The 43,576-nt window shown below is 34.5% G+C and carries 46 protein-coding genes (1 of these 46 running past the window's edge); 18 read left to right on the top strand and 28 right to left on the bottom strand.

Annotation, left to right across the window (positions count from 1 at the left end):
- Positions 1 to 59: 59 nt before the first annotated feature.
- From BMY39_RS14655 to BMY39_RS14640, 4 genes are all read right to left on the bottom strand, one after another.
- Positions 60 to 524 carry a hypothetical protein gene (locus BMY39_RS14655; protein ID WP_092581019.1) on the bottom strand — a complete coding sequence of 155 codons (465 nt, stop codon included), beginning with the start codon at positions 522 to 524 and terminating at the stop codon, positions 60 to 62.
- A gap of 5 nt (positions 525 to 529) precedes the next feature.
- Positions 530 to 757 (bottom strand): hypothetical protein, encoded by a 228-nt coding sequence (locus tag BMY39_RS14650; RefSeq protein WP_092581017.1) that lies wholly within the window; start codon positions 755 to 757, stop codon positions 530 to 532.
- 425 nt (positions 758 to 1,182) lie between these two features.
- Entirely contained in the window at positions 1,183 to 1,839 is a 657-nt protein-coding gene (locus tag BMY39_RS14645) for a hypothetical protein (protein ID WP_092581015.1), read from the bottom strand.
- A 166-nt stretch (positions 1,840 to 2,005) separates the two neighbouring features.
- Entirely contained in the window at positions 2,006 to 2,476 is a 471-nt protein-coding gene (locus tag BMY39_RS14640; RefSeq protein ID WP_143064786.1) for a hypothetical protein, read from the bottom strand.
- A 741-nt stretch (positions 2,477 to 3,217) separates the two neighbouring features.
- Between BMY39_RS14640 and BMY39_RS14635 the strand changes: the two genes are divergently transcribed.
- The 7 genes from BMY39_RS14635 (at position 3,218) to BMY39_RS14605 (ending at position 9,615) form a co-directional block, all read left to right on the top strand.
- On the top strand, positions 3,218 to 4,666 hold the full coding sequence (locus tag BMY39_RS14635) for a type III PLP-dependent enzyme domain-containing protein (RefSeq protein ID WP_092581011.1): 1,449 nt from the start codon (positions 3,218 to 3,220) through the stop codon (positions 4,664 to 4,666).
- A gap of 4 nt (positions 4,667 to 4,670) precedes the next feature.
- On the top strand, positions 4,671 to 5,606 hold the full coding sequence (speB, locus tag BMY39_RS14630) for an agmatinase (RefSeq protein WP_177176618.1): 936 nt from the start codon (positions 4,671 to 4,673) through the stop codon (positions 5,604 to 5,606).
- Positions 5,593 to 6,570: a deoxyhypusine synthase family protein gene (locus BMY39_RS14625; protein ID WP_092581007.1), complete on the top strand. Its 978-nt coding sequence runs from the start codon at positions 5,593 to 5,595 to the stop codon at positions 6,568 to 6,570. Before speB ends, BMY39_RS14625 begins: the two co-directional genes overlap by 14 nt.
- A 2-nt stretch (positions 6,571 to 6,572) precedes the next feature.
- Complete coding sequence (locus tag BMY39_RS14620) at positions 6,573 to 8,096, top strand: bifunctional GNAT family N-acetyltransferase/carbon-nitrogen hydrolase family protein (RefSeq protein ID WP_092581005.1); 1,524 nt, start codon at positions 6,573 to 6,575, stop codon at positions 8,094 to 8,096.
- A 63-nt stretch (positions 8,097 to 8,159) separates the two neighbouring features.
- Positions 8,160 to 8,495, top strand: a complete 336-nt coding sequence (locus BMY39_RS14615; RefSeq protein WP_092581003.1) for a hypothetical protein — start codon at positions 8,160 to 8,162, stop codon at positions 8,493 to 8,495.
- 13 nt (positions 8,496 to 8,508) lie between these two features.
- Positions 8,509 to 8,730: a hypothetical protein gene (locus BMY39_RS14610; RefSeq protein WP_092581001.1), complete on the top strand. Its 222-nt coding sequence runs from the start codon at positions 8,509 to 8,511 to the stop codon at positions 8,728 to 8,730.
- Positions 8,731 to 9,234: 504 nt separating this feature from the next.
- Entirely contained in the window at positions 9,235 to 9,615 is a 381-nt protein-coding gene (locus tag BMY39_RS14605) for a hypothetical protein (protein ID WP_092580999.1), read from the top strand.
- A gap of 64 nt (positions 9,616 to 9,679) precedes the next feature.
- On the opposite strand, the gene BMY39_RS14600 is transcribed toward BMY39_RS14605, so the two are convergent.
- The 6 genes from BMY39_RS14600 to BMY39_RS14575 all read right to left on the bottom strand — a co-directional run bounded on the left by BMY39_RS14600 (position 9,680) and on the right by BMY39_RS14575 (position 17,000).
- Complete coding sequence (locus BMY39_RS14600) at positions 9,680 to 11,188, bottom strand: MptA/MptB family glycosyltransferase (protein WP_092580997.1); 1,509 nt, start codon at positions 11,186 to 11,188, stop codon at positions 9,680 to 9,682.
- A 90-nt stretch (positions 11,189 to 11,278) separates the two neighbouring features.
- A complete protein-coding gene (locus BMY39_RS14595; RefSeq protein WP_092580995.1) occupies positions 11,279 to 12,766 on the bottom strand; it encodes a cellulose synthase family protein in 1,488 nt (495 codons plus the stop codon).
- On the bottom strand, positions 12,766 to 13,479 hold the full coding sequence (locus BMY39_RS14590) for a glycosyltransferase family 2 protein (RefSeq protein WP_092580993.1): 714 nt from the start codon (positions 13,477 to 13,479) through the stop codon (positions 12,766 to 12,768). The genes BMY39_RS14595 and BMY39_RS14590 overlap by 1 nt, the downstream gene beginning before the upstream one ends.
- Positions 13,476 to 13,952: a toxin-antitoxin system YwqK family antitoxin gene (locus BMY39_RS14585; RefSeq protein WP_092580991.1), complete on the bottom strand. Its 477-nt coding sequence runs from the start codon at positions 13,950 to 13,952 to the stop codon at positions 13,476 to 13,478. The genes BMY39_RS14590 and BMY39_RS14585 overlap by 4 nt, the downstream gene beginning before the upstream one ends.
- 73 nt (positions 13,953 to 14,025) lie before the next feature.
- On the bottom strand, positions 14,026 to 15,648 hold the full coding sequence (locus tag BMY39_RS14580) for a 4Fe-4S binding protein (protein ID WP_092580989.1): 1,623 nt from the start codon (positions 15,646 to 15,648) through the stop codon (positions 14,026 to 14,028).
- 11 nt (positions 15,649 to 15,659) lie between these two features.
- Positions 15,660 to 17,000, bottom strand: coding sequence for an NAD(P)/FAD-dependent oxidoreductase (locus BMY39_RS14575; protein WP_092580987.1), 1,341 nt, complete (start codon positions 16,998 to 17,000; stop codon positions 15,660 to 15,662).
- A 202-nt stretch (positions 17,001 to 17,202) separates the two neighbouring features.
- Between BMY39_RS14575 and BMY39_RS14570 the strand changes: the two genes are divergently transcribed.
- From BMY39_RS14570 to BMY39_RS14540, 7 genes are all read left to right on the top strand, one after another.
- On the top strand, positions 17,203 to 17,916 hold the full coding sequence (locus BMY39_RS14570) for a DUF547 domain-containing protein (protein ID WP_092581035.1): 714 nt from the start codon (positions 17,203 to 17,205) through the stop codon (positions 17,914 to 17,916).
- 43 nt (positions 17,917 to 17,959) lie between these two features.
- Positions 17,960 to 18,865, top strand: coding sequence for a hypothetical protein (locus tag BMY39_RS14565; RefSeq protein WP_092580985.1), 906 nt, complete (start codon positions 17,960 to 17,962; stop codon positions 18,863 to 18,865).
- Between the two features lie 51 nt (positions 18,866 to 18,916).
- The gene (locus tag BMY39_RS14560; protein ID WP_092580983.1) at positions 18,917 to 19,924 is read left to right on the top strand and encodes a glycoside hydrolase family 113; all 1,008 of its coding nucleotides are present in this window, start codon (positions 18,917 to 18,919) and stop codon (positions 19,922 to 19,924) included.
- Entirely contained in the window at positions 19,924 to 20,652 is a 729-nt protein-coding gene (locus BMY39_RS14555) for a hypothetical protein (RefSeq protein ID WP_092580980.1), read from the top strand. The genes BMY39_RS14560 and BMY39_RS14555 overlap by 1 nt, the downstream gene beginning before the upstream one ends.
- Positions 20,649 to 21,908 carry a POTRA domain-containing protein gene (locus BMY39_RS14550; protein ID WP_092580978.1) on the top strand — a complete coding sequence of 420 codons (1,260 nt, stop codon included), beginning with the start codon at positions 20,649 to 20,651 and terminating at the stop codon, positions 21,906 to 21,908. Before BMY39_RS14555 ends, BMY39_RS14550 begins: the two co-directional genes overlap by 4 nt.
- Positions 21,909 to 22,029: 121 nt before the next feature.
- Positions 22,030 to 22,548 (top strand): hypothetical protein, encoded by a 519-nt coding sequence (locus BMY39_RS14545; RefSeq protein WP_092580976.1) that lies wholly within the window; start codon positions 22,030 to 22,032, stop codon positions 22,546 to 22,548.
- 151 nt (positions 22,549 to 22,699) lie between these two features.
- Positions 22,700 to 23,431 (top strand): metallophosphoesterase family protein, encoded by a 732-nt coding sequence (locus BMY39_RS14540; protein WP_092580974.1) that lies wholly within the window; start codon positions 22,700 to 22,702, stop codon positions 23,429 to 23,431.
- On the opposite strand, the gene BMY39_RS14535 is transcribed toward BMY39_RS14540, so the two are convergent.
- From BMY39_RS14535 to BMY39_RS14500, 8 genes are all read right to left on the bottom strand, one after another.
- The gene (locus BMY39_RS14535; protein ID WP_092580972.1) at positions 23,428 to 24,150 is read right to left on the bottom strand and encodes a TIGR04283 family arsenosugar biosynthesis glycosyltransferase; all 723 of its coding nucleotides are present in this window, start codon (positions 24,148 to 24,150) and stop codon (positions 23,428 to 23,430) included. The genes BMY39_RS14540 and BMY39_RS14535 overlap by 4 nt on opposite strands.
- Positions 24,143 to 24,967: a DUF547 domain-containing protein gene (locus BMY39_RS14530; protein ID WP_245738316.1), complete on the bottom strand. Its 825-nt coding sequence runs from the start codon at positions 24,965 to 24,967 to the stop codon at positions 24,143 to 24,145. Before BMY39_RS14530 ends, BMY39_RS14535 begins: the two co-directional genes overlap by 8 nt.
- 83 nt (positions 24,968 to 25,050) lie before the next feature.
- Positions 25,051 to 26,019 (bottom strand): arsenosugar biosynthesis arsenite methyltransferase ArsM, encoded by a 969-nt coding sequence (gene arsM, locus BMY39_RS14525; protein WP_092580968.1) that lies wholly within the window; start codon positions 26,017 to 26,019, stop codon positions 25,051 to 25,053.
- A 73-nt stretch (positions 26,020 to 26,092) separates the two neighbouring features.
- Positions 26,093 to 26,905, bottom strand: coding sequence for a purine-nucleoside phosphorylase (locus BMY39_RS14520; protein ID WP_092580966.1), 813 nt, complete (start codon positions 26,903 to 26,905; stop codon positions 26,093 to 26,095).
- The gene (locus BMY39_RS14515) at positions 26,898 to 27,527 is read right to left on the bottom strand and encodes a TIGR04282 family arsenosugar biosynthesis glycosyltransferase (RefSeq protein ID WP_092580964.1); all 630 of its coding nucleotides are present in this window, start codon (positions 27,525 to 27,527) and stop codon (positions 26,898 to 26,900) included. Before BMY39_RS14515 ends, BMY39_RS14520 begins: the two co-directional genes overlap by 8 nt.
- A complete protein-coding gene (locus BMY39_RS14510; protein WP_317039346.1) occupies positions 27,520 to 27,951 on the bottom strand; it encodes a rhodanese-like domain-containing protein in 432 nt (143 codons plus the stop codon). The genes BMY39_RS14515 and BMY39_RS14510 overlap by 8 nt, the downstream gene beginning before the upstream one ends.
- Before the next feature lie 69 nt (positions 27,952 to 28,020).
- On the bottom strand, positions 28,021 to 29,085 hold the full coding sequence (gene arsS, locus BMY39_RS14505) for an arsenosugar biosynthesis radical SAM (seleno)protein ArsS (RefSeq protein WP_092580960.1): 1,065 nt from the start codon (positions 29,083 to 29,085) through the stop codon (positions 28,021 to 28,023).
- 159 nt (positions 29,086 to 29,244) lie between these two features.
- On the bottom strand, positions 29,245 to 29,580 hold the full coding sequence (locus BMY39_RS14500) for an arsenosugar biosynthesis-associated peroxidase-like protein (RefSeq protein WP_092580958.1): 336 nt from the start codon (positions 29,578 to 29,580) through the stop codon (positions 29,245 to 29,247).
- A gap of 298 nt (positions 29,581 to 29,878) precedes the next feature.
- Here BMY39_RS14500 and dnaG point away from each other — a divergent pair, with 298 nt between their 5' ends.
- A complete protein-coding gene (gene dnaG / locus BMY39_RS14495) occupies positions 29,879 to 31,837 on the top strand; it encodes a DNA primase (protein ID WP_092580956.1) in 1,959 nt (652 codons plus the stop codon).
- Here dnaG and BMY39_RS14490 read toward each other — a convergent pair.
- Together BMY39_RS14490 and nadE are read right to left on the bottom strand one after the other, a co-directional pair.
- Positions 31,832 to 32,458, bottom strand: coding sequence for a response regulator transcription factor (locus BMY39_RS14490; protein ID WP_092580954.1), 627 nt, complete (start codon positions 32,456 to 32,458; stop codon positions 31,832 to 31,834). The genes dnaG and BMY39_RS14490 overlap by 6 nt on opposite strands.
- A gap of 113 nt (positions 32,459 to 32,571) precedes the next feature.
- Positions 32,572 to 33,360 carry an NAD(+) synthase gene (gene nadE, locus BMY39_RS14485; protein ID WP_092580952.1) on the bottom strand — a complete coding sequence of 263 codons (789 nt, stop codon included), beginning with the start codon at positions 33,358 to 33,360 and terminating at the stop codon, positions 32,572 to 32,574.
- Between the two features lie 91 nt (positions 33,361 to 33,451).
- Between nadE and gldB the strand changes: the two genes are divergently transcribed.
- Positions 33,452 to 34,414: a gliding motility lipoprotein GldB gene (gldB, locus tag BMY39_RS14480; RefSeq protein ID WP_092580950.1), complete on the top strand. Its 963-nt coding sequence runs from the start codon at positions 33,452 to 33,454 to the stop codon at positions 34,412 to 34,414.
- Positions 34,414 to 34,749, top strand: a complete 336-nt coding sequence (gene gldC / locus BMY39_RS14475) for a gliding motility protein GldC (protein WP_092580948.1) — start codon at positions 34,414 to 34,416, stop codon at positions 34,747 to 34,749. The genes gldB and gldC overlap by 1 nt, the downstream gene beginning before the upstream one ends.
- A 2-nt stretch (positions 34,750 to 34,751) precedes the next feature.
- Here the strand turns inward: gldC and def are convergent, their stop codons facing one another.
- The 8 genes from def to BMY39_RS14435 all read right to left on the bottom strand — a co-directional run bounded on the left by def (position 34,752) and on the right by BMY39_RS14435 (position 43,413).
- Entirely contained in the window at positions 34,752 to 35,381 is a 630-nt protein-coding gene (gene def, locus BMY39_RS14470; protein ID WP_092580946.1) for a peptide deformylase, read from the bottom strand.
- Positions 35,382 to 35,437: 56 nt separating this feature from the next.
- Positions 35,438 to 36,715 (bottom strand): rod shape-determining protein RodA, encoded by a 1,278-nt coding sequence (rodA, locus tag BMY39_RS14465; protein WP_092580944.1) that lies wholly within the window; start codon positions 36,713 to 36,715, stop codon positions 35,438 to 35,440.
- Entirely contained in the window at positions 36,708 to 38,651 is a 1,944-nt protein-coding gene (gene mrdA / locus BMY39_RS14460) for a penicillin-binding protein 2 (protein ID WP_092580942.1), read from the bottom strand. The genes rodA and mrdA overlap by 8 nt, the downstream gene beginning before the upstream one ends.
- Entirely contained in the window at positions 38,651 to 39,154 is a 504-nt protein-coding gene (locus BMY39_RS14455) for a rod shape-determining protein MreD (protein WP_092580940.1), read from the bottom strand. Before BMY39_RS14455 ends, mrdA begins: the two co-directional genes overlap by 1 nt.
- Entirely contained in the window at positions 39,147 to 39,965 is an 819-nt protein-coding gene (mreC, locus tag BMY39_RS14450) for a rod shape-determining protein MreC (RefSeq protein WP_092580938.1), read from the bottom strand. The genes BMY39_RS14455 and mreC overlap by 8 nt, the downstream gene beginning before the upstream one ends.
- Before the next feature lie 20 nt (positions 39,966 to 39,985).
- The gene (locus BMY39_RS14445) at positions 39,986 to 41,014 is read right to left on the bottom strand and encodes a rod shape-determining protein (protein ID WP_045372438.1); all 1,029 of its coding nucleotides are present in this window, start codon (positions 41,012 to 41,014) and stop codon (positions 39,986 to 39,988) included.
- Positions 41,015 to 41,178: 164 nt separating this feature from the next.
- Positions 41,179 to 42,711 (bottom strand): bifunctional phosphoribosylaminoimidazolecarboxamide formyltransferase/IMP cyclohydrolase, encoded by a 1,533-nt coding sequence (purH, locus tag BMY39_RS14440; protein WP_092581033.1) that lies wholly within the window; start codon positions 42,709 to 42,711, stop codon positions 41,179 to 41,181.
- 243 nt (positions 42,712 to 42,954) lie between these two features.
- Positions 42,955 to 43,413: a GAF domain-containing protein gene (locus tag BMY39_RS14435; protein ID WP_092580936.1), complete on the bottom strand. Its 459-nt coding sequence runs from the start codon at positions 43,411 to 43,413 to the stop codon at positions 42,955 to 42,957.
- 65 nt (positions 43,414 to 43,478) lie between these two features.
- Between BMY39_RS14435 and xrtF the strand changes: the two genes are divergently transcribed.
- Positions 43,479 to 43,576, top strand: partial view of an exosortase family protein XrtF gene (xrtF, locus tag BMY39_RS14430; protein ID WP_092580934.1) — the 5' end (the start) only. Its footprint extends 454 nt past the window's final position; only the first 98 of its 552 coding nucleotides appear in the window; it begins with the start codon at positions 43,479 to 43,481; the stop codon falls past the right edge of the window.

The raw sequence follows: 43,576 nt of genomic DNA, 5'->3' as shown, positions 1-43,576 counted from the left end.
GCCTTTGCTATTGCAAAAAGTGGATTGCCTTATGATGAGAACTTTGTTTCAAAATTAGCTCAATAATACTTGTTTTTTAACTCAGTTCTTTGTTGTGCACTGTTTTTATTAAGATACTCTTTTGCGTCTCTTAAATTCAATTCCGTTTCGTCAGCTCCACGTCCAGTTCTATTCTTGTTAAATGCTGGTTCATCAAGACGGTCAAGTGCGACCAATATTTGAAAAACCGCAATTCCATTTTCGTTTTCCAATTCAGTCCGCAACCATTTTTTAAATTCCGAGATTAAATTCTGATTTCCAATTTTTGATAAACTCCAATATCCGCTAACTCGTTCTTCCTCATTTTCATAAATTCCAGAGTTCAATCCGTCAACAATAATTTTCTCCAAATCAGTCGGTTTGAATTTGGTCAATTCCGATTCCGCAATTATTCTTTTTTCATATTCCGAGTGAGAATTTCCGTTCGCTTTTTCAAAGATAAAAGCAGTTTCTGTAAACTGTTCGTTGGTTAATTTTTCTGTCATTGAATTTAGTCATCGATAAAATCCCAAGGAATTTCTTTTTTAAAACTCTGAATGCATTCTTCCATTAATTCAAGAGAAATATTTTCTTTAAAAACTCGAATTGTTCTCGTTTTTTCTGTGTCATCTCTAAAAATTTCCACAACCAATTCATCATTCCGATAGATTTCAACTCCAATTCCGTCACGTTCGTTAACGTCACTTGCAATTATGACTCTATCTTTATTTTCTTTCATTTAAGATTTTTCTGAAATTGTGCACAACGGTCAGGGATTATGCTCTGTGGATGCGCAGCATACACGTTAAGAGCATTAGCTGCGCATCTATAGAGTATATCCTCATGTTGTGTGCTGTAGTGCAAGTTAAGAAAAAAAGCTAGCAGAAAGTCTTAAAGCTAATTGATGCGTAGTTATTCCCTGACCGTTGAGGGTTATAGAGTGTTATGGGAGTCGTAAAAAAACCAGCTGTTTTCAAGAGTGCTGGTTTTTTTGCAGCGAAGTAACACGTCACTTGTGCTATAACCCTCAACGTGTTTGTGTATGATTTCGTTGCGTGTTTAAGCACTAAAGTTAGCAAATAAATCACAGATAGAAAGTCCGCGAGGACTTTCGTAAGTAAGCTGTAACTAGCAATGAATTATACACAATGTTAGCAGCTGTTTTTATTTCCGTTTGTCTTCTTCAATAAATTCATTTAAGTCTTCTAATTTTCCAGAAAAGGGATTTCGGTTAGTTAGTTTTTCCCAAATTTTGGACTCAACTAAATTGTCCGAAATTCCTTTTTTAAATACATAAAATGGGTTAAGACTATCGCCAGTTTTTTTTACTTTATCATAGTATATGAATTTCCTTTCATCGTCGAGTATTTCAATCTGCTCAATTTTGTTCTTGAGTTTTCTAACTCCGAGAAAATCTTGTCCGCCAATCAAAGTCAACTTTCCGTTATATTCCACGATAAAATGATTTCCCTCATCTTCAAAATTGGCGATTTTGATATACCTGTCAATATTGATTTCATTCACACGTACAATTCCGTTTTCAATATTTTTTTGTTTTTTCTTTAGATATTTTGGACGCGATACCAATAACGGTATATCGTAGTATAATAACCATAGGATAAAAAAGGATATAATTGACAAAATGATTATTAACCAAATCTTTGGGAAGTAATAAATCAGTAAAACAAAAGAAGTCAAAATGAAAATTTTCAGAAAAATCATTCCTAATTCTCTTGGGATTCTTGATTTAGATTCCTCAATCTGTTTTTTTAGAATTCTTTTTTCAGATTCGGTTAAATCTCTTTCGTATTCTTTTATCAATTATTTTGGGTTGATTGGTTCAAATTGCTGCTAACGTCTCCGGCTATGAGTAGTTGCGTGGTTTGGCACTTAACTTTGCAAGTACACACCAAACTGAAAATCCGCGAGGATTTTCAGAAGTAGGCGAGAACAAGCAATTACTTATAGCCATTGTTGTAAGCAGTTTTTATTCGTTTATTAAGGCTATTTTTTCATTTACTTTATCCATAAAATTATGTAGATAGTTTGGCACGTTAGCTTTCACTTGGTCAATCCTCCAACTTTTTACGTTTCCATTTTCCGAATATTGTATAAACAGTCCACCTCCATCAGCACAATCTGGACATCCAAAAACAGTTTCATTTTGACTCAGAAGTTGATTCGGGAAGAAATCGGTTAAGTTTTTGACATGTTCGAACGCATCATTTTCTAATTCAATGAATTCCATATTTTGCCCATTATAGTCGTCAACAGTATCTTCAAAAAGTGATTTGTCAGTAAGTTTATAAGTTTCTACACATCCTTCTCCAGCACATTCTCCGTAAAAATGTCCAAAAATCAGAAAATTTTGTTCGTTGATAATGATTTGGTTATCATCATCACTATTACACGATGATAAAATTCCGATTGTTAAAATTCCTAAAATTATTTTTTTCATAACTATCATTTATTTTGTAGATGTAAGAAGTTCTATTTGGTTGCGTTAAATTGCTTACAACTCGTATATATATACAGTTAATACGAAGATATAAAATTTGTGCAAATTATTCTAATCTAGCTGTACATGCTGTACTACAAGTTTTCAACAGTCATGCATTTTGTATATCAAATTTATTATTTTTGCATGGTTTGATATACAAAATGCCCGTAAATAGGAAACCTTAGTATTTAACTATATTGGTCAAAACTAGATCTATCGTTCAATCGCACAAGCAAGTACACAAATTTTATACCTTGGTAAGCGTCTCGGTGTATAATCTATGGTGGTTTTGTTAATCTAAGTTTTAAAGAAAACATCCTAATACATGCATGTTTCGCTAGCATCACTTTAAAAGTTTAAAAAAAAATCAAAAAACGTTTTGCGAATTGAAAAATAAATTACTTTTGCGTACCTTTTTTTGAGAAATTAAACATTAAACTCAAGAAAGTAGCTGAACAAATTGAAACCTGTTTCTATGTTCGGGCTTTTGAAAATTAGGAAGTCATATTCAAAAGCAGCTTACAGATTAAGTAACCGAATTTTAAAGCTAACTTCCGTATCTCCAATATATGCTGTACAGCATGAGTATGCCTTTGTGCCTACAACGTGCAAAGCCTTCCGTATTTGATATGTAATTGTTATTGCCGTAACCTGTAGCGCATACAAGATTTACATTTTTTAACTTTTTAAATACACACATTGAATACTAAATATATTGATTTAATACATCAAACTTTTGATTTTCCACAAGAAGAATTTAAAGTTGATAAAGGGCAATTGCATTTTCATGATATCGATTTAATGCAACTCACCAAACAGTACGGTGCACCACTAAAATTTACCTACTTGCCACAAATTTCAAATAACATTAATAAGGCAAAACAGTGGTTTGCTAATGCTATAGAAAAGCACAATTACAAGGGCAACTATAACTATTGTTACTGTACAAAAAGCAGTCATTTTAAGCATGTTCTAGATGAAGCCTTGAAGAATGATATCCACATTGAAACGTCTTCTGCTTTTGATATTGATATTGTTGAAAATTTAAAGGCCGATGGTAAAATTACCAACAACACCTATGTAATTAGTAACGGTTTTAAACGTGCGCAGTATATTACCAATATTGCCCGTTTAATAAATAATGGTCACAAAAATGCAATCCCGATTATTGATAATTACGAGGAAATAGATTTGCTCTCACAAGAGATCCATGGCAAATTTAATGTTGGAATTAGAATAGCTTCAGAAGAAGAACCAAAATTTGAATTCTACACCTCCCGTTTGGGTATAGGTTACAAAAATATAGTGCCGTTTTATAAAAGTCAGATTGCCAATAATAAAAAGGTTGAACTTAAAATGTTACACTTTTTTATAAATACGGGTATTCGTGATAATGCCTACTATTGGAACGAATTATTAAAATGTTTAAAGGTCTATACAAGCTTAAAAAAGATTTGTCCCTCGTTGGATAGTTTAAATATTGGCGGTGGTTTCCCTATAAAGAACTCATTGGCTTTTGATTTTGATTATGAGTATATGATTGATGAAATTATTAATCAAATTAAACTAACATGTGAAGAGGAAGAAGTAGATGTTCCAAACATTTTTACCGAATTTGGAAGTTTTACCGTTGGCGAAAGTGGTGGTGCCATTTACGAAGTATTGTACCAAAAACAACAAAACGATCGCGAAAAGTGGAACATGATAAACTCGTCTTTCATTACTACATTGCCTGATACTTGGGCGATAAACAAAAGGTTTATCTTGTTAGCGCTAAACCGTTGGCAAGATAGTTACGAGCGCGTACTATTGGGCGGCTTAACATGCGACAGTGATGATTATTACAACAGCGAACAGCACATGAATGCCATTTATCTGCCAAAATACCATAAAGAAAAACCATTGTATATCGGGTTTTTTAATACGGGAGCGTATCAAGAAACCATAGGTGGTTTTGGTGGCTTGCAACACTGTTTAATTCCATCGCCAAAACATATTTTAATCGATAGGGATACTGAGGGGAATATTACCACCAGACTGTTTAACGAACAACAAAAAAGTGAAGATTTACTAAAAATATTGGGTTACGAAAAGCAGTTAAAATCTGTTGAAGAAGACCTTGTAGAAGTACCCAAAGTTTATAATTAATACAATGAAAAACACATATGCAGGAATTCCTGAGGAATTCGCAAAATTAGAACAAGCAAAAATTGTTTTAATTCCCGTACCTTATGATGGTACAAGTACATGGCAAAAAGGAGCCGATAAAGGCCCTCAAGCATTTTTAGAAGCTTCTGAAAATATGGAGCTTTATGATATTGAAACCGATACCGAAGTGTATCAACAAGGGGTGTTTTTAGCAGATGCAGTTACTGAAAATGCATCGCCAGAGGCTATGGTGGAAGCCGTACATCAAACCACAAAAAAATACATTAAGAAAAATAAATTTGTTACAGTTTTTGGAGGAGAACATTCCGTTTCCATAGGTACTATTCGCGCCTTTAACGAGATGTATCCCAACCTAACAGTATTGCATATTGATGCGCATGCCGATTTAAGGGAATCCTACGAAGGCTCCAACTGTAATCATGCCTGCGCTGTATATGAGGCAAGCCAGAACACCAATTTGATTCAAGTGGGGATTCGTTCCATGGATATAATCGAAAAAACGGTGATGGACGAAGAGAAAACTTATTTTGCACATGAAATGGCTATTGACGATTCTTGGATGGATTCTGCCATAGACCAGATGACAGATAATGTGTTTATTACGTTCGATTTAGATGCTTTCGACCCATCAATTTTACCAAGTACAGGCACACCCGAACCAGGTGGTTTGTTATGGTATGAAACCCTTGAGTTTTTAAAACAGGTATTTGAAGAGAAGAACGTGGTTGGTTTTGATATTGTGGAATTATGCCCTAATTCAAAAGAAAAATCATCAGACTTTTTAGCAGCAAAACTGTATTACAAAATGTTAAGCTATAAATTTTTGAATGATGCCGTAGACGATGAGTTTGATAACGATTACAATGCTACAGAAACAAAAAAGAACACGTTAAAATTCGCAGAAGATGATAAGTACTAAAGGTCCTATTTCACAGTTTATAGAACAACATTATTTACATTTTAATGCCGCAGCTTTGGTAGATGCCGCCAAAGGCTACGAAGCTCAATTAAACAATGGAGCAAAAATGCTGGTGTCTCTAGCAGGTGCCATGAGTACTGCCGAATTAGGAAAAAGTTTTGCGGAAATGATCCGTCAGGATAAAGTGCAAATCATATCGTGTACAGGGGCAAACCTTGAAGAGGATATTATGAATTTGGTGGCGCACTCGCATTACAAACGCGTACCAAATTATCGCGATTTAACACCAAAGGAAGAGTGGGATTTGTTAGAAAAAGGCTTAAATCGCGTAACGGATACGTGTATTCCAGAAGAGGAAGCATTCAGACGTTTGCAAGAACATATTTTTAAAATTTGGAAGGATGCTGAAGCCAACGGCGAACGCTATTTGCCTCATGAATACATGTATAAAATGTTACTCTCAGGGGTTTTAGAGCAATACTATGAAATTGATGTGAAGGATTCGTGGATGTATGCAGCAGCTGAGAAAAATTTACCTATTGTTTGCCCAGGTTGGGAAGATAGCACCATGGGCAATATTTTTGCAAGCTATGTGCTAAAAGGCGAGTTGAAAGCCAGCACTATGAAATCTGGTATCGAGTACATGACATTTTTAGCAGATTGGTATACCGAAAACTCATCAAACGGTATTGGTTTCTTTCAAATAGGTGGCGGTATTGCTGGCGATTTCCCCATTTGTGTGGTGCCTATGCTATATCAAGATATGGAACGTACCGACACGCCCTTTTGGAGTTATTTTTGTCAGATAAGCGATTCTACAACAAGTTACGGGTCCTATTCCGGGGCTGTTCCTAATGAGAAAATCACTTGGGGAAAGCTGGATATTGATACCCCAAAATTTATCATAGAAAGTGATGCCACTATTGTTGCGCCTTTAATTTTTGCCTATCTTTTGGGTATGTAATTATGAAGATAGAAAACATTGAAAATATTGAGCTAAAGTTTTTGACCGTAGACGATTACGAAGAATTAAAACATGCAACTTTAGAAGCTTATAGCGGGGTTTTGGATTCGTATTGGAAAAAACACCATATAGAGAAATTAACTTCACTTTTTCCTGAAGGTCAGGTAGTTATAAAAATTGATGGACAATTAGCAGGATGCGCATTGTCATTAATTGTAGATTATAATACGATTGACGATGAGCATACCTATGCCGATATTATTGAGGGAGAATCTTTTAACAGGCACGACCCTAAAGGAGATGTTTTGTATGGTATAGACGTTTTTATAAAACCTGAATTTCGAGGATTGCGTTTAGGAAGACGACTTTATGACTATAGAAAAGAAGTTTGTGAAAACCTTAACCTAAAAGGGATCATATTCGGCGGGAGAATGCCAAATTATCATAAGCATAAAGAGTTATCGCCAAAAGCTTATATAGAAAAGGTAAAGCGGAAAGAAATTCATGATCCGGTCTTAAACTTTCAAATTTCTAATGATTTTCACCCAGTACGAATTTTAAAAGGGTATTTAGAGGGAGATTCCGCATCCAACGAATATGCCGTATTAATGGAATGGGATAATATTTACTACACAAAGCCATCAAAAAAAGCAAGTGCAGTAAAAACCATTGTGCGATTGGGCCTAATTCAATGGCAAATGAGAACTTACAAAGATTTTGATGCTCTAATGCAACAGGTAGAGTACTTTATTGATAGTGTTGCGGCATACAGATCAGATTTTGCCCTATTACCAGAATTTTTTAACGCACCATTAATGGCAGAGTTTAATCATTTACATGAACCACAGGCCATACGTGAGCTAGCTAAATTCACTCAAAATATTGTAGATAAGTTAAAAGAGTATTCTATAAGTTATAATATAAATATTATTTCCGGGAGCATGCCAGAAGTTATAAACGACAAGCTATACAATGTAGGCTACTTGTGTAAACGTGACGGAAGTGTAGAGCGTTATGAAAAAATTCATGTTACACCAGATGAAGCAAAAGTGTGGGGTATGCAAAAAGGAAATAAATTAAATGCTTTTGATACAGATTGTGGTAAAATAGGCATTTTAATTTGTTATGATTCAGAGTTTCCCGAATTATCAAGACTTTTAGCAGATGAAGGCATGGATATTTTATTCGTACCTTTTTTAACAGATACTCAAAACGGTTATTCAAGAGTGCGACTGTGTGCTCAGGCTAGGGCTATAGAAAACGAATGCTACGTGGCTATTGCAGGTAGTGTTGGTAATTTACCTAACGTAAATAATATGGATATTCAATATGCGCAATCTGCCGTATTTACACCTTGTGACTTTTCATTCCCCAGTAATGGCATAAAAGCGGAAGCAACGCCAAATACTGAAATGATATTAGTAGCAGATGTTGATATTAGTTTATTAAGGGAACTACACTCCTTTGGTGCAGTAAAAAACCTTAAGGATAGAAGAAAAGATTTTTATGATGTAGTTCGAAAATAAAACTTAATAAATGTTATATTTAGAACATATTTTAACTCTAGCGAAAAAATTAAGACCGGCCCTATGAAAAATAGAAATGATAATTTAAAACGTGTCATTGTAGATTTTAAAAAGTTAACCCCAGAGATCCTTGCACTTTTAGTGGAAAAGTATCCTGATGGGTATGACGACGACCATATTATATCCTTTAGAAATCAACATAACGAACTTATAGAAGCTGTTGAAGTTGTTACTGAAGACACCAAGTATTTGGTGAAGGTAAGTACCAAACTAGAAGTAACTATGGAGAATTATGATGTAGATGATTATGAGGATTTTGACGACGACGATCCTGAAGCGGTACAACCTCCAAATATGGATGAGACTGCAGATCCTGAAGACGATAACGACGACGATTAAATATAGTAACATCATGAGAACAGCCGCTTTTAAGTCTTACAAAAACGGTTATTTTACCTTTTGGTTTGAAAACGGCGAGGAGTTAGCATTTGAAGAAGTACATCCTCGCGTATTAAAACAATTCGATTTAAAAAATGATAAAAGCCTGATTGATAAGGATTTCAGAATCACTTTCGTAGAAGATGGTGATGACGATGATCCTATCTACAGAGTGGAAAGTTTAAAACCTCTTTAAATAAAGATTTTACATCACTCATAATTGTTCGCGTTAGTTGCTTACCTAGTAACGTGTGCGATCAACTTAAAAGCTAGTAAACAGGAATTACAATGGCAATTGCTGCTTCAAGACAGCAACGAACTTTACTATAAAAGTAAATGAAAAATTTATCTACCTGTTCCAATATGGTACGGTGAGCTTTTTCAACATGACCTTTTGTGAAATAGAAAATGCATTTGAGCGTATAAAACCCTTTTGTGCACATTATTTTTATGAGAAGTTATCAGAATCCGTCGGTGTGTGGTCACCGAGGCGAATACTACAAAAGTGATATTTGCTACTATAATTCTACCTAGAATTGTTGAAAAAATGCTAGTCTAATCTCATCTAGGTATAAGAATAAAACGTATATTTAATTAGCTGACTACCAATTGATTTTAAAGTAAAATCATTTATAAGTTTTCGGGCTTCTGGTAGTATGTTTTCCGAAATAGAAAGGTTTAATTTTAAATTATTAAAAACATGAAAATACAAAGAATACTAGTTTTATTAGGGGTAATGATAGCATTTTTATCATTATCAAGTTTTACATCTCAAAAGGATTTTAATAATGTGGTGAACGGGGGAGAAGTCCAAGAGGGGCTTATCGTTTATGCTACTTTTGATGGAAAAGAAGATTACGGTTATAATTTTATAACAAAAGGAAAAGATGGTGAAGAGTATACCTTAACGTTTCAAAAAGTAGAAGATAGTGTTTTGAAAATGTTCGATTTGAATTCTGAGACTCTAATTGGCACAAAATTCAAAATCACATTTAATAAAGACGTAGAAATTTTTAAAGATGAAAATGAAATGGAAGATGAAGAAGAAATCAATACAATTACTCAGCTAGAAAAACTGTAACGTAAATTGTTATACTAAACTGTTCCATTACGTTGAACCCAAGTGTATATCAGCATTGTAAATTTTACGAGGCTTCCGTTATCGCGGGAGCCTTTTTTATAAATACCTCCCAGATAAATACACCATAAACAATACTGTATTCTAAAGCGATAACCCACAGGTTTTCAGACTTATCGGCTTTGTTTAAATTCACATACGCTAAATAACTCAGGATAATAACAAAACTCCATACTAGGGGGAATTTATATCTGGTGAACACCGAAAGTATTAACAAGGTTGCTACATACCAAGGGTGAACCGTAGTGGTTGTAAAATAATAGAATGATAACGCGAATAACATGGCAGTAATAAGTTCTACCATAGATTTATTTTTTCTAAAAAATGTCAGCATAAGTGTAAAAACAATCACCACGATTGGGATATACTGCCCAATAATGGCAATTTCATTGTAGCCTCTAAACGAGTATCCAATTGCCCTAGCGATGTAATAGATGCTTGCGTTAAACTCAAAATTTTGAAACCAAAGCGCTACGGTTTCAGCGTAGTTGTTTATGAATGCTGAAGAATAAAATGGAACGAAAAGCAAAACGGTTGTTATGATTACTATGAGATAAAAACCTACTAATCTTGTCATTCCTGCGAAGGCAGGAATCCATTTTATGTACTTGTCATGCTGAACGCTTGTGCTGAGTTTAACCGAAGTATTTTTCAGCATCTTTTTTTGCGCTGTAGTTTGCTTTTGGGATTTCTCGTCGCTCAGTTCTGTCGAAATGACATTACGCTTCACAAACCACTGAAAAAATAGAGGCAAAAACAGTAATGGTATCAATTTTACAGAAATAGAAAGCGCAAAGGCCACCGCTGCCCATTGCCATTTTGCAGCATAAAGCAAATACAAACTCCACACCAGAAAGAAAATCATCACACCCTCAAAATGAAGGTTTCCAGTGAGTTCTATAATTATAAAAGGGTTTAAAATATACCATAATATGTTGTAGGATGGAATTTTAAGTGTTTCTAAAAGCTTTTTACCAAAATGGAGCGTGCCAAAATCTGCAGCAATAATTAGTAGTCGCATAACAATCGCAGAACCTAAAATACTTTTCCCTGCAAATAACCCTGCAATAACAAAGCATAATTGGTTAATTGGTGGGTAATTAGTGTAATGACTTGCATTTAGTGCCCCCATACCATCTCTTAATGCTAACGCCTGGGCTACTGGATATTGTTCGGTATCAATAAAAGATTGAACAGTATGTAAATACGGATTGAAACCTTCTAAAATCATGCGTCCGTCCCAAATAAAACGGTAAAAATCTTGTGAAAGATTTGGAATAGCCAAAATAAAAATTGCTCTAAAACCAAATGCTAAATAAGTTAAAAGTTTGGGCCGATGCTTTAGTTGTTTTACCAATTGATAAAACATTGTAAATAGCATGGTGTAAAGGGCAATGAGCTTTACATATTCTGTTCTAGCCAAATCGTATGCAAAAAACCAATAGAGCACTGCACTCGCTAAGGCTAATAGCAACGGCGTTTTATGTAGTTTTAAAAAAGATGGGTTTAAAAGCACTAAGTAAATATAGTATTAATTGTTTTGGCTTTACTATGCTATTGCAAAACAGGACCTCGCTACGGTATGCTAGCTAATACAGACCATTAATTAAACTTTAGAAAGTATTGATTTAAAAAACACGTAGCCAAAACCTACAAAAAGCATTAGGTGAAAAGGAAACAACCCAAAATCTCCCCCTTGATCGCCTACAATGAATGCACTATACATGCCAAAACCAAAGTATAGCATTAAGGCACCTTCAAAAACAACATGAATCGAGATATTTTTTTTGATGTATTTGTTGTTTTTCCAATTGTCTTTAAACTTACTGATGTTAAACTTTGGCGTTCGCACAAATTCGCTTTTCTTTCCTAAGTGGCCTTCTAAAACAGCGATAGAGTTATGTAGCGAAAAGCCCATGGCTATAGAGAAAAACACAAAGAACATGCCTATATAGCCCACAAAGTTTTTAATGCCGCCTCCATAGGTTTTGCGATACATAATCCAATAGCACACAAAGAAAATAACCGTGCTAATTACGAAAAAGCTCATCACAAAAAAGTATGATTTTAAATGCGCATACTCATTTTTAATATAAAGCATTGGAATACTTAAAATAGCCACAACTAAAATATTAAAAAACATAGTGCTATTAAGTAAATGCAGTAAACCATGCACTTTAGTTTTTGCAGAAATATTGTCGCTTTTTAAAACGCGCCACATCATTTTTCTAAAATTTTCTGCACCACCTTTGTTCCATCTAAACTGCTGCGAACGCGCAGCGCTTATCACAATAGGTAATTCTGCTGGGGTTTCTACATCCTCCAAGTATTTAAATTCCCAATTCTTAAGTTGCGCACGATAGCTTAAATCTAAATCCTCGGTAAGTGTATCGCCTTCCCAATTTCCTGCATCTATAATACATTGCTTTCTCCATATTCCAGCAGTGCCGTTAAAGTTAATAAAATGGCCTTTGCTGTTGCGTCCCACCTGTTCCAAGGTAAAGTGGGCATCTAGGGCAAATGCTTGAATTTTTGTGAGCAACGAATAGTTACGATTAATATGCCCCCAGCGCGTTTGCACCACACCAAGATTTTTATTTTTAAAATAAGGAACAGTACGTTTTAACCAATCTTTTTGCGGTAAAAAATCTGAATCGAAAATAGCGATAAATTCGCCTTTGGCAACTTTAAGCCCCTCTTTTAGGGCGCCAGCTTTAAATCCTTTACGAATGGTTCTGGTAATGTGTTTAATATCTAAACCAGTTGCTTGAAGTTTTTCTATATGTGCTTTAGTGCTCGCTATAGTTTCATCTGTGGAATCATCTAAAACTTGAATTTCTAATTTGTCTTTTGGATAATCAATTTTGGCAATGTTGTCCAGTAAGCGTTCCATAACATACATTTCGTTGTAGACCGGTAGCTGTATGGTAACATACGGAACTTCATTTGGGTGTGATAAGTCAAATTTAGGTTCGTTCTCCTTTTTTTTAGCCGATAAATAGTTAAATAGTAGATTCAGCTGCGCCAAGGCATACATAAAAATAAGTAGTAATGCAATGGTGTAAATAACTATAATAACGGTTTCTATATACATTATTTGAGACTGTATTTAAAAATCCAACCCAATATTTTTACGCCTGCAAATATAGCACCTTTTACCGTTCCAGAAACTTTTGAGACGCCTATTCTATTACGGTAATTTACAGGTACTTCTGTGTAACTAAAATTTTGTTTTATGGCTTTAAGTTGCATTTCAACCGTCCATCCATAAGTCTTATCCTCCATGTTTAGCGCTAACAGCTTGTTATACTTAATAGCTCTAAATGGTCCTAAATCTGTAAATTTCGCGCCAAAAAACAAACGCATTAATGACGTAGCCAGCCAGTTTCCGAAAACTTGAGGGAAAGTCATAGAGCCCGTTTCTCTTAGTCGTTTTACACGTGCGCCAATTACAAAATCTATATCTTTTTCAATAATGGGCGCTACTATTTTGGTGAGTTCCTCGGGATAATCGCTATAATCACCATCCAAGAAAACAATGATCTCTGGTTTCTCAGTTTTTTTAGCAATATAATCCATACCTTTTAAACAGGCATATCCATATCCCTTTCTGTCTTCATTTAATACTGTTGCTCCGGCTTTTTTGGCGTTTAATTCGGTAGCATCATTAGAGTTGTTGCTTACTACAATAACCTCTTCAACATTTTTAGGAATGTCCTTAATTACGCTAGCTATAGAATCTGCCTCGTTATAAGCTGGAATTATAACGTTGATACTTGGGCTTTGCTCAGTACGGTTTTTTTTCATCTTAAATCTTTAAGATTATTGTCTTTTCTGAAAGATTTAAAATCTGTCCATTCCTTAATTTTTTTTCCGTTTTTATAACGTCTTGCCGATATGAGTTCTTCATTTTGATACATTAAGCAATACCCGTTCTTAACATTATTTTGTAATTGGCATTTATGATTTATTTTTTCCATATCGTCGTAAAACAACCACCAATTGTTCTTTTTACCATTAATAAAATGACCCTCGCTTTCCTTCATGCCATTTTCGCGATAAAAGTACCAATATTTTATAGGTTTATCGTTTTTATAATGTCCTTCTTTTTCTATGTTCCCATTTGGGTAATAAAATGTCCAGTAGTTGGTTTTTATATTATTTTCTAACCAACCTTCAGCTTTAATGTCTCCGTTTTTGTAGAATTCTTTTTGGTATTTCTTTTCGGTTAAAGCATTAAAGCTAATAAATAAGGATATTATGAGAATTAGGTTTTTCATTTACAATTTTTTGTTCCACAAAGATGTATAAAGTTGCTCAACTGAAAACTGAGCTTGAGACTAAAAACTATGTTTATTTCTGATTTACCAAATCCATTAAATCAACATCGTTTCCTAGTAAAATTTCTGTTGGATTGATACGGCCTTTTTCAGGACCATTTTCCAATTTTAGCACACCTCTAGGGCATACCGCAGAACAGATACCGCAACCCACACAACTAGCACGTACAATATTTTCTCCTTTTTGTGCATAGGCGCGCACGTCGATACCTTGCTCGCAATAGGTAGAACAGTTGCCGCAGGAAATACACTGTCCGCCATTTGTGGTAATTCTAAATCTAGATTTAAAACGTTGTACTAAACCTAAATAAGCCGCTAACGGACACCCAAAACGACACCAAACTCTGTTTCCAAAAATAGGATAGAAGCCAGTGCCAATTACGCCTGCAAACCAAGCACCAATTAAGAAACTATAGGTATCTTTAATCCACTGCGATTTTATTCCAAGGAATGCCTCAGCCCCTGAAAAATAACAGTATAACGTCACCAACGTCATTATCAACGAAAACACTAATACAGAATGGATTAACCAGCGTTCCAGTTTCCAAGCATTTAAACTTTTATTAGAATGTTGCCTGTAGGGGTCTCCTAAAGTTTCAGCTAAACCACCACAGCCACAAACCCAAGAGCAATACCAGCGTTTTCCAAAGAAATATACCATTACGGGTACAATAATTAGGGTTAAAACAATACCCCAAACTAAAATAAAAAGCCCAATGGCACCGCTTTCTCTCAAGCTATCTAAATTCCATTCAAAAAAGAAATCGTAATCTAGAGGAAATGCATTTTTAAAATCGTATCCAGGCATGTTTAAACTTGTCATGATTTCTGGAATAAGAAAAGCAAAAACTATCTGAAAAAACAACACGGAAGTAGTACGAATTATTTGGTATTTGTTATGGCGGTATTTTATGTACATACGCACCGCCATTACAATCATAATCACACAGTACAGGAAGCCATATACAAACCATTGACTTGCAGGCCCTCCATTTAAAAACTTACTGATAGGGTCTAAAATAAAGGTCCAGTTAACCACATAGTCTGGATAGAAATACAGCAATAGGTAAAATACTACCAGATATACTAAAACTAACCAAGCAATCCAACCACGATTGGTACTGGCCTGATGATAAATATGATTGTTTTTTATTCCAGGCCTGCCCAAAAGCACTAAGTTGGGTAAAATAAAAAGTAGTGCACCAATAATGCCCAAACCAAAGGTTAGCCACCATAGGAAACCAGCGTTCTCTTTTACAAAACCAGAGCCTGCTTTTTTTGCAATTTCGTAACTTAAAGTATGCGGTTTCCCGTAGATTTTGTATTGGTATTGCTCGCCCTTTTTGTCCCAATTTTTTTCTTCATCATATTTTGCTATTAACGCATCATAGTGCTTGTTGGAACTTTCATAAGCATTTCGTACTCGACTTGAAAATTCAAAAATATTTAAATGCTCATTAGTTACCGTTGCCTGTTTTAGCTCACCTTTTATTAGCTCGCTTTTGTAGTCTTTTGATGCTATAAATGCATTCAATTCAGCTTCGGTTAAACTAAAACTGCCGGTAAAAAGCGTTCCCGTAAAAATGGCTAACCCTATAATGAAAAGAACTAATCCTATGTGTTTTATTGCTTTCATATTTTGGTGATTTACGCAAAAATGCGTTTCCAGCTTTTCTTTTTAAGCTGAATATTGGTATTATTTTCTTTATTGAATTGTGCAATGATTGCACGTTCGTGAAGTTTATAGAATTCAGGATCGAAATTAGCATCTAACAAATGTTCTAAGACATAATCTACCGATTGTTTTTCGGTTAGAACTTTATGAAAAAAGTCATGACGCATTCTAATTCCGAAGGTATTGATGCCAATAAACTGGCGTGTACTTTTATCATAATTGATATGGATACATTTATTGCCATCTTCATGTTCCCAATAAAAACGGGCTTCATTATCTTTAGGTTGAGCCCAAACCCAACCATAGGTTTGGTATTCAATATCCATAAATTTTGCCGAGTTAAACCAATGCCCTGGGTTATACATGATACGATTGCCACAAATGGTTTGTGCTACGGTTTCACCCATCATACGTCCTGTGTACCAAACCGCTTCAATAGGTCTGCGTTGGTCTATGCCTTCGTGTTGTTCGGCACAGTCTCCAATGGCGTAAACATCGGGAATATTCGTTTCTAAATAGCGATTTACTTTAACTCCCCTGCCAGTTTCAACCTCAGAATCCTTAATAAAACCGATATTTGGAGAAACACCAGCGGTTAATCCAACCACATTGCATGCAATTTCCTCGCCAGTTTCTTCAAGGATAACCGATTTTACCTGTCCGTTATTATCAGCAATAATCTCCTTTAAGTTGGTAGATAACCTCAGATCGATACCATTGGCACGAATCTCACGATTTATCATGGCACTTTCCCCTTCGGGTAAAACGCCATTCCAAAAGCTGCTTTCCCTAACTAAAAACGTTACAGGAATATGGCGTGAATGCAGCATTTCTGCTAATTCAATGCCTATTAATCCGCCTCCCACAATAACAGCACGTTTACAAACCTCGTTATTAGGTGCATATTTCTCTAAATTATCTAAATCTTGTTTATGGTACATGCCCATTACACCTTTTAAATCTTGCCCAGGCCAGCCAAATTTATTGGGTTTACTTCCTGTGGCAATAATCAATTTATCATATTTAAGGGTTTCACTCGTAGCAAAATGTAACGTTTTAGCTTTAGCTTCAATTTGTTTTACATAGCCCTTTTTAAGGTTAATTCTGTTCTTTTTCCAAAACCAATTTTCATAAGGCTGCGTATGCTCAAATTTCATATGTCCCATATACACGTACATCAACGCGGTACGTGAAAAGAAATAATCGGTTTCAGCAGAAACAATGGTGATTTTTTTATCGGAAAGTTTACGAATATGTCTTGCAGCAGTTACGCCAGAAATTCCGTTTCCAATTATAACGATGTGTTCTTCCATAATTTGGTTGTTATGCGTTATTAGGTCGCAGCTAAAGATAAGAACTTAACGATAGCCTTTAATTTAGAACAAATTTAAATTGATTGCCATGTGTAAGGAATTGCGGCGCACTAAGACGCGAAATATTTGTTATTTTTTTTGAAAGTTTCTTGAAATAAGAAAGACTTAGGTGAGAGTAAATCGAAAATTAAATTATTCAAAAATGAAAAAAATAATAATATCCATAACAATTTTACTAGTGGCAATTTCAGTGCAAGCCCAAAATCTGAATTCTTTTTTTAACGAAGCGGATGCTTTTTTTAAAGCTAATGTATCAAATGGAAGAGTGGCTTATGACAATATACATAAAGATCCTTCACAATTAAAAGAAGTGTTAAAAATAGCTCAGGGCATTTCAATTTCTAAAGATGATGCGAAGAACTATCAGGCGTTTTGGATTAATGCTTATAACATATTGGTAATAAAAGGATTGATTGATGAGTATCCTACCAAATCACCCTTAGACCATGCTGGTTTTTTTGATAAAACAACGCACAATATTGGCGGAAAAAACATTACGTTAAATGATATAGAGCACAAACTATTACGAGGTCAGTTTAACGATGCGCGTTTTCACTTTGTGTTGGTGTGTGGTGCGGTAGGGTGCCCACCTCTTATAAATAGAGCTTATTTGCCAAATACATTGGATGCTCAATTAGAGGCTCAAACTAAAAAAGCGATTAATGGAGATTTTATTAGAGTAAATGAAAAGAAAAACCGTGTAGAAGTATCGCAAATTATGGAATGGTATAAAGGTGATTTTAAAATGGATGGAATGGACGAAATAGACTTTATAAATAAATTCAGAGACGAAAAATTGGAAGGAAAATGGAAGTTAAGCTACTTTCCTTACAATTGGACAATTAATAAACAATAACATCAACATTTAAAAACGAAATAACAAACCAAAAATCAAAATAATGAAAAAAATAAAAATAATAGTAATAGCAATAATAGCGATATCGTTTAACGGATTTTCGCAAGAAGAAGCGCAAGAGGAACGTAGTGTAATTCAAACCTATACACCATCAATTCTTCTTAAAAAAGGACAGTGGGATATAAAATGGTTTAATAATATATATACTGAAACTTCAGATTTATTTGGCAATCAAGAAGGGACACAGAAAAGAGACATACCTAGAAATACATTTTTCACATCTTCTGTTGATATTTTTACAGGTATTTCTGATAATAATAGATTAAACATAGGGCTTTTGTTTGAAGTGAGGTCTAATGCTATTGGTGGCAGAAATACACTAGATGTGTTTTCATTTGATGGCGAGAGAGGAACAGCACGTTCAGGTTTAACCTCATTTGCACCAGCAATTAAATTCAATCCAATTAAAAGCGTAGGTAATTTTACCATTCAAACTGCATTTCATATTCCGTTAATAGATAATGAAACAGAAAATGGTGTATTTTTAGATCAAGACGGATTTATATTCCAAAATAGATTTTTCTATGATTATAGCTTTGCAGGTGGTGATTGGCAGTTATTTACAGAACTCAATACAGAGTATAATTTTGGAGAACAAGAAAGTTTTGCTTACAACAGTTTACGTTTAACACCTGGTGTGTTTTTAAGCTATTTTCCGAGTTCTAAATTTACAGTACTTGGATTAGCGCAACATATAGAACTTATTTCTTTTGGAGCTAACGATGCAGGTACTAACGATTTTAGTCAAAGTGCCACAATTCTTGGTGGAGGCGCAAAGTATCAATTAACAAAAGCATTAAATGTAGAGTTTTTGTACTCTAACTTTCTATTTGGAAAAAATACAGGACTAGGGCAAACATATAATGTTGGCCTTAGAGCTTTGTTCTAGTAGAATAATATCATATTAAATAGTAAATTAGGAGCTTAAAAGTAATAATATATGAAGCCTTTTAAGCTCTTTTTTTTTGTTTTAATACTCAGTTTACAATCCTGTAAAACACAAACTAAGAAAATCAACGGGGTAAGCTTTGTGGCCGCTAATGCTGAGGTATCTGAAAAGCACGTTAACCCGGTTGTGAATGTAAATGCAAATTATGCAGCCATTATGCCTTTTGGGTTTATAAAAGATTTAAAACACCCAAAAATCATTCACAATGCACATAGACAGTGGTTTGGAGAAACCGTAGATGGTGCGAAACAATACATTGGAGCGCTAAAGAAAAGAGATATTAAAATTATGCTGAAGCCTCAAATTTGGGTATGGCATGGTAAGTTCACTGGGCATATTGAAATGCAAAATGAGGAAGACTGGAAAGCCTTGGAAGATTCCTACTCCAAATTTATTTTAGAGTATGCGGTGTTAGCTAAGCAACTTAATATCGACATATTTTGTATTGGTACTGAGCTGGAACAGTTTATAGACAAACGAACACCTTACTGGCTAGACTTGATAAAAGAAATTAAAACAATCTATAAAGGGAAGCTAACCTACGCAGCCAATTGGGACGAATTCAAAAGAACACCTTTTTGGAATGCCTTAGATTACATTGGCGTTGATGCCTATTTTCCTGTTAGTGATAGTAAAACACCAACATTAGAAGAATGTATGATAGGTTGGGAAGCACATAAGGCGATTATAAAATCAACTTCTGAGCAATCAGGGAAACCCATTCTTTTTACAGAGTTTGGTTATAGAAGTGTAGATTATTCTGGTGCCGCACCTTGGAAAAGCGATAGAAATATGAAGCAGGTAAACCTAGAAGCACAAACCAATACAACACAAGCGCTATTTGAAACCTTTTGGAAGGAAGAATGGTTTGCAGGTGGGTTTATTTGGAAGTGGTTTATTAATCATGATAAGGTTGGAGGGCATAACAACCCTATGTTTACACCACAAAACAAACCAGTAGAGGCATTAATTCGTAAATATTATAAAACAAATTCTTAATGCAAAAGTGGAGGTATTTACTGTTTTTTGTTTTGATACTCTCGTCTTGTACAAATGCAGACGACAATATTGAGCAAACCTTAGGGATATATGTTTCTAATACTACTGTTGAAAAAGGTGCCGTAATTGCATGTGCTGCCAGTGATGTAACCACTGGAAATGTACTAACGTTTTTTTATCCTGAAGAAGGTGCTACCAATATTAGGTTTTACGAAACTGAAGATACAGAAGTAGATCATGAAGATTATGCTAACTATAAACAGATTTTTATTAATAGCGCGCCGTTTTTCAACGGTCATTTAGGTAAGTTTACGCAGTCATCATCTAGTGAAAAATGGGTGATTATTACTTTTGAATTAGATGGAGAAGTGAAAATTTCAAACCCGATAAGGATTAAACATGTGTCAAAACCCACGGTTTGGACAACGGCTGTGGCTATAGACCAATTCACTTCAGGTATGCCTATTTTTTCGTGGGAGCATGATGCAACTGGCGATAATGCCATTTATTTTCAGGTAATTTCCGATGTTCAGGATAATTTGTTGTCTGGTACATATACTTACGAAAATTCGTTTCAATACTATAATACCAGTAATGTGGTGCTAAATGTTACTACTAAAACGCCTCCAGATTTAATACTTGGAAACGATTATAATTTTACATTAATGGATGTAAGTTTAGATAATTGGGTAAATTTGGTAATTGCTAAATCTTTTAGGGCCCAATGATAACCAGAACTTTAATCTGCATTACGTTTCTATGCTTAAGTTATATTTCATTAGCGCAAGAACGGTATGTGGCCGATGTAAAAGTTCAAGGTAACAAGAAGTTAAAGTCATCCTTCGTAAAAAAACTAGCATCCTTAAAAACTGGCGATGTTTTAGATTCTTTACTTATTGAAGAAGACATGAAACTTCTAAAACGCTTACCTTCAATCTCCCACGCATCATATCAGGTGTTTCCTGCTAAGGACAATACCTTCAATATTTTTTATAATATTGAAGAGAATTTTACTTTAATTCCATCTGTTAATTTCTATACCACAGATAACGACGAATTTGCATACCGCATAGGGTTGTATGAGTTTAATACGTTCGGAAGAAATATTATAATTGGTGGGTTTTACCAAAAAGACATTTACGATTCTCATGCTATCAATCTTAGGGCACCATTTTTGTTTTCAAGACATTGGGGGTTAGCTGCTAATTATCAAGATTTAACCACTCAAGAACCCGTGTTTTTTGAAGATGAAACCGCCCAATACAGGTACAATAATAAAAGCTATGAAATTCTAGGTTTGTACCGTTTCAATTTTCATAATCGGTTGGAATTTGGTGTAAATTACTTTACAGAAGATTACAGATTTAAAGGTGAAAATATTAATAATCGTCCTGAGCTAAACGTACATAAATGGTTAGCAAAAGGTGTTTACGAGTACAATAACCTTAATTATTTTTATCATTTTGTTTCTGGTTTTAGAAGTGTTTTTAACTTTCAATATGTTACCTCTACAAACGATATGCTTCCTGATTTTTTTATTGGATGGAACGATTTTTTCTATTTTAAGCGTATAGGCGAAAACGGTAATTGGGCTAACAGATTACGCATGGGGTTGTCTACAAACGATGAAACACCATTTGCACCTTTTTCTGTAGATAATAACCTAAACGTTCGTGGCGTAGGAAACACTATAGATAGAGGCACAGGCGTAATTGTAATTAATACTGAATACCGGCATACGCTTTATGAAAAAAATTGGTTCGTTTTGCAAGGAAATGCGTTTATAGATGCAGGTACATGGCGAAACCCGGGAGGCGATTTCGGTGATTTTAGTAAGAAAGACAATGTAAAAATTTACCCAGGTTTAGGACTGCGCTTTATTCATAAAAAAATCTATAATGCTATTTTTAGAATAGATTATGGATATGGTATTACCGAGAATGCTACTAAAGGTTTTGTATTTGGTATTGGGCAGTATTTTTAAGGAAATTCAATTTTTAAAAAGAAAAATTATTAATTCCATAAAATTATTAAAAATAAAAATTTGTTTTATCCGCTTATAGTCAGCATTTTATATATTTGTCACTTAACTAAAACAAATCTACATGAAAACTTTAAAAGTATTTTTATTCGTGGCTGTTGCCTTAATATTCTCATCTTGTAGTAAAGATGATGGACCAGTTGTAATCGAACTTAATGCTACAAATATCGAAGGCACCTATGAAATAACACTTTTACAGAGTTCTTCTCGAACAACAAGTACAGCTTCAAACGGAAGCGAAGTTCTTATTGAAACAGAAACCTCTGTAGCTGATACATTTACCAATGCTATTTTAACCTTCAATGCAAATAGAACTTACACAACCTCTGGAAGTTTTAGAGTTACTTATACACTTACAGTAACTGGGCAAAATCCAGAAACGGAAAGCGAAATAGTGACTCTGGATGATGAAGGTAGTTACAGTTTAGACTCAAATAACAATACTATATCCCTTGATGGTGATATATTTGATGTACTATCCTTTAACGGTACAAATATTACACTTAGAGGTGAGGATACAGATAATTTCAATGGTGAAACTACGGTTACAATTACAGAAATTAGACTCGTTAAACAAAATTAATAACATTCTTACATAGAAAAAAACTACCTAGTATAGGTGGTTTTTTTTATGTATTATTTTCAAAAGTAAAACCAGATTTTAGAATGAAATTTAATGCGCCCTTCATTATTAATCAGAGTAATACTTATTATTACATAAAAAAAATTAAACTGTGAGAACTCTTGCAATTGGAGACATTCATGGAGGTCTAAAGGCTTTAATACAATTATTAAATAGCTTAGAAATCAAGGATGAAGATAAGTTAATTTTCATGGGCGATTATGTAGATGGGTGGAGTGAATCTGCACAGGTTATTCAATTCTTAATTGAGCTTTCAGAAAAATTTGAATGTATTTTCATCAAAGGAAATCATGATGTTTGGTGCGAAGAATGGTTAAGAAATGGAGAGGTGAATCCAACTTGGTATATGCATGGTGGTAAAGAGACCATGGAAAGCTACGAAGGATTTTCAATAGAACAAAAACAAGCTCATTTAGTGTTCTTTGAAAATTTAAAAATGTACCATATTGATGACCAAAACAGACTGTTCTTACATGCAGGATTTACTTCCATGCACGGTGTAGAAAAAGAAGTATTCCAAACCACATTATATTTTGACAGAACCCTTTGGGAAATGGCATTAACGATGGACAAGCGCATTGAAAAAAACTCAGAATTATATCCAAAACGATTAACGCATTATAATGAAATCTACATAGGCCATACGCCAACTATAAACTATGGAGAGTATGAACCAATGAACGCTATAAACATCTGGAATATTGATACTGGAGCAGCCTTTTTCGGAAAACTATCAGCTATAGATATTGATACGAAAGAAATCTTTCAAAGTGATATTGTAAAGGATTTATATCCGGATGAAAAAGGTAGAAATAAGAATTAGGTATTTACTAAATTTTCTTGATAATAAGTTTTAAGCTCAGAAGGAGAAGCACCCAATCTACTTTTTAAATGAATACGCCAAAAGTGAAATTGAGTTTTCCATACACCATGTTTGTGATAGCGTCTAGCAGAGGTAGTTAGCCATTTGGGAATCACAACAAATTCATTTAAAGCATAGAGTCTTTTTATTAAAACATTGTCTTCATAAATCTCATAAGTTTCGTCATAACCCTCGATTTTATTAAATAATTTGCGTGTAATGAATTGACTTTGATCACCGCCACGACTTACTCTAAATGGTAAAGCGGTTAAGCATCCTGCCAATTTTAGCCACCAATGTTTGCTATTAAATCGCATTCTAAAACAACCAGCTTTATTACCTTTTTTTACTTCAGAAAGTATATGAAAGTCATAGTTTTTAGGAGGAAAAGAATCAGCATGTAAAAAATATAAAACATCGCCTATGGCATGTTTTGCACCATGGTTCATTTGTTTGGCGCGTCCTTTTTGGCAATCTATCAACCTAATGTTAGTTCGAGTGTCACGCCATTGGTGTGATGTATCGAGAACTATACTTTTAGTGTTGTCATCACTTCCCCCATCAACCACAATTATCTCTTCAACATTCTCTTTAGTAGAATTTTCAATAAGATAATTAAGCAAATTTTTAATAGTCGCTGCTTCATTTAAAACGGGTATAATGATGGATATTTTACTCATTCAAATCCCAGTTGTAATCTTTAAAACGCTTTTTAGCATTTTTCGAAATCTTTACGTCAGAATACCGATTTAAAAAATCGATAAGCGAACCGTTTTGCTTAAAATCCTTTGCAAACCATTGAAATATTTTAGAGAGCTCTAACTCGTCTTTTGAAATAGAATTACGTTCACGGTCTTTTAAAAATTCCTTTGTAGCCTTAATTAATTGTGCTTCTAAATTAGAAGAGCTAAAGGCTTTATTTTGCAATTTCGGACAAGAATACGATGCGCAAACAATAGCAAAATGAATACGTGGTTCGTTCATCTTACGTAAAATATCATGTTCTATTTCATCTAGATTATACCATTTTTCTCCTAATTTCCAGTAGCGTTGTTGCCATGGATTTTTAATGTTCTTTATGCTTTTTACTAGATAATGGCGTAGAATTAAATCGATAGTCATAGCATTGTAAGCATTAATCCAATAGGCCAGTTTTTCTTCTTTCGACCAAGAATCGTTAGGTAAGTTTTCACCCATTTGCTCAATATAACTACGTAGTAATTTATAACTGTCTTTAAAACCTGTATAATTCACATTTCCAGCTTCAGAAACATGTGTCTCAAGTAAATCATTAAATGTTTTATGGTTAAATGCTTTTGGAGCATTTACTTCATTTTTAATTATAGGTTTTTCTATAATTATAATTTCCTCTTCTGTATCAGGAACGTACAAAGAGTCTGATATTTTTATCACTTTAGAAGTGGTTGTTTTTACAGAATCCGTCTGACTTACATTTAACGTTGGTTCAATAGCAGATGCTTTAGTAACAGTACTCACTTTTTTACTGCTAGAACAGGACACTGTAAAACAGATGATAAGAATAAGGCCAACATATTTCATAAGCAAAAGCGAATTTTTAACTAACAACAGCCACCACCATCATAATGATAGGTAGATTCACTAATGAAAATATCGTGCCGATTTAAACTTGCTAGTGCACCAGCAGTTTTATCACATATAGCTAAAGGCTGGTTTTTCAATAACACATGGCCTTGCTTGTCATCAAAATAATCATCTTCACCATAGTAAATTGCAGCTTTTCCTGTGAAGATGCATGGGCCATCTTTGGGCATGGGGTCTTTTATGGCAGCAACTTCAATAGATTCAATATATATTAATTCTTCGGTTGGGTAATGTTTTGGGTCTAATATTCTATATGGTTTTCTAGCCCTAATTTCTATGGTTCCAAAACCTGCATCGGTTAATGCTTTTACATAATCGGCAATAGGTAAACTGCCACTTAAACATAGGGCTCGTAATCGTTCGTCATTCCGAAGTGTGTCATTCATGGGCTGTTCACAAGTAGGATCACTCATCACAAGCTTTCCATGAGGTTTTAAAACGCGATACATTTCGGCGATGGCCTTTTTTAAATCTTCTGCCTTAAAAATATTAAATAGGCAATTTTGAGCAGCAACATCAATGGAATTATCTTCTACTGGAAGATGCAGTGCGTCACCTTTTTTAAGTTCAACAAAATCACTTTTAAACCAGTCGTTTAGTACCTCGGCTTCTTTAAAATTTTCCCTTGACGCTTCTAGCATTTCATCTACCACATCAATACCAACAACTCCACCTTTTTGACGATTGAAATACGAAAATTGTAGTAATTCCATACCGCCGCCAACACCAACATAAAGCATTTTTGGATTATTGGTTAAGTCACGAGCATGCACTGTAGAACCACAGCCATAATTCATCTCCTGCATAATTTTAGGTATTTTTAACCCGGGTAATTCCCAAATAGGATTTGTAGTGCAGCATAAACCAACATCTGGAGTTAAGGCAGCTTCTTTATATACGTTGTGTGTGGTTTCTAGATAGCTCATTAAATTAAAAGTTTTAAATTGTTTGTGAATTTAGGTGCTATAACTTACAGTACAGGTAACCTTTATTACACAATTATAGGGTTTCAATAAGTGTTTTAAATAAAGCAACCATATCTGGTTCTGCCTTTTCTGCCATAGCAATAATTTCGGCTATATTCACCGGTTTTAAATTATCTGGGTCGCATTCATCTGTTAAAACTGACACTGCTGCCACTTTTAATTTTAAATGGTTCGCGACGATAACCTCAGGAACTGTACTCATACCAACAGCGTCAGCTCCAATAATCTTTAACATTCTGTATTCTGCTCTAGTTTCCAGTTGCGGCCCTACAACACTGGCGTAAACACCTTCATGCAAGGTTATGTTTTTTGCTTTTGCAATGGATTTAAAAGTTGCATTAATGTTCGTATCATACGGTGCACTCATATCTACGAAACGTTCGCCCATTTGCTCTATACCTCTAACGGCAAGCGGCGAGCTTCCTTGGAGGTTAATATGGTCATCAATAAGCATGAGTTCGCCTTTTTTAAAGTCTAAATTAATGGCTCCAGCAGCATTAGACACCAAAAGTGTTGAGATACCTAACTGTTGCATCACTCGCACAGGATAGGTAACGTCTTGCAGTGTGTAGCCTTCATAAATATGAAAACGCCCTTGCATAACTATAACTTTTTTACCGCCCAAATTGCCATAAATAAGTTTTCCTTTATGAAACTCTACAGTTGCCGTAGGGAAGTTGGGAATATGGTTATAGCTTACTTCTTTAAGAATTTCTACAGCATCTATAAGTTGTCCTAGGCCAGTGCCAAGAATAATGCCAACTTCAGGTTTTTCGAAGCCTTTGTCTTTAAGGTAATCTACCGTTTCTTTAATAAATTTAAGCATGTAGTTGTTTTATTTTCTCTTGTAATTTTACGTTCGATTTATAAAAACTTGAAGCCATTAAATCTTCATAAGTATCAATGTCATTTAGGGTATCTAATGTACTAAATGTAATTGCCTTTTTATTTAGTTCTTGTACTGTTTCTTCAAATAAATTAGCACTGCTCCAAGGTTTATTTTCAAACACACAGTGGTACAATTTTGATAGCCCAATTAGATAATAGCCACCATCAACAGCAGGACCAAAAACGGTGTTGCTTTTTTCTAAAGCTTTTGATCCATCGGAGATATGCGCTGCGGTAATATCTGGTAAATCAGAACCTATTAAAACAATGCGTTCGTAGCCATCATCAAAACCTTTGGCGAAAGCATTTTTCATTCGTACACCAAGATTCTCACCTTTTTGCACAAATTTATCAAAGCCGTGCCATGTATCATCAACAATGACATCAGAAAAGTAAATGCGTTTATCGGCTTTAACTTTTGCAGTTGCTTTTTCGGTAATTTTTACCAATTCTTTGTAAACTTCAAAAGCACCCATATCACCAATGGTTTTGGCAAGACGGGTTTTTACGGTTCCAAGTTTTATGTTTTTTACAAACACGATAACAAGTTCTTTAGTCATATACTTTAATACCTTTATGTAACCATTTGCTCCATACTTTAGAAAATGTATGCACAGAATCGGTCGGTTTTTCTTTTGAATTTAGTACGTCTAAATCATTATTTTTCCATTCAAAAATACCACCATATAAATTTAAAACATTGGTGTAGCCTGCTTTCTTTAGTTTTTCAGCGATATCTTCAGAACGTATGCCTAAAGAGCAATATACCACAATGGGGCTTTTTTTGTTTGGAAGTTTTTCTTGAACGGAGTCTAAGCTAAAAAAATCATAACCTACGTATATGGCATCTTTTATATGGCTTGTCTTAAATTCTCTTTCCTCTCTAGAATCTAAGAGTGTAACTTGTTCTTGTATGTTTTTAAGTGAATCTACAGATATGTAAGGGATGGTTTCCTTATTCTGTTGCTTTAAGAGTTTAGCCAATTTTTTTTGGGAAAATCCCGAAACAGAAACGCACATACATACTATAAAAATAAAATATCTCATAATTTTTTAAGCTACCGAACCTTGGCAACTGCTTCCAGCCCCAGCAGTACAACCATAGCAATGTTGTGAAATTACAATATGTCGCCCCTCTAAAAGATCTTCGTTGTAATCTGAAATATGTTTCACTTTGCTGTTAACAGGCAATTCCAGCATTTGGTTAAAATCGCAATCGTACAAATAGCCATCCCAACTTACTGAAATGGTATTGGTACACATAACGTTTGCTACAGCAGAGGGATTGTAAGCATCAACCAATTGATACATGTAGTCCTCATAGTTTTCAGAGGCAATCAAATAGTCTAAAAACCTAGAAATGGGTAAATTGGTAATGGCAAATAAATTATGAAATTGAATCCCAAAATCCTCTAACAATGCTTTTTTAAAATCTTTTTCCATAGACATTTGGTCTCCTGGTAAAAAAGCACCTGAGGGATTGTATACCAAATCTAATCGTAAATTACTTTCTGGCATGCCATAACCTATGGCATTTAGCATTTTTAGCGCTTCTATCGAAGCATCAAAAACACCATCGCCACGTTGCTTATCGGTCTTACCACGCGTCCAATGTGGCATAGAGCTTACCACATGTACATTGTGTTTTTTAAAGAATTCTGGCAAATCGTAATATGTTTTATTGGCTCTAATAATGGTAAGATTAGAACGGACGATAAAATCCTTAATACCGGCCTTTGATGCTTCTTCAACAAACCATCTAAAATTCGGATTCATCTCTGGTGCACCTCCAGTTAAATCCAATGTATGCGCTCCTGTATTTTTTATCACCTGTAAACATTGCTGCATAGTCTCCTTTGTCATAATTTCCTTTCGATCTGGGCCAGCATCTACATGACAGTGTTCACACACTTGATTACACATATAACCCACATTTATTTGAAGGATCTCTAACTTTTTTGCTTTAAGTGGAAACTGGTTGGTTTCTGAAATTTTTGAAGCAAATGTTGGTAATTCTCCATTTTTAAAAATGCCATTAGACAGAATTTCTAACTGTCTTTTACTATTGGCCAATGCGCTTTCGCGTTTATGAAGTGATTGTGTTTTTACTTTCGTCATATCCTTTCTTAGGGGCTATTAATCTTGATAAGTTCTTGTTTGCGTTAGGGATTGAAACGGCAGCTTTTGGCGAGGCGTGCATCGAGCCAAAACTATTAGTGGAAAGCCCGACCCCGCTTCGAGAGCCTCAGCGACCGAACGGGGTAACGCCCAAACAATTTACCCGTCTAACTTATTAACTTTATTCATCATTTGCACACCATGTACTAAGGTTGCACCACTTTTTATGGCGGCACCAACGTGGATAGCTTCCATCATTTCTTCTTTTGTAATGCCGCGTTGCAACCCATCTTGCGAGTAGGCGTCTATACAATACGGACATTGCTCCGTATGTGCAACAGCAAGCGCTATTAAGGATTTCTCGCGGGCAGTAAGTGCACCTTCTTCAAAAACCTTTCCGTAATATTCAAAGAATTTATTACCTAATTCCTCACTCCACTCTGTTATTTTTCCAAATTTCCTTAGGTCTGATGGGTCGTAATATGTTTTTTGCATTCTAAAATTTTTTCAGGTAAAGATAAACAACTAGTAGATTATGTCGCTAAAAAAGGGAGGACTTAACAAAAATTTCAGATATTTTAATTACTTTAATTTTTTGTAGAGATACGGCTTTGTATATAGGTTTTTAGTTTTAATTAAGAGGCTAATTTTTACAGTGTAAAGGATTTAGATTTTGAATATCGATTTCATTCAAAATTCACTAAGCAAATTCCATGTTTCAATTCTTCCCTCTATCTTGGCTTTCCCAAATTATTTTTATTAGTACATTTACATTTCCAATAAATTTATTGTTTTGATAGCAGCACATTCTATAGATCAAGTTTTTGAAACCGCTCGGGTAGAGGAGGTTATTGGCGATTTTGTGCAATTAAAAAAAGCGGGTAGTAATTATAAAGGGCTTAGTCCGTTTAGCGACGAGCGTACGCCAAGTTTTATGGTATCTCCCGTAAAACAAATTTGGAAAGATTTTAGTACAGGTAAAGGTGGCAATGTCGTGGCATTTTTAATGGAACACGAGCATTTTACCTACCCAGAAGCCATAAAATACCTAGCAAAAAAATACAACATCGAAATTGAGGAAACGGAGCAGACGAACGAGCAAAAAGAAGCTGCTAACGAGCGTGAAAGTTTGTATTTGGTTAGTGAGTTTGCGAATGCTTATTTTCAAAAGATTTTACATAAAACAGACCAAGGTAAATCTATAGGTTTAAGTTATTTTAAAGAGCGCGGGTTTACAGATAAAACCATAAAAACCTTCGATTTGGGCTATTCGTTAAACGAATGGCAAGCGTTTACGGATGAGGCGTTAAAAAAAGGATATCAGTTAGAGTTTTTAGAAAAAACAGGACTCACTATTGTAAAGGATGAAAAACGATTTGATCGTTTTAAAGGACGCGTAATGTTCCCTATTAAAAGTATGAGTGGCCGTGTTTTAGGATTTGGAGGACGAATTTTAATCAACGATAAAAAGGCTGCCAAATACTTAAACTCTCCTGAAAGCGATATTTATCATAAAAGCAAGGTACTTTATGGTATTTACAATGCCAAACAAAGCATAGCGAAAGAAGACAATTGTTTTTTAGTAGAGGGCTATACCGATGTGATTCAATTCCATCAAACGGGAATTAAAAATGTGGTGTCGTCTTCAGGGACTGCTTTAACTTCGGAACAAATTCGATTAATAAATCGCCTTACTAAAAATATTACCGTACTTTTTGACGGTGATGCGGCAGGTATTCGTGCTTCACTTCGAGGTATAGATTTAATTCTAGAACAGGGCATGAACGTAAAGGTTTGTTCTTTTCCAGAAGGAGAGGATCCGGATAGCTTTGCGAAACAAAATACTCTTGAAGAACTAACGTTGTTTCTTGAAGAAAACGCCAAGGACTTTATTCAGTTTAAAGCTTCAATTTTATATGAAGATTCTAAGAACGATCCTATTAAAAAGGCGGAAACTATTAGGGATATTGTAAATAGTATTTCAAAAATTCCTGATACGATTAAAAAGGAAATTTACATCCAGGAATGCGCTCGCATTATGGATATAAGCGAAGCAGTTTTGTTTAGCACCTTGGCGCAAATTAACCAAAAAGAACACAAGGAGGATAACAAAAGACAGAAACAACAGCAAAAAAGTTTTGAGGTAATAAAGCACGAACAACCTGTTAAAAAAGTTGATGTACAATACCTGTTGGAGCGAAAAATAATTGAGTTGCTTTTACTCTACGGTAATAAAACTGAGAGTTTTGAGGATTTGGTGATGACCGAAACTGAAGAGGGGGAATTGGTTCTAAAACCTGTAACTCAAACGGCAAAGGTTTTTGAGAAAATCTATTTGGATTTACATGAAGATGAAATGGAATTTTCAAACCCACAGTTCAAACATTTGTATTACACTATTATTGATAAATTACACCAAGATTCTGAGTTTGAGCTAAAGACGTTTATCAATTCCATGAATTCTGAAACCGTAAACGAAATAACACATATTTTAATGGAGGACGAACGTTACAATTTAAGTGATTGGCAGCGAAAAAATATCTTCCCAAAAGAAAAGCATCAAACAGTAGCACAACTGGTTAGTGAAACTATTTTGAGTTTACGATGTTTTTTAATTGAGCAAAAAGTCATGAATTTTCAGCAAAAAACAATCGAGCACAAATCTGAAGTAAACAAATCTGTGCTCGAAGAGGTTAAGGAATATTCTAGTTTAAAAATGTTATTATCTAGAAAACTTAATCGTGTGTTATAAGTCTAAAAACTTGGCTTGATTTACTAAGTCTACCATATTATCAACTTTTAGTTTTTTCATCAAGCGTGCTTTATAAGTGCTTACTGTTTTTTCGTTGATATTTAGTTCTTTCGAAACTTCTTTGTTTTTCTTGCCAATGGCCAAAAGTTTTAAAACTTCTGTTTCTCTAGTAGAAAGTTTTTTAAAGAATCTACCATTTTTGTTATTTCTTGTTCCAAAGGCCAATTCTTGGGTTAATTCGTTGCTTAAATGAATACCATCATTGTAAACCTTTAATACAGCTTCATTAATGGTAATAACGTTTTCGTTTTTTGAAATATATCCTGAAGCACCAGCTTTAATAGAATTAAAGCCATATACATTTTCAGGTTGTGCACTAAACATTAAAGCTTTAACATCTGGGTAATCAGATTTTAAATATCTTAACACCGTTAGGCCATTAAGTTTAGGTAAATCAATTTCAGAAAGTAAAACATCTACGGGTTCTTTTTTCAGGAATTCTAAAATGGCTTCGCCATTATCAACGCTCCCAACAATTTTAATGTCAGACGAAGCGGAAAACAAATGTTCTAACCCTTTTCTAACTATAGGATGAGGGTCTGCTATTAATAATTTAATCATATCTTAGGGTTTTTAGTGGTTACTATGATGTTTTTTTTGAGAGAATCATAGTATGTTGCCTGGGCAATATGCCCTATTGTCAAAAATAGTAAAAAATGTTGATATCCTAATACTTACAATAAATTATCGGGTATCTCGCAAATAGGAATAGGAATCATTTTGTGTTTGTTATTTCTATTGTAGCGTTTGTAAATTTTAAAAACTTCTTTTTCTCTACCAGAAAAATCAGTTTCAGATTTTCCTTTATCATCCATTTGCATTGCCCATTCCAGTTCTGGGTAAGACGCTCCAATTTGGTCCTCATCGCTTCTTGCATCACCAAAAAGGCCATCGCTAGGTGCGGCGGTCATAATAGATTCTGGTACTTTTAAGTACTCACCAAGTTGATATACTTCAGATTTCAACAAATCAGCAATTGGGCTTAAATCTACGCCGCCATCTCCATATTTTGTGTAAAAGCCAACACCAAAATCTTCTACTTTATTACCAGTGCCGGCCACTAATAATCCATATAACCCTGCATAATAATATAAGGTAGTCATGCGTAAACGTGCTCTAGTGTTTGCTAAAGCCATATCAACAGTGGCTTGATCGCCGTCTAGGTGTACTTCCGTTTTAAATTCCTCAAAAACTGGTGTTAAGTCGGCTCGAGTATCTTCAACATTGTCAAAGCGTTTTTTAAGCTGTGCAATATGTTCATGAGCACGTGTTACATGGCTTGTTGCTTGATGTATAGGCATTTCTACACATAAAACTCTTAAACCGGTTTTTGCAGCAAGTGTAGATGTTACCGCAGAGTCAATACCACCAGAAATACCAATAACAAAACCGTTAATTCCTGCGTTTACGGAGTAATCCTTTAACCAGTTTACTATATAATCAACAACTTTTTCTGTTTGCATATCAAGGGAAATTAAATATGAGAATACTACCTTTGTACACAAAAATAACCTATACTCTCAATTTATAAAAATTTATAGCGTTTAGTTTTACATGAAAAATTTGTTGTTATCGTTTTTTAGTTTGCTGTTTATTGTTTCATGTAAAAATGAAACTGAGGTTGAAAAAGCAATAGCGAAAATAAATATTGATATTTCGGTAGAGCGTTTCGATCAATTTTTTGGAAATGCTGAGATTGCTGATTTGCCCAAATTGAAACAAGCATATCCGTTTTTATTTCCAAAAAAATATAATGATACTTTCTGGATAGGTAAAATGAAAGATACCTTGCAGCAAGAATTGCTTCGAGAATCTAATAAGAAATATAAAAATTTTAGTAGTGTAGAAGCTGAAATAGAATCTTTATTTAGCCATTTAAAATTTTACTATCCTGAATTTAATCCACCTCGAGTGATTACAACAACCTCTACTATTGATTATAGAAATAAAGTGATTGTAACAGATACTATTGCCATTATTGCTATTGACAACTATTTAGGTAAAGACCATTATTTTTATGAAGGTATTCAAAAATTCATCCGAAGTACTTTTGAGGAAGAGCAAATAGTTGTTGATATGGCGGATGAATACGCTAGGCATTATATCTATCAGCCTCAACGAAAAACACTTTTAGATGAGATGATTTATTTTGGGAAACAACTTTACTTTAAGGATGTAATGTTGCCTAGTAAAACAGAGGCACAACGCGTAGGCTATTCTGAGGCACAATTAGATTGGGCAAAAACAAATGAAGCCTATATTTGGCGCTATTTTATTGAAAGGGAGTTACTGTACAGTACCGATACCAAATTACCTAGCAGATTTATCAACCCAGCGCCTTTTAGTAAGTTTTATTTAGAACAGATTGATGCAAAATCCCCCGGAAGAATCGGGCAATATATGGGTTGGCAAATTGTAAAAGCTTACATGAAAAATAATGATGTGTCATTAAAAGACATGTTGCGAACCAAACCAGAAGATATTTTTAATAATTCGAAGTTTAAACCACGAAAATAATGGCTAATACTATAAAATCTAAAATTGAGTTGAATGTTGAATTGGATGAAAACCGAGTGCCAGAAAAGTTGTTTTGGACCGCAGAAGATGGAGGTATAACCAATGCGGAAGCAAAAGCGATGATGCTCTCTGTTTGGGATGATAAGGCTAAAGAAATGTTGCGTATTGATTTATGGACAAAAGACATGCCTGTTGATGATATGAAAATATTTTTCCATCAAACATTAGTAGCTATGGCAAATACTTTTAATCGTGCGACTCAAGATGCAAAAATGACGGCAACCATGAAAGACTTTTGCGATTATTTTGCTGAAAAGCTAGAACTGAAAAAGTAGAATTATAACTTTTTTTGTTCTTCCATATCCTTTTGAAGATGATCTAAATATAAAATACCATTGAGGTGGTCTATTTCATGCTGGAATATTACCGATGTAAAACCTACCACTGTTTCTGATTTGTGATTACCTTCCATAGTATCGTATTCAATTTGAATTTCTTTTGAGCGACTGCTCAAAGTTTCACTTCTATCAGGGATAGATAAACAACCTTCACGTACAGTTTGAGTTTCTTCTGAATATATAGTGATTTTTGGATTGAGATATACTTCAAAAGGTAAGTTTTCTTTATCGAAACGTTGCACCCAAATAATATTCTTCAAAATACCAACTTGCGGTGCTGCAATACCTACACCTAGCGACATGCTATCTCTTACTGTCGCGTACAAGCGTTTTACAAAATTTTGAAGTACCATGTTTTTTGGATTTGGTTTGACATAGCTACTTTGTTTCCTTAATAATAAAGAATCGCTTTTACGTGTAATTTTATAAACACGCATTGGCGTTATGCTATCGGCCCTCATAATTAGTGTTTTTTCTTCAGAAGAAAATAAATTGTCTTTAAGGCCTTTTGCGCTTGAACAAGCTAAAATTAAAAAGGAGATTATTAATATAAAAGTAGTTTTCTTCATAAAAACGGCATGCGAATTAAAATAAAAACAAGCAGGTGATTAAATAGTCTTAGTAGCTACCACTCGTTAATACGGTTTGAATCTAATTTAATAAAAATAAATAGTAAAATGGTAAATGCCCACAATCCTGACCCACCATAGCTAAACATAGGTAGAGGAATACCAATAGTAGGAATTAAACCCATTACCATACCAATGTTTATCATAAAATGGAAGAATATAATGGAAGCGACGCCATAACCGTAAACACGACTAAATTGCGATTTCTGAAGTTCGGCCAGGTGTAACACACGGAGTAACAAGAGTACAAATAGAATAACTACTAGGGTACTGCCTAAAAAGCCCCATTCTTCACCAACAGTACTAAAAATATAGTCGGTATGCTGTTCTGGAACAAATTTACCAGTAGTACGTGTACCTTCCATAAACCCTTTTCCTGTAAAGCCTCCAGAACTAATAGCTTTTTCAGATTCATTCAAATTATAAGCAAATGTACGTTTCATCTCCTCAAGCTTTTGAGGGTCTTTTTCTAAACGTAACCATAAACTAATGCGGTCTTGCTGATGAGGTTTTAAAATACTATTATAAAAAAACTGAACCCCAAAACTTAAAGCAGTACTCATGCCAATAATAAAGATACTGCGTAAAACTGATATTTTAGTTTTATTTAATAGGCGAAATACAATTAAAATTAAGGTAGCGACAATGGTTGTAATAATCGCCCCAAATTTAAGTGCTAAAATGGAAAGTAATATTACTACAATGCCAATGGTAAGATAAACTTTTGGTAAGCCTTCCCGGTATAGTACAAAGAAGAAAGCACCATATACAACTGTGCTTCCTGTGTCATTTTGTAATAAGACCAAAACAGCAGGAATTAATATTATTGCAAAAGTTCTTAATTGGTCTTTTAGATTTTTTATATCTGTATTTAAATCGCTAATGTATTTGGCAACAGCTAGAGCAGTAGCAGCTTTTGCAAATTCACTTGGTTGGATTGTAAAACTACCAATGGCATACCAAGATGTTGCACCGTTAACATTTTTGCCAAAAATGAATAAGCCTAAAAGCGATAGCATTGAAAATATGTAGATAATACTAGAAAACCGCTCGTAAAATTTCGCGTCTAGCGCTAAGAGTAATACTATAAGTGCTACAGTTAAAAATATGAATATAAGCTGTTTGCCAAAGGGCTGGGAAAAATCGAAATAACTAATGTCTGTACCAGTATGGGATGCTGATAAAATATTAAGCCAACCAAAACCAACTAAAAGAAAAAACAGAATAATGGTTATCCAGTCAAATTTAAAATACTTATTTGTTTCCCTAACCATTATTGGTTGTAGTTTTAAGTTTATTTAGTTTTTGCTTTAGTCTACTATACTCTTGTTCTTCCACTAATTGAAGTTGGGTTTTGCCATTGATATTAAAAGGTTTGCCAGAATAAGGCTTAGCATACTCATTTTCAAGCGAATGTTTTAGAAGCCATTCTTCTAAATCAGTTCTAGTAATATAGCCTTTAATATGTTTTTCAATCATTAGGCTGGCAACTTTTCCAGCGAATCTGCTGCCCCAATATCCATTTTCAACAAAAACAGCAATAGCAATTTTTGGATTGTCTTTCGGCGCGAACGCTAAAAAAATAGAATGGTCGGTAAGTTGCGTTTTTACACTATCTATAATGGCGAAATTTTCAACAGTACCTGTTTTTCCGCATATATCTATATTTTTTATTTGAAGAGACTTTGCAGTTCCATTTGTATAAACTTTATGCATGCCTTCTATTACAGGTTCAAAATGCTGCTTGTCAATAGTGGTGTATTTTGGTTTCGTAAAGTTATCAGGTAATGTTTCACCTTCAATATTTTTAATAACGTGTGGCGTATGATAGTAACCCCTGTTGGCAATTGCAGCAGCCATATTAGCCAATTGAATTGGTGTTGTGGCTACTTCACCCTGACCGATAGCGTTAGAAATGGTATAGGTAGAATAGAATGTTTTTGGATAAATTCGTTTGTAGTAATCTCTATCTGGTATTCTGCCTTTTTGCCCAACGTGCAAATCATTATTTAAAAAATTGCCCAACCCGAAACTTTGCGCGTGTTTACTCCAAGTGTCAATGCCTTCTGATGCACTTCCAGTTTTGTCTAAAATACGCCTATAAGTTGTTGCAAAATATGCATTACACGATTCTTGTATGCCAGTAATCATATCGTTGCGCCTACCTCTATAGCAGTGGCATTTCATAAACCTGTTTCCGTATTTGTACCCTGTATAACAGGTAATTTTTTCTTCAGGGGATATCACATCCTCTTGTAAAGCGATTAAGGCATTCATTAATTTAAAAGGGGACCCAGGTTCATAAACGCCTTGTAAGCTCCTGTTAAATAGAGGTTTTGCAATAGAATCATTATAAAGTTTTGTAAAGTTTTTTGAGCGTTCTCTGCCTACCAAAATATTTGGGTCGTAGGTGGGGGCAGCAACCATAGCCAAAATTTCACCAGTTGAAGGCTCAATTGCAATAACGCCTCCACGTTTGTTCTCCATTAATAGTTCGCCATACGCCTGTAAGTCTGCATCAATAGTTATGGTAATATCCTTTCCTTGCTCTGGGATAGTATCAAATTTTCCATCCTTGTAAGGGCCAATATCTCTATTAAATCTATCTTTTTGAATGAACTTGATGCCTTTTACACCGCGTAAGGTTTCTTCATAGGATGCTTCAACACCTTGTTTTCCTTTTAAATCACCCATTTGGTAATAGGGGTCTCTTTGAATATCACGATTATTAACCTCGCCAATATCTCCCAAAACATTGGCGCCGATTGTAGTTTCATATTTCCGTAACGGTCTCTTTTGAATATAAAAACCTTCGAACTTCCTCATTTTTTCCTGTAAAACAGCATAGTCTTCTTTAGAAAGTTGAGGTACAAAGGGAGATGCTAATCTTGGAGAGTATCTTCTAGCACGTTCTAATTTTTTATCGTAGGTTTCACGGGATATTTTTAAGAGCTCACAAAACTCATCTACATCAAATTCACCAACCTCTCGTGGAATTACCATAACATCATAAGAGGGTTGGTTACCAACTAAAAGCTTCCCATTTCTATCGTATACAAAACCGCGTTTTGGGTAATCCCAAACCTTTCTTATGGCATTGTCTTCATATAAATTGTTAGAACCACCCTTGTAAATTTGAAGGTAAAATAACCTGCCTATAAAGGTAACGCCGCATAAAAGAACTAATAAAAAGAGTAGAAGTTGCCTCATTAAGATTTTCGACTAAAAATGATTGATAACAATGTAATCATTAAAATAGTAAATATACCTGAGAATAACGTTTTTTGAAACACAATTAGTATTCTAGAAAAGCTAAAAATTTCTAAAGAAAATAAAATAGTATGATGTAATAAAGTTAGCAACGAAATATAAACGAGTCTAGCACCAAATTCGGTATTATTGAATTTTACATTGTTGTGTTCATACATGGTGCCGAACGCAAATTTCAGGAATACAGGTCTTGCATAGGCAATAAATACGGAGGCCGCTGCATGTATACCACCAGAATCTGAAAACATATCAACTGTGAGACCTATTAAAAAACTTAAAAAAATGAACAGAATTCTATTATTTTTTATGGGGAAGAAAAGAACAAATATGATATATACATACGGATTAATATAACCTAAAAAGTTAATGTGGTTAAATAGTATTACTTGAAACAACACAAGTAAAATAAACCGAATACTATGTCCTGTTATAATACTATTCATGTGTGCTTTCTAAAAGGGTTTCAATTTCTTTCTTATCCGTATTTTCTATAATGTATACATGCTCAAGATTCGTCATATCATTAAATAACTTCACATTTATTTCATGAAAATTTTCACTGGCATCCAATTTTGAATTTATTACTGTTCCAATAGGGATTCCCTTAGGAAATATTGAGGAACGACCAGATGTGATTATAGTATCTCCTGCCTTAACAGGAGCAATTTTCTCAACATCCGTTAATTGAATAATGTTAGGTGAAATACCATTCCATGTGAGCGAGCCAAAATGATTTGTTTTTTTTAGTTGCGCACTAATTTTGCTCTTAGTATTTAAAATTGAAATTACTGTAGCGTAATTGCCAGAAACAGCATCTACAATACCAACAATTCCCAATGGAGACCTTACACCAAAGTCTTGCTTTATGCTGTCGTTTAGACCTTTGTTAATCAACAAAAAATTGTTTGATAGGTTGTAACTGTTTCGAATTACATTGGCGGAGAGGTATTTGTACTTTAGTTTTAAAGTACTATCCACTGCTATATGGCTTGTGTCTATTTGTTGATTTGTTAACAGCTGGTTTAAACGACTATTTTCTTCGGAAAGCTTTTGGTTTTGGGATTTTAGGTCAAAATAAGCACTTACGTTATTAATCGAATTATAAACACCTCCACTTAGAAAATTAGCAGAATTAATAAACTTACTTTTATGATACGAATGTGATTGAATAGTGAAAACCAAAGCGATACCAAAGAGCAACAAGAACAACAAAAAGTTTTTGTTCCTTATTATAAAATTAATAATCTGTTGCATGTGTTACCCCTGTTGGTGTCCTATTTTATCAATACACTTTTGTATTTAGGTAAGTTTTTAAGAGTGATGCCTGTACCTCGAACAACTGCGCGTAAAGGGTCTTCAGCAATATAAACTGGTAAGTCTGTTTTTTGAGATAAACGTTTGTCCAAACCTCGTAACATAGAGCCACCACCAGCTAAATAAATTCCTGTATTGTAAATGTCGGCAGCCAATTCTGGAGGTGTTTGCCCCAAGGTTTCCATAACGGCATCTTCAATACGTAAAATAGATTTATCAAGTGCTTTAGCAATTTCCCTAAAAGAAATAGACACCTGTTTTGGTTTTCCTGTTAACAAATCACGTCCTTGAACGCTCATGTCTTCAGGTGGTAATTCTAAATCTTCGGTAGCAGCACCAATTTGTATTTTTATTTTTTCAGCAGTACGTTCACCAACATATAAGTTGTGCTGGGTGCGCATGTAGTACACAATATCATTTGTAAACACATCACCTGCAATCTTTACAGATTTATCACAAACAATACCACCCAGTGCAATAACTGCAATTTCGGTAGTACCGCCACCTATATCCACCACCATATTTCCTTTGGGCTGCATAATATCTACACCAATACCAATTGCAGCAGCCATTGGTTCGTGAATTAAATATACTTCTTTACCGTTCACACGTTCTGCACTTTCTTTTACCGCACGCATTTCAACCTCGGTAATTCCAGAAGGAATACAAATTACCATTCTTAATGCTGGCGTAAAAAATTTCTTTTTTAACGCAGGTATGTTCTTAATGAACATACTTATCATTTGTTCAGAAGCATCAAAATCGGCAATTACACCGTCTTTTAAGGGGCGAATGGTTTTTATGTTCTCATGGGTTTTGCCTTGCATCAAACTGGCTTCTTGTCCAACTGCAATAATTTTACCTGAAACGCGGTCGCGAGCCACAATTGAAGGCGCATCTACAACAACCTTGTCATTATGTATAATTAAAGTATTTGCTGTACCTAAATCTATTGCAATATCTTCAGTTAAGAAGTCAAAAAATCCCATGCGCTATTATTAATTTTTATTGGTTAAAAAAGGAATCCCGTAAATGTAATAAAACTTCATAAATATACGAGAGATAATAAGCTCCAAAATTTTATTAAACCAATGTAATTTAGTTTTATACGTTTTTAATCGGTAAATAGATTTTTTAATTTTTAAAATGCAGATTAATGTTTGAAATGGCGCGTGCCAGTCATCACCATTGCTATTTCATTAGCATTACAATAATCGATACTCAATTGGTCCTTAATTGAACCGCCTGGTTGAATCACAGCAGTAATTCCAGCCTTATCCGCAATCTCAACACAATCAGGGAAAGGGAAAAATGCATCACTCGCCATAACCGCACCGTTTAAATCAAAGTTGAACGTTCCGGCTTTGTGTATAGCTTGTTGCAATGCATCAACACGACTGGTTTGCCCAGTACCACTTGCACATAGTTGTTTGTTTTTAGCTAAAACAATAGTGTTAGATTTGGTGTGTTTGCAGATTTTTGAAGCAAATAATAAATCTTCAACCTGTGCATCGGTTGGAGCAATGTTAGTTACTGTTTTTAAATCATTAGCTATATCAGTAATGCTATTTCTGTCCTGAACTAAAACCCCATTTAAACAACTTCTTACGTTGGTTTTTGGCATGTCGATATCATGAATCTGTAATAAAATACGGTTTTTCTTGCCTTTTAGAATGTTTAGAGCTTCAGCAGAAAAAGAAGGCGCAATTACAACTTCACAGAATAGCTTGTGAATTTCCTCAGCAGTAGCAACATCAATTTCAGCGTTGCTAATTAAAACCCCACCAAAAGCAGAAACAGGATCGCCTGCTAAGGCATCAACATAGGCTTGATGTAGCGTGTCGCGTTGCGCTAATCCGCAGGCATTGTTGTGTTTTAAAATAGCGAATGTTGGTGCATCATTTTTAAACTCTAACATTAAGTTTACAGCAGCATCAACATCCAAAAGGTTGTTGTAACTCAATTCTTTGCCATTAAGTTTTGTAAAAAGCGCATCAAAATCCCCAAAGAAAAATCCTTTTTGGTGAGGGTTTTCACCATAACGCAATACTTTCCCTTTGGTTTCGCTTAGTTTTAAAACGGTTTCTTCATTGTTTTGATTGAAGTAATTAAAAATAGCAGTATCGTAATGCGAGGACACATTAAAGGCTTTTGCAGCAAAACGCTTTCTGTCTTCTTCTGAAACAGTACCGTTATTTGTTGAGATTAACTCTAGGAATTCAGCATAATCATCAACAGAAGATACACAAATTACATCTGCATAATTTTTTGCTGCAGCACGAATTAAAGAAATGCCGCCGATATCAATTTTTTCAATAATATCTTGATTGCTTGCACCTGAGGCCACGGTTTTTTCAAACGGATATAAATCTACAATTACAACATCAATTTGTGGAATGTCGTATTCTTCTAACTCAGCAACATCACCATCGTGGTTTTGCCTATTTAAAATACCACCAAAAACTTTGGGATGCAACGTTTTTACACGACCACCTAAAATGGAAGGGTAAGAGGTAACATCCTCAACAGGAACAACATTTATGCCCAAGTCATTTATAAATTTTTCAGTACCGCCAGTCGAGTAAATGGTTACGCCTTGTTGATCTAGTTCTTTTACAATTGGTGCTAAACCGTCTTTACTAAATACTGAGATTAATGCAGATTTGATGGTTTTTTCGTTGCTCATGTTTATGTGTTTGAGTTTTCGGTTTTGGTTTATAAATAAGGTGCCGTTTTCGGCGTTTGAAACTAATTTACCATTAAAACGCAAAAGTAGCTATTTCCTATAGAATTTCAATTTAGAATTATCTAAAAAGGAGGGCGTTTTTTTAACGAAAACCATAAGTTGTTAACAGGACTAAAAATTTAAAAATTTTATTCCAAAATTCTGGTAAGTTGTTTTTTCTTTTAGAATGTAGTTTTTGGATTTCTATGAAAGCATTTCAGAGACATTCTCGCATACAAACTCCAAAAATCGCTCGTCTGCTTCAGAAAAAGGATCAGGAGTATTAGAATCAATATCAATTTGTCCAATATTTTCACCATTCACAAAAATAGGAATCACTATTTCCGATTTCACAGAAATACTACAAGCGATATAATTGTCCTGCGCTGTAACATCAGGTACCACAAAGTTTTTGTTGCTAACGGCTACTTGTCCGCAAATACCTTTTCCGAAAGGAATTACGGTATGGTCGGTTGGTGCACCAACATATGGGCCCAATAGTAATTCTTCCTTATTGCCATTTCTAAAGTAAAACCCAACCCAATTGTAATGCTCAATATGTTTTTCTAGTAATTTGCAAATACTCAAAAGGCGTTCATCAACGGTTTTACCTTGATTTGCTACAACGTTAGATACTTCGGGTTTTAAGGTTTCAAAAGTCATATCTGCATAAAGTTTTGGCAAAAGTATTTAAAAAGGTGTAATTTCGGAATTCATTTTGAGAATAGTTGAAGGCACTTATTATAAAATACAAATCGGTTATAAAATTCATTCTTACATTTTTGTTGGTGTATATTATTTTAACCGTTTGTTATAAGTTTTATTT

This window comes from Hyunsoonleella jejuensis (assembly GCF_900111025.1).
GTDB classification, from domain to species: Bacteria; Bacteroidota; Bacteroidia; order Flavobacteriales; family Flavobacteriaceae; genus Jejuia; species Jejuia jejuensis.
This window is presented reverse-complemented; position numbering and strand designations above follow the sequence as displayed.

Excerpts from the sequence above, each read along its gene's own strand:
- BMY39_RS14655 (WP_092581019.1), bottom strand. The coding sequence starts at position 524 with ATGACAGAAAAATTAACCAACGAACAGTTTACAGAAACTGCTTTTATC.
- BMY39_RS14650 (WP_092581017.1), bottom strand. The coding sequence starts at position 757 with ATGAAAGAAAATAAAGATAGAGTCATAATTGCAAGTGACGTTAACGAA.
- BMY39_RS14640 (WP_143064786.1), bottom strand. The coding sequence starts at position 2,476 with ATGAAAAAAATAATTTTAGGAATTTTAACAATCGGAATTTTATCATCG.
- speB (WP_177176618.1), top strand. The coding sequence starts at position 4,671 with ATGAAAAACACATATGCAGGAATTCCTGAGGAATTCGCAAAATTAGAA.
- BMY39_RS14625 (WP_092581007.1), top strand. The coding sequence starts at position 5,593 with ATGATAAGTACTAAAGGTCCTATTTCACAGTTTATAGAACAACATTAT.
- BMY39_RS14620 (WP_092581005.1), top strand. The coding sequence starts at position 6,573 with ATGAAGATAGAAAACATTGAAAATATTGAGCTAAAGTTTTTGACCGTA.
- BMY39_RS14615 (WP_092581003.1), top strand. The coding sequence starts at position 8,160 with ATGAAAAATAGAAATGATAATTTAAAACGTGTCATTGTAGATTTTAAA.
- BMY39_RS14610 (WP_092581001.1), top strand. The coding sequence starts at position 8,509 with ATGAGAACAGCCGCTTTTAAGTCTTACAAAAACGGTTATTTTACCTTT.
- BMY39_RS14605 (WP_092580999.1), top strand. The coding sequence starts at position 9,235 with ATGAAAATACAAAGAATACTAGTTTTATTAGGGGTAATGATAGCATTT.
- BMY39_RS14595 (WP_092580995.1), bottom strand. The coding sequence starts at position 12,766 with ATGTATATAGAAACCGTTATTATAGTTATTTACACCATTGCATTACTA.
- BMY39_RS14590 (WP_092580993.1), bottom strand. The coding sequence starts at position 13,479 with ATGAAAAAAAACCGTACTGAGCAAAGCCCAAGTATCAACGTTATAATT.
- BMY39_RS14585 (WP_092580991.1), bottom strand. The coding sequence starts at position 13,952 with ATGAAAAACCTAATTCTCATAATATCCTTATTTATTAGCTTTAATGCT.
- BMY39_RS14580 (WP_092580989.1), bottom strand. The coding sequence starts at position 15,648 with ATGAAAGCAATAAAACACATAGGATTAGTTCTTTTCATTATAGGGTTA.
- BMY39_RS14575 (WP_092580987.1), bottom strand. The coding sequence starts at position 17,000 with ATGGAAGAACACATCGTTATAATTGGAAACGGAATTTCTGGCGTAACT.
- BMY39_RS14570 (WP_092581035.1), top strand. The coding sequence starts at position 17,203 with ATGAAAAAAATAATAATATCCATAACAATTTTACTAGTGGCAATTTCA.
- BMY39_RS14565 (WP_092580985.1), top strand. The coding sequence starts at position 17,960 with ATGAAAAAAATAAAAATAATAGTAATAGCAATAATAGCGATATCGTTT.
- BMY39_RS14560 (WP_092580983.1), top strand. The coding sequence starts at position 18,917 with ATGAAGCCTTTTAAGCTCTTTTTTTTTGTTTTAATACTCAGTTTACAA.
- BMY39_RS14555 (WP_092580980.1), top strand. The coding sequence starts at position 19,924 with ATGCAAAAGTGGAGGTATTTACTGTTTTTTGTTTTGATACTCTCGTCT.
- BMY39_RS14550 (WP_092580978.1), top strand. The coding sequence starts at position 20,649 with ATGATAACCAGAACTTTAATCTGCATTACGTTTCTATGCTTAAGTTAT.
- BMY39_RS14545 (WP_092580976.1), top strand. The coding sequence starts at position 22,030 with ATGAAAACTTTAAAAGTATTTTTATTCGTGGCTGTTGCCTTAATATTC.
- BMY39_RS14535 (WP_092580972.1), bottom strand. The coding sequence starts at position 24,150 with ATGAGTAAAATATCCATCATTATACCCGTTTTAAATGAAGCAGCGACT.
- arsM (WP_092580968.1), bottom strand. The coding sequence starts at position 26,019 with ATGAGCTATCTAGAAACCACACACAACGTATATAAAGAAGCTGCCTTA.
- BMY39_RS14520 (WP_092580966.1), bottom strand. The coding sequence starts at position 26,905 with ATGCTTAAATTTATTAAAGAAACGGTAGATTACCTTAAAGACAAAGGC.
- BMY39_RS14515 (WP_092580964.1), bottom strand. The coding sequence starts at position 27,527 with ATGACTAAAGAACTTGTTATCGTGTTTGTAAAAAACATAAAACTTGGA.
- arsS (WP_092580960.1), bottom strand. The coding sequence starts at position 29,085 with ATGACGAAAGTAAAAACACAATCACTTCATAAACGCGAAAGCGCATTG.
- BMY39_RS14500 (WP_092580958.1), bottom strand. The coding sequence starts at position 29,580 with ATGCAAAAAACATATTACGACCCATCAGACCTAAGGAAATTTGGAAAA.
- BMY39_RS14490 (WP_092580954.1), bottom strand. The coding sequence starts at position 32,458 with ATGATTAAATTATTAATAGCAGACCCTCATCCTATAGTTAGAAAAGGG.
- nadE (WP_092580952.1), bottom strand. The coding sequence starts at position 33,360 with ATGCAAACAGAAAAAGTTGTTGATTATATAGTAAACTGGTTAAAGGAT.
- gldB (WP_092580950.1), top strand. The coding sequence starts at position 33,452 with ATGAAAAATTTGTTGTTATCGTTTTTTAGTTTGCTGTTTATTGTTTCA.
- gldC (WP_092580948.1), top strand. The coding sequence starts at position 34,414 with ATGGCTAATACTATAAAATCTAAAATTGAGTTGAATGTTGAATTGGAT.
- def (WP_092580946.1), bottom strand. The coding sequence starts at position 35,381 with ATGAAGAAAACTACTTTTATATTAATAATCTCCTTTTTAATTTTAGCT.
- rodA (WP_092580944.1), bottom strand. The coding sequence starts at position 36,715 with ATGGTTAGGGAAACAAATAAGTATTTTAAATTTGACTGGATAACCATT.
- mrdA (WP_092580942.1), bottom strand. The coding sequence starts at position 38,651 with ATGAGGCAACTTCTACTCTTTTTATTAGTTCTTTTATGCGGCGTTACC.
- BMY39_RS14455 (WP_092580940.1), bottom strand. The coding sequence starts at position 39,154 with ATGAATAGTATTATAACAGGACATAGTATTCGGTTTATTTTACTTGTG.
- mreC (WP_092580938.1), bottom strand. The coding sequence starts at position 39,965 with ATGCAACAGATTATTAATTTTATAATAAGGAACAAAAACTTTTTGTTG.
- BMY39_RS14445 (WP_045372438.1), bottom strand. The coding sequence starts at position 41,014 with ATGGGATTTTTTGACTTCTTAACTGAAGATATTGCAATAGATTTAGGT.
- purH (WP_092581033.1), bottom strand. The coding sequence starts at position 42,711 with ATGAGCAACGAAAAAACCATCAAATCTGCATTAATCTCAGTATTTAGT.
- BMY39_RS14435 (WP_092580936.1), bottom strand. The coding sequence starts at position 43,413 with ATGACTTTTGAAACCTTAAAACCCGAAGTATCTAACGTTGTAGCAAAT.